General features: G+C 67.4%; 53 protein-coding genes (2 of these 53 cut by a window edge). 25 read left to right on the forward strand and 28 right to left on the reverse strand.

Going from position 1 to position 56,354, the window contains the following annotated elements; translation table 11 throughout:
- From BLS66_RS00570 to lpdA, 5 genes are all read left to right on the forward strand, one after another.
- Nucleotides 1-786, forward strand: the 3' portion of a protein-coding gene (locus BLS66_RS00570) for a ribosomal protein uL16 3-hydroxylase (protein ID WP_074724863.1). The gene continues 630 nt to the left of window position 1, outside the view; 786 of the gene's 1,416 nt are visible here — the last part of the coding sequence; its start codon lies off the left edge, out of view; the stop codon is at nt 784-786.
- A 9-nt stretch (nt 787-795) separates the two neighbouring features.
- Nucleotides 796-1,692, forward strand: coding sequence for a GNAT family N-acetyltransferase (locus BLS66_RS00575; protein WP_074724864.1), 897 nt, complete (start codon nt 796-798; stop codon nt 1,690-1,692).
- A gap of 186 nt (nt 1,693-1,878) precedes the next feature.
- Nucleotides 1,879-4,710 (forward strand): 2-oxoglutarate dehydrogenase E1 component, encoded by a 2,832-nt coding sequence (locus BLS66_RS00580; protein ID WP_049467626.1) that lies wholly within the window; start codon nt 1,879-1,881, stop codon nt 4,708-4,710.
- Nucleotides 4,711-4,750: 40 nt separating this feature from the next.
- Nucleotides 4,751-5,953: a dihydrolipoyllysine-residue succinyltransferase gene (gene sucB / locus BLS66_RS00585; RefSeq protein ID WP_049467624.1), complete on the forward strand. Its 1,203-nt coding sequence runs from the start codon at nt 4,751-4,753 to the stop codon at nt 5,951-5,953.
- 63 nt (nt 5,954-6,016) lie between these two features.
- Nucleotides 6,017-7,453, forward strand: a complete 1,437-nt coding sequence (gene lpdA / locus BLS66_RS00590) for a dihydrolipoyl dehydrogenase (RefSeq protein ID WP_049467622.1) — start codon at nt 6,017-6,019, stop codon at nt 7,451-7,453.
- 109 nt (nt 7,454-7,562) lie between these two features.
- On the opposite strand, the gene BLS66_RS00595 is transcribed toward lpdA, so the two are convergent.
- The 11 genes from BLS66_RS00595 to BLS66_RS00645 form a co-directional block, all read right to left on the reverse strand.
- Nucleotides 7,563-7,811 (reverse strand): hypothetical protein, encoded by a 249-nt coding sequence (locus tag BLS66_RS00595; protein ID WP_074724865.1) that lies wholly within the window; start codon nt 7,809-7,811, stop codon nt 7,563-7,565.
- The gene (locus BLS66_RS00600) at nt 7,808-8,020 is read right to left on the reverse strand and encodes a hypothetical protein (protein WP_014647705.1); all 213 of its coding nucleotides are present in this window, start codon (nt 8,018-8,020) and stop codon (nt 7,808-7,810) included. The genes BLS66_RS00595 and BLS66_RS00600 overlap by 4 nt, the downstream gene beginning before the upstream one ends.
- A 168-nt stretch (nt 8,021-8,188) precedes the next feature.
- A complete protein-coding gene (locus BLS66_RS00605) occupies nt 8,189-9,778 on the reverse strand; it encodes an alkaline phosphatase D family protein (protein ID WP_074724866.1) in 1,590 nt (529 codons plus the stop codon).
- On the reverse strand, nt 9,778-12,021 hold the full coding sequence (locus BLS66_RS00610; RefSeq protein WP_074724867.1) for a TonB-dependent receptor: 2,244 nt from the start codon (nt 12,019-12,021) through the stop codon (nt 9,778-9,780). The genes BLS66_RS00605 and BLS66_RS00610 overlap by 1 nt, the downstream gene beginning before the upstream one ends.
- A 173-nt stretch (nt 12,022-12,194) precedes the next feature.
- Nucleotides 12,195-13,625 carry a replicative DNA helicase gene (locus tag BLS66_RS00615; RefSeq protein ID WP_014647708.1) on the reverse strand — a complete coding sequence of 477 codons (1,431 nt, stop codon included), beginning with the start codon at nt 13,623-13,625 and terminating at the stop codon, nt 12,195-12,197.
- 268 nt (nt 13,626-13,893) lie between these two features.
- Entirely contained in the window at nt 13,894-14,454 is a 561-nt protein-coding gene (locus tag BLS66_RS00620) for an NADPH-dependent FMN reductase (protein WP_053460842.1), read from the reverse strand.
- A 66-nt stretch (nt 14,455-14,520) separates the two neighbouring features.
- A complete protein-coding gene (gene asnB / locus BLS66_RS00625) occupies nt 14,521-16,464 on the reverse strand; it encodes an asparagine synthase (glutamine-hydrolyzing) (RefSeq protein WP_074724868.1) in 1,944 nt (647 codons plus the stop codon).
- A 3-nt stretch (nt 16,465-16,467) separates the two neighbouring features.
- The gene (locus tag BLS66_RS00630; protein WP_074724869.1) at nt 16,468-18,747 is read right to left on the reverse strand and encodes a thiamine pyrophosphate-dependent enzyme; all 2,280 of its coding nucleotides are present in this window, start codon (nt 18,745-18,747) and stop codon (nt 16,468-16,470) included.
- Between the two features lie 61 nt (nt 18,748-18,808).
- The gene (locus BLS66_RS00635; RefSeq protein WP_053462551.1) at nt 18,809-19,465 is read right to left on the reverse strand and encodes a glutathione S-transferase family protein; all 657 of its coding nucleotides are present in this window, start codon (nt 19,463-19,465) and stop codon (nt 18,809-18,811) included.
- 289 nt (nt 19,466-19,754) lie between these two features.
- A complete protein-coding gene (locus tag BLS66_RS00640) occupies nt 19,755-20,297 on the reverse strand; it encodes a GNAT family N-acetyltransferase (RefSeq protein WP_053460845.1) in 543 nt (180 codons plus the stop codon).
- A gap of 124 nt (nt 20,298-20,421) precedes the next feature.
- The gene (locus tag BLS66_RS00645) at nt 20,422-21,267 is read right to left on the reverse strand and encodes a glycine zipper 2TM domain-containing protein (protein WP_049466688.1); all 846 of its coding nucleotides are present in this window, start codon (nt 21,265-21,267) and stop codon (nt 20,422-20,424) included.
- Nucleotides 21,268-21,430: 163 nt separating this feature from the next.
- Here BLS66_RS00645 and BLS66_RS00650 point away from each other — a divergent pair, with 163 nt between their 5' ends.
- Nucleotides 21,431-21,646: a DUF6116 family protein gene (locus BLS66_RS00650; RefSeq protein ID WP_049466674.1), complete on the forward strand. Its 216-nt coding sequence runs from the start codon at nt 21,431-21,433 to the stop codon at nt 21,644-21,646.
- A complete protein-coding gene (locus BLS66_RS00655) occupies nt 21,643-22,416 on the forward strand; it encodes a TatD family hydrolase (RefSeq protein ID WP_074724870.1) in 774 nt (257 codons plus the stop codon). Before BLS66_RS00650 ends, BLS66_RS00655 begins: the two co-directional genes overlap by 4 nt.
- Nucleotides 22,417-22,493: 77 nt before the next feature.
- Here the strand turns inward: BLS66_RS00655 and BLS66_RS00660 are convergent, their stop codons facing one another.
- Entirely contained in the window at nt 22,494-23,321 is an 828-nt protein-coding gene (locus tag BLS66_RS00660; protein WP_049466679.1) for a tRNA threonylcarbamoyladenosine dehydratase, read from the reverse strand.
- A gap of 78 nt (nt 23,322-23,399) precedes the next feature.
- Here BLS66_RS00660 and BLS66_RS00665 point away from each other — a divergent pair, with 78 nt between their 5' ends.
- The gene (locus tag BLS66_RS00665; protein WP_074724871.1) at nt 23,400-23,834 is read left to right on the forward strand and encodes a cytochrome c; all 435 of its coding nucleotides are present in this window, start codon (nt 23,400-23,402) and stop codon (nt 23,832-23,834) included.
- A 136-nt stretch (nt 23,835-23,970) separates the two neighbouring features.
- Nucleotides 23,971-24,465 (forward strand): glycine zipper 2TM domain-containing protein, encoded by a 495-nt coding sequence (locus BLS66_RS00670; RefSeq protein ID WP_005417545.1) that lies wholly within the window; start codon nt 23,971-23,973, stop codon nt 24,463-24,465.
- 72 nt (nt 24,466-24,537) lie between these two features.
- On the opposite strand, the gene BLS66_RS00675 is transcribed toward BLS66_RS00670, so the two are convergent.
- Nucleotides 24,538-24,747, reverse strand: a complete 210-nt coding sequence (locus BLS66_RS00675; RefSeq protein WP_014647720.1) for a cold-shock protein — start codon at nt 24,745-24,747, stop codon at nt 24,538-24,540.
- 235 nt (nt 24,748-24,982) lie between these two features.
- On the opposite strand from BLS66_RS00675, the gene BLS66_RS00680 reads away from it, so the two are divergent.
- The 3 genes from BLS66_RS00680 to arsC all read left to right on the forward strand — a co-directional run bounded on the left by BLS66_RS00680 (nt 24,983) and on the right by arsC (nt 27,082).
- The gene (locus tag BLS66_RS00680) at nt 24,983-25,468 is read left to right on the forward strand and encodes a DUF456 domain-containing protein (protein ID WP_074724872.1); all 486 of its coding nucleotides are present in this window, start codon (nt 24,983-24,985) and stop codon (nt 25,466-25,468) included.
- A 118-nt stretch (nt 25,469-25,586) separates the two neighbouring features.
- Nucleotides 25,587-26,741 carry a phospholipase A gene (locus tag BLS66_RS00685; RefSeq protein WP_049466684.1) on the forward strand — a complete coding sequence of 385 codons (1,155 nt, stop codon included), beginning with the start codon at nt 25,587-25,589 and terminating at the stop codon, nt 26,739-26,741.
- Nucleotides 26,741-27,082 (forward strand): arsenate reductase (glutaredoxin), encoded by a 342-nt coding sequence (gene arsC, locus BLS66_RS00690; RefSeq protein WP_074724873.1) that lies wholly within the window; start codon nt 26,741-26,743, stop codon nt 27,080-27,082. Before BLS66_RS00685 ends, arsC begins: the two co-directional genes overlap by 1 nt.
- A 71-nt stretch (nt 27,083-27,153) precedes the next feature.
- On the opposite strand, the gene BLS66_RS00695 is transcribed toward arsC, so the two are convergent.
- From BLS66_RS00695 to BLS66_RS00705, 3 genes are all read right to left on the reverse strand, one after another.
- A complete protein-coding gene (locus tag BLS66_RS00695) occupies nt 27,154-27,789 on the reverse strand; it encodes a glutathione S-transferase family protein (protein ID WP_053506911.1) in 636 nt (211 codons plus the stop codon).
- A gap of 57 nt (nt 27,790-27,846) precedes the next feature.
- Nucleotides 27,847-28,185, reverse strand: a complete 339-nt coding sequence (locus BLS66_RS00700) for a hypothetical protein (RefSeq protein ID WP_074724874.1) — start codon at nt 28,183-28,185, stop codon at nt 27,847-27,849.
- Between the two features lie 124 nt (nt 28,186-28,309).
- Nucleotides 28,310-29,827, reverse strand: a complete 1,518-nt coding sequence (locus BLS66_RS00705; protein WP_049466799.1) for a fumarate hydratase — start codon at nt 29,825-29,827, stop codon at nt 28,310-28,312.
- 146 nt (nt 29,828-29,973) lie between these two features.
- On the opposite strand from BLS66_RS00705, the gene BLS66_RS00710 reads away from it, so the two are divergent.
- The 4 genes from BLS66_RS00710 to BLS66_RS00725 all read left to right on the forward strand — a co-directional run bounded on the left by BLS66_RS00710 (nt 29,974) and on the right by BLS66_RS00725 (nt 34,354).
- Complete coding sequence (locus BLS66_RS00710) at nt 29,974-30,873, forward strand: RNA polymerase sigma-70 factor (protein ID WP_074724875.1); 900 nt, start codon at nt 29,974-29,976, stop codon at nt 30,871-30,873.
- 33 nt (nt 30,874-30,906) lie between these two features.
- The gene (locus tag BLS66_RS00715) at nt 30,907-31,356 is read left to right on the forward strand and encodes a carboxymuconolactone decarboxylase family protein (protein WP_049466804.1); all 450 of its coding nucleotides are present in this window, start codon (nt 30,907-30,909) and stop codon (nt 31,354-31,356) included.
- A 266-nt stretch (nt 31,357-31,622) separates the two neighbouring features.
- Nucleotides 31,623-33,494: an ABC transporter ATP-binding protein gene (locus BLS66_RS00720; protein WP_074724876.1), complete on the forward strand. Its 1,872-nt coding sequence runs from the start codon at nt 31,623-31,625 to the stop codon at nt 33,492-33,494.
- An 80-nt stretch (nt 33,495-33,574) separates the two neighbouring features.
- Complete coding sequence (locus BLS66_RS00725; protein ID WP_074724877.1) at nt 33,575-34,354, forward strand: ferredoxin--NADP reductase; 780 nt, start codon at nt 33,575-33,577, stop codon at nt 34,352-34,354.
- A 76-nt stretch (nt 34,355-34,430) separates the two neighbouring features.
- Here the strand turns inward: BLS66_RS00725 and BLS66_RS00730 are convergent, their stop codons facing one another.
- Nucleotides 34,431-34,910: a glutathione peroxidase gene (locus tag BLS66_RS00730; RefSeq protein ID WP_049466810.1), complete on the reverse strand. Its 480-nt coding sequence runs from the start codon at nt 34,908-34,910 to the stop codon at nt 34,431-34,433.
- 130 nt (nt 34,911-35,040) lie between these two features.
- Between BLS66_RS00730 and BLS66_RS00735 the strand changes: the two genes are divergently transcribed.
- Nucleotides 35,041-37,209, forward strand: a complete 2,169-nt coding sequence (locus BLS66_RS00735; protein WP_064238869.1) for a M3 family metallopeptidase — start codon at nt 35,041-35,043, stop codon at nt 37,207-37,209.
- A gap of 88 nt (nt 37,210-37,297) precedes the next feature.
- Here the strand turns inward: BLS66_RS00735 and cfa are convergent, their stop codons facing one another.
- From cfa to BLS66_RS00750, 3 genes are read right to left on the reverse strand one after another with little or no spacing between them, the layout of a single operon-like run.
- Nucleotides 37,298-38,413 (reverse strand): cyclopropane fatty acyl phospholipid synthase, encoded by a 1,116-nt coding sequence (gene cfa / locus BLS66_RS00740; protein ID WP_053460857.1) that lies wholly within the window; start codon nt 38,411-38,413, stop codon nt 37,298-37,300.
- 19 nt (nt 38,414-38,432) lie between these two features.
- Nucleotides 38,433-39,314 (reverse strand): DUF3298 and DUF4163 domain-containing protein, encoded by an 882-nt coding sequence (locus BLS66_RS00745; RefSeq protein ID WP_049466838.1) that lies wholly within the window; start codon nt 39,312-39,314, stop codon nt 38,433-38,435.
- Between the two features lie 37 nt (nt 39,315-39,351).
- Entirely contained in the window at nt 39,352-39,654 is a 303-nt protein-coding gene (locus BLS66_RS00750) for a GNAT family N-acetyltransferase (RefSeq protein WP_019660442.1), read from the reverse strand.
- Nucleotides 39,655-39,863: 209 nt separating this feature from the next.
- Here BLS66_RS00750 and BLS66_RS20695 point away from each other — a divergent pair, with 209 nt between their 5' ends.
- Nucleotides 39,864-40,025, forward strand: coding sequence for a hypothetical protein (locus BLS66_RS20695; protein ID WP_164687841.1), 162 nt, complete (start codon nt 39,864-39,866; stop codon nt 40,023-40,025).
- A gap of 58 nt (nt 40,026-40,083) precedes the next feature.
- Here the strand turns inward: BLS66_RS20695 and BLS66_RS00760 are convergent, their stop codons facing one another.
- Nucleotides 40,084-40,710 carry a rhomboid family intramembrane serine protease gene (locus BLS66_RS00760; RefSeq protein WP_014037807.1) on the reverse strand — a complete coding sequence of 209 codons (627 nt, stop codon included), beginning with the start codon at nt 40,708-40,710 and terminating at the stop codon, nt 40,084-40,086.
- A gap of 7 nt (nt 40,711-40,717) precedes the next feature.
- Nucleotides 40,718-42,283 (reverse strand): POT-type proton-dependent oligopeptide transporter, encoded by a 1,566-nt coding sequence (locus tag BLS66_RS00765; RefSeq protein ID WP_049466817.1) that lies wholly within the window; start codon nt 42,281-42,283, stop codon nt 40,718-40,720.
- Nucleotides 42,284-42,445: 162 nt separating this feature from the next.
- Between BLS66_RS00765 and BLS66_RS00770 the strand changes: the two genes are divergently transcribed.
- The gene (locus BLS66_RS00770; protein ID WP_049466818.1) at nt 42,446-43,294 is read left to right on the forward strand and encodes an endonuclease/exonuclease/phosphatase family protein; all 849 of its coding nucleotides are present in this window, start codon (nt 42,446-42,448) and stop codon (nt 43,292-43,294) included.
- 132 nt (nt 43,295-43,426) lie between these two features.
- On the opposite strand, the gene BLS66_RS00775 is transcribed toward BLS66_RS00770, so the two are convergent.
- Nucleotides 43,427-44,038, reverse strand: coding sequence for a superoxide dismutase (locus tag BLS66_RS00775; RefSeq protein ID WP_005410310.1), 612 nt, complete (start codon nt 44,036-44,038; stop codon nt 43,427-43,429).
- Nucleotides 44,039-44,256: 218 nt separating this feature from the next.
- Here BLS66_RS00775 and BLS66_RS00780 point away from each other — a divergent pair, with 218 nt between their 5' ends.
- Nucleotides 44,257-44,709 (forward strand): guanyl-specific ribonuclease, encoded by a 453-nt coding sequence (locus tag BLS66_RS00780; RefSeq protein ID WP_074724878.1) that lies wholly within the window; start codon nt 44,257-44,259, stop codon nt 44,707-44,709.
- Nucleotides 44,709-45,122 carry a barstar family protein gene (locus tag BLS66_RS00785; RefSeq protein ID WP_049466827.1) on the forward strand — a complete coding sequence of 138 codons (414 nt, stop codon included), beginning with the start codon at nt 44,709-44,711 and terminating at the stop codon, nt 45,120-45,122. Before BLS66_RS00780 ends, BLS66_RS00785 begins: the two co-directional genes overlap by 1 nt.
- 69 nt (nt 45,123-45,191) lie before the next feature.
- Here BLS66_RS00785 and BLS66_RS00790 read toward each other — a convergent pair whose 3' ends face one another.
- On the reverse strand, nt 45,192-46,952 hold the full coding sequence (locus tag BLS66_RS00790; RefSeq protein ID WP_074724879.1) for a hypothetical protein: 1,761 nt from the start codon (nt 46,950-46,952) through the stop codon (nt 45,192-45,194).
- A 10-nt stretch (nt 46,953-46,962) separates the two neighbouring features.
- Nucleotides 46,963-47,562 (reverse strand): NfuA family Fe-S biogenesis protein, encoded by a 600-nt coding sequence (locus BLS66_RS00795; protein ID WP_053460863.1) that lies wholly within the window; start codon nt 47,560-47,562, stop codon nt 46,963-46,965.
- 90 nt (nt 47,563-47,652) lie between these two features.
- Between BLS66_RS00795 and BLS66_RS00800 the strand changes: the two genes are divergently transcribed.
- From BLS66_RS00800 to zupT, 3 genes are all read left to right on the forward strand, one after another.
- The gene (locus BLS66_RS00800; RefSeq protein ID WP_049466833.1) at nt 47,653-48,003 is read left to right on the forward strand and encodes a 4a-hydroxytetrahydrobiopterin dehydratase; all 351 of its coding nucleotides are present in this window, start codon (nt 47,653-47,655) and stop codon (nt 48,001-48,003) included.
- Complete coding sequence (locus tag BLS66_RS00805) at nt 48,000-48,416, forward strand: energy transducer TonB (RefSeq protein WP_049466835.1); 417 nt, start codon at nt 48,000-48,002, stop codon at nt 48,414-48,416. The genes BLS66_RS00800 and BLS66_RS00805 overlap by 4 nt, the downstream gene beginning before the upstream one ends.
- 97 nt (nt 48,417-48,513) lie before the next feature.
- Nucleotides 48,514-49,323: a zinc transporter ZupT gene (gene zupT / locus BLS66_RS00810; protein ID WP_074724880.1), complete on the forward strand. Its 810-nt coding sequence runs from the start codon at nt 48,514-48,516 to the stop codon at nt 49,321-49,323.
- Between the two features lie 87 nt (nt 49,324-49,410).
- Here the strand turns inward: zupT and BLS66_RS00815 are convergent, their stop codons facing one another.
- Nucleotides 49,411-50,385 carry an RluA family pseudouridine synthase gene (locus BLS66_RS00815; RefSeq protein ID WP_031269982.1) on the reverse strand — a complete coding sequence of 325 codons (975 nt, stop codon included), beginning with the start codon at nt 50,383-50,385 and terminating at the stop codon, nt 49,411-49,413.
- A gap of 407 nt (nt 50,386-50,792) precedes the next feature.
- Here BLS66_RS00815 and rne point away from each other — a divergent pair, with 407 nt between their 5' ends.
- Nucleotides 50,793-54,023, forward strand: a complete 3,231-nt coding sequence (gene rne / locus BLS66_RS00820) for a ribonuclease E (protein ID WP_074724881.1) — start codon at nt 50,793-50,795, stop codon at nt 54,021-54,023.
- A gap of 115 nt (nt 54,024-54,138) precedes the next feature.
- Here rne and BLS66_RS00825 read toward each other — a convergent pair whose 3' ends face one another.
- Both BLS66_RS00825 and BLS66_RS00830 read right to left on the reverse strand, forming a co-directional pair.
- Nucleotides 54,139-55,023: an endonuclease/exonuclease/phosphatase family protein gene (locus tag BLS66_RS00825; RefSeq protein WP_074724882.1), complete on the reverse strand. Its 885-nt coding sequence runs from the start codon at nt 55,021-55,023 to the stop codon at nt 54,139-54,141.
- 2 nt (nt 55,024-55,025) lie between these two features.
- On the reverse strand, nt 55,026-56,354 hold the final stretch of the coding sequence (locus BLS66_RS00830) for a discoidin domain-containing protein (protein ID WP_074724883.1). 1,839 nt of this gene lie beyond the right edge of the window; only the last 1,329 of its 3,168 coding nucleotides appear in the window; the start codon falls outside the window, past its right edge — the gene reads right to left on this strand; its stop codon occupies nt 55,026-55,028.

Consider the following 56,354-nt stretch of genomic DNA (forward strand, 5'->3'; position numbering starts at 1 on the left):
GTGCCGCACCACGGCGTCGCCGAAGACCCCTGCCTGACCTTCTCGTTCGGCATGCGTGCACCGTCGTCGGCCGAGCTGATCAGCGACTACCTGGACACCCTGATCGCCGATGCCGACGAAAACATCCGCTACCAGGATGCCGATCTGAAGGTACCGGCCGACCCGAACGAAATCGACACGGTGGCGATGGCACGGGTGATCACTGCGCTCAACGCCATCCGCATGAACGACCCGGACAAGCTGGGCGACTGGTTCGGCCGCTTCATCACCACCTACCGCGCCGCTGGCGAAGTGATGGCCCACCAGGCCGCGCCGGCACCGGAAGAAGTGGTCCAGGCGCTGGCCTCGGGCCTGCTGCTGCAGCGTCACCCGTGGGCACGCCTGGCCTGGCGCCGGGCCAAGCGCGGTGCCAGCCTGTACGTCAGCGGCCAGGACTTCGCGCTGCCGGTGAAGGACGCCCAGCGCCTGGCCGGCGCCGAACAGCTCGATGCCGCCGCCTATCGCGGCCTGTCCGACAAGGGCCGTGCCGTGCTCCAGCAGCTGCTGGTCGGCGGCGTGTTCCAGCTGATCGATCCCAGCGAAATGCATGGCGCCGAAGACGAGGACGACGGCGAGGATGCCGTGGTGCTCGGCGAGGTCGTCGAAGGCCGTGACCGCGTGGACGCGATCGATGCCGACGCGGTGTCCGACGATGTCCACACCGTGACCGTGCACGACGACGGCATCGAGGTCATCGTCAACTTCGAGGATGACGAGGAAGACGACAGCGACGCGGGCCGTGCCTGAGCCCTCGCCATGATCCGGATCCAGCAGGTCAGCCACGCCGATGCCCACGCCGCCATCCACGACGTGCGCCAGCGCGTGTTCGTGCAGGAACAGGGCATCGCAGCGGCGCTGGAACGCGATGCGCTGGACCCGGTCAGCGCCCATGTGCTGGCGCTGGACGCTGATGGCCAGCCGGTGGGCACCGGCCGGCTGGCCCCGGATGGCCGCATCGGCCGCATGGCGGTATTGGCCAGTCATCGCAGCCAGGGGGTCGGCCAGGCCCTGCTGGAGGCCCTGGTTGAAGCCGGGCGCTGGCTCGGCCTGGCTGAGCTGCACCTGCACGCCCAGCTGCCGGCCCGTGATTTCTATGCCCGCCAGGGCTTCCTGCCGGAAGGCGAGGTGTTCGAAGAGGCCGGCATCGGCCACCAGCAGATGCGCCGCCGGCTGGGCGCGGCCAGCGCGATCGACAGCCGCGCCGAAGCAGTGGCCATCACCACCGCCATCGTCCACCGCGCCCGCCGCCAGCTGTGGCTGCACAGCCGCCAGCTGGACCCGGGGCTGCTCGACGCGCCGCCGGTGCAGGCCGCCCTGCGCCGCTTCGTCACCGCCCGTCACGACAAGCAGCTGCGGGTGATCGTGCATGACGCCGCCGCCATCGCCTCTGCGGGCGCACCACTGCTGGCGCTGGCCCAGCGCCTGCCCAGCGTGATCCAGTTCCGCGAGGTCAGCGATCCGGTCGACCGCGCCCTGGCCTCGGCCTGCCTGCTCAACGATGCGGGCGACTTCTACTTTCGTCTGATCGGCCATCGCCTCGACGGCGAGGCCGGCATCGCGCTGCCGGCACGTTCGCAGCCGTTCGAGCAGCAATTGCAGCGTGTCTGGGACCGTTCGCGCGATTGCAGCGAACTGCGCGCGCTCGGCATCTGAGCCGGCGCCGCTGACCCAACCTGTCTGGAACCGGCACCGGCGGACGTGGGATGCCCGCGGTGGTGCCCCTTCGTGTCCCGTTGGGGGTACAATTTGGCTGTTTGAACGCGCCCGCGCAGGGCTATTCATCTTCCTGCCGGGTCCTTCTGAAGCCATACCCCACAAAGCGAATCAACACCCTCCATCGTGGACAATCAACTGAAGCAGTTTGCGCAATCTTCGCAACTCGCCGGCGGCAACGCCTCCTATGTCGAGGACCTGTACGAGCAGTACCTGGTCTCCCCGGATAGTGTCGATCCCAAATGGAAAACCTACTTTGACGGCTTCAAGGGCCGCGAAGCAGGTGACATTCCGCACTCGGCCGTCATCTCCCACATCGCGGACGCGGCCAAGGATGCGCTGAAAGCTGGCACCGGCACCGGTGCGGGCGACGAGCGCGAGCGCAATGTCGGTCGTCTGATCACCGCCTACCGCTCGCGCGGCCACCTGGACGCCCGCCTTGATCCGCTGGGCCTGGCCGCGCCGGTCAACACGCCCGACCTGGGCCTGGCGTTCCACAGCCTGTCCGATGCCGACCTCAACAGCGAGTTCAGCACCGGCGGCGTCGGCGGCCAGCCGCGCATGAAGCTGCGCGACCTGCTGGCACGCCTGAAGGCGACCTACACCGGCTCGATCGGTGCGGAGTTCATGCACATCTCCGAGGTCGAGCAGCGCCAGTGGATCTACAAGAAGCTGGAAGCCGCCGGTGGCAACTACCAGCTGGACGCTGACACCCAGCGCCGCACCCTGGAGCGCCTGACTGCGGCCGAAGGCCTGGAGCGCTACCTGCACACCAAGTACGTCGGCCAGAAGCGCTTCTCGCTGGAAGGCGGCGATTCGCTGATCCCGATGATGGACACCATCATCCGCAACGCCGGCAAGGATGGCGTCAAGGATGTGGTGATCGGCATGGCCCACCGTGGCCGCCTGAACGTGCTGGTCAACACCCTGGGCAAGAACCCGCGCAAGCTGTTCGACGAGTTCGAAGGCAAGTTCGAGCACGACGAGCACGCTTCGGCCGGCGACGTGAAGTACCACATGGGCTTCTCCGCCGACGTCGCCACCGATGGCGGCCCGGTGCACCTGGCGCTGGCGTTCAACCCGTCGCACCTGGAAATCGCCGACCCGGTCGTGGCCGGCTCCGTGCGTTCGCGCCAGGAGCGCCGCAAGGACACCGCGCGCAAGCAGGTCATGCCGATCCTGATCCACGGCGACGCGGCCTTCTCCGGCCAGGGCGTGGTCATGGAACTGTTCCAGATGTCGCAGGCCCGCGGCTTCGCCGTCGGCGGCACCGTGCACATCGTGGTCAACAACCAGGTCGGCTTCACCACCTCCAACCCGCTGGATACGCGTTCCACGCGCTATGCCACCGACGTGGCGAAGATGATTGCCGCCCCGGTGCTGCACGTGAACGGCGATGACCCGGAAGCGGTGGTGTTCGCCGCACAGCTGGCCTTCGAGTTCCGCCAGACGTTCGCCAAGGACGTGGTCATCGACCTGATGTGCTACCGCCGCTGGGGCCACAACGAGGCCGACGAACCGGCGATCACCCAGCCGCTGATGTACCAGGTGATCCGCAAGCACCCGACCACCCGCGAGATGTACGCCGAGCAGCTGGAAAAGGCGGGCGTGATCGCCGCCGGCGCCGGCAAGGCGATGGTCGATGCCTACCGCGAGAAGCTGGACGCCGGTGAAGTGACCACCGAGCTGGCCAAGGTCGAGAAGACCCCGCCGAGCAGCCCACTGTTCGTCGATTGGCCGAAGCTGCTGGAAGGCAAGCTGTCCGACCCGGTCTCGACCAAGGTCGAGAAGAACAAGCTGGTCGAGCTGGCCAAGCTGATCAACACCATTCCCGATGAAGTGCAGCTGCACTCGCGCGTGGCCAAGGTCTATGACGACCGCCGCAAGATGGCCGCCGGCGAGATCCCGGGCGACTGGGGCTTTGCCGAGAACCTGGCCTACGCCACCCTGCTCGACGAAGGCCATGCGCTGCGCCTGGTCGGCCAGGACGTCGGCCGCGGTACCTTCACGCACCGCCACGCGATCCTGCACGACCAGAAGACCGACAACTACTACATGCCGCTGCGGCAGCTGGTGGATTCGCCGGAGAAGGCCACCGTCATCGATTCGCTGCTGAGCGAAGAAGCGGTGATGGCCTACGAGTACGGCTTCTCCACCACCGATCCGAACACGCTGTGCATCTGGGAAGGCCAGTTCGGCGACTTCGCCAACGGTGCCCAGGTGGTGATCGACCAGTTCATCGCCGCCGGTGAAGCCAAGTGGGGCCGCATTTCCGGCCTGACCCTGCTGCTGCCGCATGGCTATGAAGGGCAAGGCCCGGAACACAGCTCGGCGCGCCTGGAGCGCTTCCTGCAGCTGTGCGCGCTGGAGAACATGCTGGTGGTGGTGCCGTCGACCCCGGCCCAGGCCTTCCACATGCTGCGTCGCCAGCTGCACATGACCACCCGCAAGCCGCTGGTGGTGATGTCGCCGAAGTCGCTGCTGCGCCACAAGCTGGCCGTGTCGACCCTGGACGAGCTGGCCAACGGCGAGTTTCAGCACCTGATCGGCGACGCCAACGCAGACGCCAAGAAGGTCAAGCGCGTGGTGCTGTGCTCGGGCAAGGTCTATTACGACCTGCTGGAGGACCAGATCAAGCGTGGCCAGGACGACGTGGCGATCATCCGCGTGGAGCAGCTGTATCCGTTCCCGCGTGCGCTGCTGGCGGCCGAACTGAAGAAGTACGGCAAGGCCACCGACGTGGTGTGGACGCAGGAAGAACCGCAGAACCAGGGCGCGTGGTACCAGATCCGCCACCACCTGCAGTTCTGCCTGGCCGACGGCCAGAACCTGCACTACGCCGGTCGCGCACGTTCGGCCTCGCCGGCTGCCGGTCACATGGCTGACCACGTCCGCGAGCAGCAGCAGCTGATCGCCGACGCACTGGTCAACCCGTTCAACGACCAGGTCGCTGAATAACTCTCCCCCCTATTTAGAAGACAAACCAGGAAGCTCCCGCATGGCCACCGAAGTCAAAGCCCCGGTACTGCCCGAATCCGTCGCCGACGGCACCATCGCCACCTGGCACAAGAAGGTGGGCGACGCCGTCAAGCGCGACGAAAACCTGCTTGACCTGGAAACCGACAAGGTCGTCCTGGAAGTGCCGTCGCCGGTCGACGGCGTGCTGAAGGAAATCAAGTTCGCCGAAGGCTCGACCGTGACCTCCAGCCAGGTCGTGGCGATCATCGAGGAAGGCGCCGTTGCGGCTGCTCCGGCCCCGGCCGCCGAGGCCGCTCCGGCCGCTGCTCCGGCCGCCGCTGCTCCGGCTCCGGCCGCTGCCGCTGCGCCGGCCCCGGCCGCCAAGTCGGCCGCCGATGCGCTGCCGCCGGGCGCCCGCTTCACCGCCATCACTGAAGGCGTGAACCCGGCCGATGTCGACGGCACCGGCCGTCGCGGCGCGGTCACCAAGGAAGACATCGTCAACTTCGCCCGCAACGGCGGCGCCGGCAAGGCCGGTGGCGCACGCCCGGAAGAGCGCGTGCCGATGACCCGCATCCGCAAGCGCATTGCCGAGCGCCTGATGGAGTCGAAGAATTCGACCGCCATGCTGACCACCTTCAACGAAGTCGACCTGTCCAAGGTGTCGGCGGCGCGCAAGGAACTGCAGGACGAGTTCGTCAAGGCCCACGGCATCAAGCTGGGCTTCATGAGCTTCTTCGTGAAGGCCGCCGCCAACGCGCTGCAGCGCTTCCCGCTGGTCAACGCCTCGATCGACGGCGACGACATCATCTATCACGGCTACTCGGACATCTCGATCGCCGTCTCGACCGAGAAGGGCCTGGTCACGCCGGTGCTGCGCAACGTCGAGCGCATGTCGTTCGCCGACATCGAGAAGACCATCGCCGACTACGCCAAGAAGGCCCGTGACGGCAAGCTGGGCCTGGAAGAACTGCAGGGCGGCACCTTCACCGTGACCAACGGCGGCACCTTCGGTTCGCTGCTGTCGACCCCGATCATCAACCCGCCGCAGAGCGCCATCCTGGGCATGCACGCCATCAAGGAGCGTCCGATCGCCCAGAACGGCCAGGTCGTGATCGCGCCGATGATGTACCTGGCGCTGTCCTACGACCACCGCATCATCGACGGCAAGGACTCGGTGCAGTTCCTGGTGGACATCAAGAACCAGCTGGAAAACCCGGGCCGCATGCTGTTCGGCCTGTAAGAAACCTCCCGCCCCTCCGCGCCTGCGCGGAGGGGTTCTGGTAATGCATCAAGGAATAATTCAATGGCTGAACAATTCGACGTCGTCGTCATCGGTGCTGGCCCGGCCGGTTACCACGCTGCCATCCGCGCGGCCCAGTTGGGCCTGAAGACCGCCTGCATCGACGCAGCGCTGGGCAAGGACGGCAAGCCGGCCCTCGGCGGCACCTGCCTGCGCGTGGGCTGCATCCCGTCCAAGGCGCTGCTGGATTCCTCGCGCCAGTACTGGAACATGGGCCACATCTTTGGCGACCACGGCATCAGCTTCAAGGATGCCAAGATCGACGTCGAGGCGATGGTTGGCCGCAAGGACAAGATCGTCAAGCAGTTCACCGGCGGCATCGCCATGCTGTTCAAGGCCAACAAGGTCGCCACCTACTACGGCTTCGGCCAGCTGCAGCCGGGCAACGTGGTCAAGGTGAAGCAGCACGACGGTTCGGAAGTCGAGCTGAAGGGCACCAACGTCATCATCGCCGCCGGCTCGGATTCGATCGAGCTGCCGTTCGCCAAGTTCGACGGCGAGACCATCGTCGACAACGTCGGCGGCCTGGACTTCACCGAAGTGCCGAACCGCCTGGCGGTGATCGGCGCCGGCGTGATCGGCCTGGAACTGGGCAGCGTGTGGAAGCGCCTGGGCGCTGAAGTCACCATCCTGGAAGCCATGCCGGAGTTCCTGGCGGCTGCCGATGCCGAAGTGGCCAAGGCGGCTGCCAAGGAATTCAAGAAGCAGGGCCTGGACATCAAGCTCAATGCCAAGGTCTCCAAGACCGAGATCACCGGCAAGGGCAAGAAGAAGGAAGTCATCGTCACCTACACCGACGCGGAAGGCGAAAAGACCCTGACCGTGGACAAGCTGCTGGTGGCCGTGGGCCGTCGCGCGGCGACCAAGGGCCTGCTGGCCGAAGGCACCGGCGTCAAGGTCAACGAGCGCGGCCAGATCGAAGTCGATGCGCACTGCCACACCGGCGTCAACGGCGTGTGGGCGGTCGGCGACTGCGTGCGCGGCCCGATGCTGGCACACAAGGGCTTCGAGGAAGGCATCGCGGTGGCTGAGCTGATCGCCGGCCTGCCGGGCCACGTCAACTTCGACACCATTCCGTGGGTCATCTACACCGAGCCGGAACTGGCCTGGGTCGGCAAGACCGAAGCCCAGCTGAAGGCCGAAGGCATTCCGTACAAGGCCGGCAGCTTCCCGTTCGCCGCCAACGGCCGTGCCGTGGCGATGATCGAACCGGCAGGCTTCGTGAAGATCCTGGCCCATGCCGAAACCGACCGCATCCTGGGCATGCACCTGGTCGGCGCCAACGTTTCCGAGCTGGTGCACGAAGGCGTGCTGACCATGGAGTTCAGCGGTTCGGCCGATGACCTGGCCCGCATCTGCCACGCCCACCCGTCGCTGTCGGAAGTGGTCCACGACGCGGCGATGGCGGTCAGCAAGCGCGCCATCCACAAGGCGAACTGATCATCCGGTAGTGCCGGCCGCTGGCCGGCATCACCCGGATATGAAAAACCCCGCCTCGGCGGGGTTTTTTGTTGCCCGTTTCCCTGTAGCGCCGAGCACGGGCTCGGCGCTACACCTTTCCAGCAGGCTTCTTCGGTGGATCCTCACAGACCCTGTGCTGCACCACCGTATCGCCGGCCTTCCATTGCTTGACCACCCGGCAGCGCGCCTCCGCTTTCGGCGCAGGGGCCGCCGCGGCATTGGCTTCGTCAGCCGCAGCGCTCTGCTCGCGCTCCAGCCACACCGAAGGCGGTGCTGGAGGTGCAGCCAGTACCGGGCCTGGCAACAGGACCAGACCGGCCAGCAGCGCCCTCCTCATGCGGGAACCGCCCGGCCACCGAGCAGGCGCGCCGGCAGCATGAACAGCGCGCGCAGGAAGGCGAACAGCGCCGAGAAGGTGATGCCGACCAGGCGGAACGGCAGGCTCAGCAGCCAGACGAACGGCCAGGCGATCAGGGCCAGGATCGCCAGCGGCCAGCACAGTACGAACAGCAGACACCACACACCGAGCGCGAACAGGGTCTTCATCACGGTCTCCTTGGGGCGGCACCTTGCCGCCTGCGCATACCTTGGCGCCCTGCCTGCGCCGCCGGCAAACGGTTTGCGACGAAACCGGGCTGGCGGCGATGAAACCGGTGGTGGGGAAACCGGAGATTGATCAGGTTGCCGGCCAGCGGCCGGCACTACCGAACCGAGTCACGCCGGGACTGCCCCCGGGCGGCCGTGGGTCACCTGGAAGCGCGCCGCGGTGCGCACCGCGGCATCCGGGCGCAGCACGCTGTCGGCGAAGCGCAGCTCGGCGTCCAGCGTCTGCCGGTTCAACTGCAGCTTCCACCAGCCGCGGCGGTCGCCGTCGAAGTAGCGGATGTGCGGGTTCTGCACTATCGACGGACCGTAGTACGGCCCATACGGCGTATCGTCACCGCCGCTGCTGATCGCCGGGGCGATGAATTCGGTGGCGACGACCGGCGCACCGACGGCATCGAAATCCAGCTTGAGGTCGTTGACGAAGGTGGAATGCCAGTCGCCGCCAAGCACGATGGCATTGCCCTGCCCGCCCGCCTGCATCGCCTGCAGCAGACGCCTGCGTGCGGCGGGATAGCCATCCCAGGCGTCGTTCCAGAAGCGCTCGCGCGGCGTGCCGCCGTCCAGCCGAAGCTGCGCCATCAGCAGCTGCTGCACCACCACGTTCCAGCGCGCGCCCTGTGCGGCGGCCATCGACTGCGTGAACCACGCTTCCTGGCCGATGCCGAGCATGCTCATGCGTGGATCGAGCGCCGCCTCGCAGCGTGGTGACTCGCCCACACCACAGGGATTGGCCGGGCGGAACTGACGGCAGTCCAGCAACGTCAGCTGTGCCAGGTCGCCATAGCGCAGGCGCCGATGCACGCGCAGGCCGCCGTTGCCCGCAGGCGTGCTGCGCATCGGCAGGTGTTCGTAGAACGCACGGTAGGCTGCCGCGCGGCGCACGATGAAATCCTCCGTCGAGACGCCGGGCTTCTCCGGATGGATACCAGAGTAATCGTTCTGCACTTCGTGGTCGTCCCAGATCACCGCGAAGGCATGCGCGGCATGGGCCGCCTGAAGATCCGGATCGAGCTTGTACAGCGCGTACTGGTCACGGTAGCGCTGCAGGCTGATGGTTTCACCGCTGAAGCGCGCCGCATCCAGTGTTTCGCCGCGCGCATTCTGCAGCGGGCTGTACTCGTACAGGTAATCGCCCGCATGCAGCACCAGGTCGACATCGCTCTGCGCGATATCCCGCAGTACCGGGTAATAGCCGCTGTTCCAGGCCTGGCAGGTGCCCAACGCCAGCCGCAGCTGCTGCAGCTGGGTTTCCAGCAGCGGTGCGGTACGGAAGTGCCCAACCGGACTTTCCTCATCACCGTCGCAGGCGAAGCGGTAGTAGTAGTCGCGGCCCGGGCGCAGGCCGTTGACCTCCACATGCACCGAATGCGCGAGCTCGGGCACCGCCGCGGCAACACCACGCTGCACCAACCGTCGCATCCGGGCGTCTTCGGCCACGAACCAGCGCACCGGCACCGCCCGCGACGGCATGCCACCGCCGTTGAGCGGGTCCGGCGCCAGCCGCGTCCACAGCACTGCACCCTGTGGATCCGGATCGCCAGCGGCGACGCCGAGGGTGAACGGATCACGCCCCAGCCGCGGCCGTGGGCCCGCCGTGGCCAGCCCCGGCATCGCCGCCAGCGCGATCGCCGCCCCCGTGCCCTGCCACGCCATGCGCAGCAGGCGACGACGGCTTTCCGGATCCACCGGCCCGCGCATCAGAAGCGCACGGTGGCGGTGGCCATCACCTGCCGCGGCGCGCCGACCTGCATGGTCGCCAGGCTGCGGGTCGGGTCGGCGGCGTAGGTGCCGTTGGTGTTGATCGAAGACAGGTAGCGCTTGTCGGTCAGGTTGGTCAGGTTCAGCGCCACAGTCAGGTTCTGCGCCGGGCCCAGCGTGCCGAAGTCATAGGCGACCGACGCGTTGATCAGCCAGTAGCTTGGCACCGACGCGTCGTTGGTATAGGTCACGTAGCGCTTGCCGACGTGGTTGGCCGACAGGCGCATGTCCCACGGGCCCGGGGTCCAGGCCAGGGTGCTGGCGAACATCCATTCGGGGGTGTCGACGGTCTTCTTGCCGCGGGTCGGCACCACGCCGTTGTTCACATAGTCGTTGTCGTAGGTGCTGTCATTCCAGGACAGCGCGTTGGACCAGGCCAGGTCCTGCATCGGCTTCAGCTGCAGGGTCGCCTCGGCGCCGCGGCTGGTCACCGAACCAACGTTGGAGAACAGCGCCGGGCAGCCGAGGATGCCCACGCACTGGGCGATCGCCAGCAGGCGGTTGTCGAACTTGACGTCGTACACCGCAACCGAGGCTTCATAGCCCTGGCCGTAGCCGCGCCAGCCCAGCTCGAGGGTGCGCGACTGTTCCGGCTTCAGGTTCTGCGCGCTGGCATCGAACGCGGCCTGTGGCACGTTGAACGGGCTGCCCACGCCCAGCGCATAGGCGGCGACGTTCTTTGCGAACGAACCGAAGATCTCGTTGCCTTCGTTGAGCTTGAAGTTGAAGCCGGCCTGCGGCAGGAAGCCCTTCTTCGAGGTCAGGCTGCTGTTGTTGGCATAGTTGCCCAGTGGCGTGCGCACGCGGGTGCGGGTGTGCGGCGATTTCGCGCCGATATCGATGGTCAGGCGGTCGTCGAACAGGCGGAAGCGGTCCTGCACGTAGAACTGGCGGGTGATGGTGGTGTAGCGCTGGTGCCACACGCGCTGGTCCGGGTTGCGCAGGAAGAAGTCGTCGGTGACCGGGCCGTCGATGTAGTAGAAGTTGCGCTGCACGCTGTGGCCGTTGTCCTCGTACCAGAGGCCGGCTTCCAGTTCGTGGCCACCGACGTTCCAGGTGAACGCCGAGGTCACGCCGGTACGGTCGATCGCGTACTCGGTGGTGCGGATCGAGATCGGGATCTCGCGGAGGGTACCCGGGTTGGACGGGTTGGACGGGCTGAACCAGTGGCCCTGGCCACGGTTGCTGTGGTTGTAGACGTTGACCTTCAGCCGCATCGCCTCGTTCAGGCCGAAATCGCCGGCAATGCTGGACAGGTCATCGTTGCGCAGGCCGTGGCCGGAGTAGTACGCATCCCACGGGCTGTTGACGCCACCGCTGAATGTCCCGCGTGCCGCGGCGACGGCGCGATCCCAGTCCGGCGCGTAGTTGTCCCAGTCCCAGCCGAGGCGATCGATCATCTCCAGCGACAGGTCCTGGTAATCGGCCTCGACGCGGCGCGAGGCGTTGAACAACGCGGTGATCCTGCTGTCCGTTCCGAAGTTGTAGGTGGCCTTGCCGTTGAACTGCTTCAGCTCCTGCGAGCCCTTGCCCTTCCACTTGTCACCTTCCGAATACACGCCGGACAGATAGGCGGCAAAGCCCTGGTGCTCGCCGGTCTCCAGGCGCGCATAGCTGCGCCGCGCGCTGTCGCTGCCGAAGCCCTGCGCCAGCACCACGCCGTACTCGGTGGACGGATCGATCGAATAGAACTGGAACACGCCACCGAGGTTGCTGGTGGACGGCGTGCCAAGCGCACCGATGCCGGTGGACACTTCGGCTCCGCCCAGGTTCTCGCTGATCACGGCACGGCTGATGTGCAGGCCGTTGCTGTTGCCATAGGCCATGTTGCCCAGCGGGATGCCATCGAGCGTGTAGCCCAGGCGGTTCTGGTTGAAGCCACGCAGGCTGATGGTGGTGGACCATTCGTAGGCGCCGGTGGCATCGGCCGACTCGAAGTGCACACCGGGCTTGCTGGCCAGCAGCTTCAGCGGGTTGGCGCCGGGCGGCAGGATCTTCATGTCCTCGGCGGTCACACGCTGCACCTGGCGGGCTTCGCCGCGGCCGATCACCGAGATTGAATCGAGGGTGGTGGCCGACGCTGCGTCGGCAGCAGGAGCAGTTTCAGCGGCAGCCAGCGACGGCAGCCAGGCACAGACCAGCAGGGCCAGCAGATTGCGGCGAAGCGGAGCGTGGGACGGCATGGGGGCGGATTCCTTGGGCACGCTGGACGCCGAAGGGCGGCGTCGAAGGGCAGCAGCGGCGGAATCGTAGAAGCGTCGCGTTACATGTCATTTACACGCCACAGACGGGCGCTTGGCGTTTCGAATGGTCTGCCGGCCGGCGGATGGTTGCCGGCCAGCGCCCGGCACTCCGGTTATTCGAACGAACCGACCGAATCGTGGGCCAGGTTGTCAAAGCGGGTGTATTCGCCGAAGAACTTCAGCTTGCACGAACCGGTCGGGCCACCACGATGCTTGCCGATGATGATCTCGGCCAGGCCCTTGTCCGGCGAGTTTTCCTTGTTGTAGTAGTCGTCGCGGTAGATGAACACGATCATGTCCGCGTCCTGCTCGATTGCGCCCGACTCGCGAAGGTCGGCCATCACCGGGCGCTTGTCGGTACGCGTTTCCAGCGAGCGGTTGAGCTGTGACAGCGCGATCACCGGTACGTTCAGTTCCTTGGCCAGGCCCTTCAACGAACGCGAGATTTCCGAGATCTCGGTGGCGCGGTTTTCGCTGTTGCCCGGCACGCTCATCAGCTGCAGGTAGTCGATCACGATCAGGCCGAGATCATGCTCGCGCTTCAGGCGGCGGCACTTGGAGCGCAGCACTTCCGGCGACACGCCCGGCGTATCGTCGATGAAGATCTTGGTTTCCTTCAGCATCTTGATCGCGCTGGTGACGCGGCTCCAGTCCTCGTCTTCCAGCTGGCCGGTACGCAGGCGCTGCGCGTTGATGCGGCCGTTGGAGGAAATCAGGCGCATCGCCAGCTGCGATGCCGACATTTCCATCGAGAACACCGCCACGCCCTTCTTCGACTTGATCGCCGCGTACTCGGCGATGTTCAGTGCGAAAGTGGTCTTGCCCATGGCCGGGCGTGCCGCGAGGATGATCAGGTCGGTCGGCTGCAGGCCGGCGGTCATCGCATCGAAATCAGTGTAGCCGGTCGGCAGGCCGGTGATGTTGCCGCCGTTCTCGAAGCGGTTGCGCAGTTCCTCGAACGCATCCTTCAGCGCACCGGGCATGGCCACGAAATCGGTACGGCCACGCGCGCCCTGTTCGGCAATGGCAAACACGCTCTTTTCCGCCGAGGCCAGCAGCTCGCTGCTGTCGCGGCCTTCGGGCTGGAAGCCATCGTTGACGATATCGGTGCCGACCTGGATCAGCTGCCGCAGCACCGCCTTGTCACGCACGATCTCGGCATAGGCCACGATGTTGGCGGCCGACGGCGTGGTGCTGGCCAGCTCGATCAGGTAGGCACCATCACCCACCAGTTCCATCTTGCCCTGCGACTCGAACCACTCGCCCAGCGTCACCGCATCGAACGGACGCTCGCGCTCGGACAGCTCGCGGATCGCGCGATAGATCATCTGGTGGTCGCGGCGGTAGAAATCGCCCTCGGTCAGCTGGTCATTGACCCGGTCGTAGGCCTCGGGCGCCAGCATCAGGCCGCCCAGCACCGCCTGCTCGGCTTCCACCGAATGCGGCGGTACCCGCAACTGGTCGATGCGCGACTCGTCGCGATCGCGATCGAAGCCATCACCGCGCTCTCTGCGGTTGGAACGGAAGCCGGGACGAGCGGACATGCTGCGGTGTTTCCTGCAAAAGTGGGCCAGACGAGTGTAGGCATGCGCCGACCCCGGCGACCATGGACAAGCCTGTGGATAAGCCGTGGAGAAACGGGGGATATCCGCCGGCGCCTGGCCAGACTGGCGTGGGGGCGTCGCACTGCCTGCGACGGGCGCCCTTGCGGCACCCGAGCGGGACATTATCGCAGATCAACGTCCCGGGGTCGGAGCCCGTCGCTGCGCGTCAGGATCCGACCCCCAGGCGCGGCCGGGTCGTCCGCAGGCGTCAATCGCCCTTGACGTGCACTGCGATCAGCGCCAGGAAGCGGTCAACATAGCCCTGCAGGAACTTCTGCGTGCCTTCGTTGTGGATCGTGCCGTCGGCATCGATCAGGCCGTCCTTGAAGTGGATGAAGGCCTCGGGCTGGCCAAGCACGTGCATGTCCAGGAAGGCCAGGCTGTTGCGCAGGTGCTGCTGGGCCACGGCGGTGCCGATCTGGCCGATGGATGCACCGATCACCGCCGCCGGCTTGCCGGCAAACGCGCTGTCGCCATAGGGGCGCGATCCGATATCGATGGCGTTCTTGAGCACGCCGGGCACCGACCGGTTGTACTCGGGCGTCACGAACAGCACCGCGTCGGCAGCGCGCACCTGATCCTTGAGCCGGGTGCCCTGCGGCGGATAGTCGGCGTCGAAATCCTGGTCGTACAACGGCAGGTCACCGATCTGCACGTACTGGAAGCGCGCGCGGTCACCGGCGAGCTTTTCCAGCGCATGGGCCAGCTTGCGGTTGCAGGAGTCCTTGCGCAGGCTGCCGACGAACACGGCGATGGTGGGGGTGGACATCGGGACATTCTCCTCACGGTGCGGAACGCCCAGCCTAGCCCCCGGGCACGTGCGGGCCGGTGAAGATCAGCGCCCCGCAATGCCTGCGCGCACGTCGCGCCAATGCGCCTGCCAGGCCTGGAACATCAGCACGTTCCACAGATGGGTATGCCACTTGCGCTGCCCCGCCAGGAACTGCTGCCACAGTGGCTGCACCGCCGCCGCCGACAACACGCCTTCGCGCTCCAGCCGCGACGGCTGCAGCAGGTCCTCGGCCCACGGGCGCAGGTCGCCCTTCAGCCAGTCGCTGACCGGTGCGCCGAAGCCACGCTTGGGGCGGTGCACCATCGAATGCGGCACATAGCGCCCCAGCACGCGCTTGAGCAGCACCTTGCTGGTCGTCTCGCTGCGCTTGAAGCCCAGTGGCAGCGACCAGGCGAACTCGGCCACGCGCCAGTCCAGCAGTGGCGCGCGCGCCTCCAGGCTGACCGCCATCGAGGTACGGTCGACCTTGCACAACAGGTCGTCCGGCAGGTAGGTCACGAAATCGGCCAGCATCATTGCATCGGCCGGCGTACCCGCGCCGTGCAGCGGATCGGCCAGGTCGTAGAAGCTGCCGGCCGCCTGCGCACCGGGTACCGCCGCCGCCGGGTCGCGCCAGCGCGAAATACGGTTGCGGTAGACGTCGCCGATGCCACGCGCACCGGTCTCGGCCAGCAGCGCGGCCAGGCCGCCGGTCCGCGAGGCCTCGCCCTGCTGCTGCGCGCGTGCCCCCATCCAGCGCCGCAGCGGCCCCGGCACGCGGCCGAGCATCTGCCAGTTGCGCAGCGCGCGTACATAGCGGGTGTAGCCGAAGAAAAGCTCATCGCCACCGTCGCCGGACAGCGCCACGGTCACCCCCTGCCGCGCCAGCCGGGCGACCAGCGCAGTCGGCACCTGCGAAGCGTCGGCGAAAGGTTCATCGAACATCGATGGCAACTGCGGCACCACCGCCAGGGCGTCGGCGCCGCTGACGTACAGCTCGGTGTGATCGCAGCCCAGGTGGGTGGCCAGTTCGCGGGCAAGCGGTGCCTCATCGTGCCCCGAACCGGTGAAGCCGATGCTGAAGCTGTGCACCGGCTGCCCGCTCTGCGCCTGCATCAGCGCCGCCACCAGCGATGAGTCGGTGCCGCCGGACAGGAACACGCCGACCGGCACGTCGGCCACCATGCGCAGCGCCACCGCGTCGCGCAGCAATGCGTCCAGCTGTTCCTCGGCCTCCTCGATGCGGCCCTGGAACGGTGCGGCCAGCGCGGCCTGCATGCGCGCACGCGCGTCCCAGTACGGGCGCTGCGCCTGCTCCGGGCGATGTGCGGCGGCCCCTGCAGCGACAGCGGCCGCGTCCAGGCGCAGCACGCGGCCCGGCATCAGCTTGTAGCAGCGCTGGTGGATGCTGTGCGGCGCCGGGATGTAGTCCAGCCGCAGCAGCAGGGTCAATGCATCGCGATCGATGTCGTTGTCGAACGCCGGGTGCTGCCACAACGCCTTCAGTTCCGAGCCGAACACCAGCGTGTCGCCGGCCCAGCCGTAATACAGGGGCTTCTTGCCGACGCGGTCGCGCGCCAGCCACAGGCAATGCTGCTGGCGGTCCCACAGCGCGATGGCGAACATGCCGTTGCAGCGCTGCAGCGTGTCTTCCACGCCCCACTGCAGGATCGCCGCCAGCAGCACTTCGGTATCGGAGTGGCCGCGGAAGGTGTGCCCCAGCGGTTCCAGCTGTTCACGCAGGGCGGCGAAGTTGTAGACCTCGCCGTTGTACGCCATCACGTAGCGGCCGTCGGCCGAGGCCATCGGCTGGTGGCCCAGCGGGGACAGGTCGAGGATGCTCAGCCGGCGATGCGCCAGCGCAATGCCGGCCTCGGCATCGACCCAGCTGCCGCCATCGTCCGGCCCGCGGTGGTGCAGCGCCTGGCCCATGGCCAGGGCCTGCGCCTGCAGTACCTCGGCCGACGCCAGCGGCGCCGGCAACAACATTCCCGCCAATCCACACATGCATCAGGGTTCCTGCGCCAGGTCGAGGGCGGCGCCAATCACCGCATTGTCGCTTGGAAGCCCAAACATTGCTGCCCCCGCCAGCGGCGTGTAGGTGTCGGCGCCACAGACCCGGCGCAGCGGCAGGTGACCCAAGCCGGCCTCGACCAGCGCCGTGACCACGCCCTCACCCACTCCGCCGCTGTGGCGGCCTTCGTCCAGCACCAGCACCCGCCGCGCGCTGGCGGCCTGGGCGGCGATGAAGCCGGCATCCAGCGGTACCAGCCAGCGCAGGTCGACCACCCGCACCTGCCAGCCCAGCTGCTGCTCGATGGCCCGCGCCGCGCGCAACGCCATCGGCACGCCATTGCCATAGGTGTAGATCACCAGATCTCCGGCCTCGGGTGCGTAGACCCGGCCCTCGCCCAGCACCAGCGCCCGGCCCTGTGCCGGGTAGTCGAACAGCCACTGGCCATCCCCCGCTTCGTACAGGTCCTTGCTCATGTACAACGCGATCGGCTCCAGGAATACCGCCACGCGCCCATCCACCCGCGCCAGTGCGGCCAGCGTGCGCAGCATCATCACCGCGTCGTCGCCGCGCGAGGGGCAGCCCACCACCAGGCCGGGAATGTCGCGCAGCGCGGTGACCGAGTTGTCATTGTGGAAGTGGCCACCGAAGCCCTTCTGGTAGCCCAGTCCGGCCACCCGCACCAGCATCGGGTTGCGGAACTGGTCGTTGGAGAAGAACTGCAGCGAACACGCTTCGCCGCGCACCTGGTCGATGGCGTTGTGCAGATAGGCCAGGTACTGGATCTCCGGAATCGGCAGCATGCCCAGGTTGGCCAGGCCCTGCGCCATGCCCAGGATCATGGTCTCGTCCAGCAGGGTGTTGAACACCCGGCGTGGGCCGAAGCGGCGCAGCAGATCCTTGGTGACGGTGTAGACACCGCCCTTCTGCGCGACGTCCTCACCGAACAGCAGGCTCTGCGGATACTTCGCCAGCAGCTCCTGCAGGCCGTGGTTGATCTGGACCGCGAGGTGGCGTGGCGGCTGCCGTTCGGGCAGGGCCTGCGCACCGCCATACAGCGCTTCGCGCGTCGCCGCTGGCACCTCGCGCCGCGCTTCGGCCTGCACCGCAGCCGGCGTGTACGGCGCAAGCGGCGCCATCACCGCCTGCAGCGACTGCAGCTTCGGCCGTCCTTCGGCCTCGGCGGCGGCGGCCATGCAGCGCGCACGCATCGTCTCGTAGGCGGTCTCGACGGCTGCCGCATCCATCCAGCCCGATTCCAGCGCGATCTGCGCCGAGCGCAGCAGCGGATCCTGCGCCTCGGCCGCGCACAGCTCCGGCAACGGGCGCCATTCCACTTCGAAGTCGGTGCCGGCGTGGCCCATCAGGCGCGTGGTGCGCAGATGCAGGAAGGTCGGCCGCCGGGTGCGCCGGCAATGGTCCACCGCGGCCTGCACCTGGGCATGCCCCACGGCCAGGTCAAGGCCATCGGCGAAGAAGTAGTCCAGCCCCGGCTGCCGGCCGAAACGCTCGGCGATCCAGCCCTCCGGCGTCTTCACCGAAATGCCCAGGCCGTTGTCCTCGCAGACGAACAGGACCGGCGCCGGCAGCGCCTGGTAGGCCGCCCACATCGCGGTGTTGAACGCGGTCTGCGCGCTGGCATGGTTGGCCGAGGCATCCCCGAACGAGCACAGCACGATGCTGTCGGCCGGAATGGGAAGCGCCTGGCCCAGTCGCTTGCCACTCTCGAGGGCCAGTGCGGTGCCCAGCGCCTTGGGCAGGTGCGAAGCGATGGTCGAGGTCTGCGGCAGCACCCACAGCGGCTTGCTGCCCCACACCTTGTGCCGGCCCCCGCTGGCCGGATCGTCGGCGCTGGCGGCGAACGAAAGCGCGGCATCGCGCAACGGGTCGATGCCCGGCACCTGGCGCGAACGCTCGGCCATGAAGGCACCGGAGCGATAGTGCAGGAACGCCGGGTCGGTATGCCGGCAGGCCCGCGCCAGCAGCGCGTTGCCTTCATGGCCGGACGAACCGATGGTGTAGAAGACCTTGTTCTGCACGCGCAGGACGCGGGCCATCAGGTCCAGCTGGCGGCTGGCCAGCTGCGAATCGAACAGTTCGCCGAACGCCGAGGCGCTGAGCGTGCTGCCCGGCAGGATCGGCGCGTCCGGCGCAGGGCGCGCGCGCGCGGTACCCCGCCAACCACGCACCGCCTCGAGGAAATTGGCGTCGCACACCTCGGCGCGGTTGAGCACGCGCATGCGCGCGGGAATCGGATCCGGGACCACAGCAAACATCGAACACCCTCCGTGTCGTTGTTGCATTCCGCCGGGCGTGCCCGGCGCTACGCTGCGGGCATCACGCGGCCTCGAATCGCGCGCGTACCTCGGCGGTCACCGCCGGCATCGGCAGGAAGCGGGGTTGCCCACGCACCCGCTGCAGCCAGGCGCGCACCTCGGGGAAAGGCTCCAGGCTGATGCCGCCCTCGCCTGCCACATCGGTGTAGGCGAACAGCGCGATATCGGCAATGCCGTAGCCGCTGCCGGTGAACCAGCGTGCCTGGCGCAGGTGCTGTTCCATCACCGCCAGCGCGCTGGCGGCACGTTCGTGCAACCGTGGCAGTTCGGCGCGGCGCGGTGAATCCGCCGGGGTCCAGCCTCGGATGAAACGCGCTACTGCGACGCACGGCTCGTGCGTGTACTGCTCGAAGAACATCCAGCTCAGCGCCTGTGCGCGCTCCCATCCATCGCTGGGCAGGTAGGGCGTGCCTTCGGCCAGCCAGAACAGGATCGCATTGGACTCGGTCAACACACGGCCATCGTCGCGGACGATCAGCGGCACCTTGGCATTGGGATTCAGCGCAAGGAACTCGGGGGTATGGGTCTGCCCATGGGCGCTGTCCACCTCGACCCAGCGGTAGCGGCTGCCGAGCTGCTCCAGCAGCAGGCGGACCTTGTGGCAATTGCCTGACACCGACATGCCGTGCACCGTCAACGGGACCCGCTCTTCCACCATTGCCTGCTCCCTCGTATCCGGCCGGCGGCCGGCTGCGTGCAGTCTGGCAAGCACGCCGATGAATGCCAAGCGCGGGTGCAGCATGGCAACGCGGCAACGCTGCCCGCTGGCCGGCAACCTCGATGCAGCTGGTAGTGCCGGCCGCTGGCCGGCAACCTCGATGCAGCTGGTAGTGCCGGCCGCTGGCCGGCATCCTCGATGCAGTCGGTAGTGCCGGCCGCTGGCCGGCAACCTCGATGCAGCTGGATCCAAGCGATTGCCGGCCAGCGGCCGGCACGACCGGCCACGCTCAGCGCGCGCGTTGCCGCCACTGCTCGCGCGACTGCCCCCAGATCTGCATCGGCTTGTCGTTGTAGGGCGCGGGCAGCTCCCCCATGCGCAGCAGGGTGCTGCCCAGCTTTCGCGCCACCGCCCGCGAGTTGTCGTTGTTCTCGGCGATGGTGTGGATCACCTCATCCCACCCGAGCGTGTCGAACGCCCAGTCGATCGCCGCGACCGCCGCCTCCGGCGCGTAGCCCCTGCCCCAGCTGGCATGGCGGATGCCCCAGCCGACTTCGGTACCTGGCCAGTCCTGCGGCTGCCACGGTCCCATCCGCCCGATCCATTCGCCACTGGCTTTCTCGATCACGCTGAACATCGAGAAGCCGAACAGCTGCCAGGCACCGGCCAGGCTGCAGAAACCGCGCCAGGCCACGGAGGGTGGCTGCACGCCGCCCAGGGTACGCATCGTGGCCTCGTCGGCGCAGAACGCCAGATACGGTTCGTAGTCTTCGCGCAGCAGCGGGCGCAGGATCAGCCGCTCGGTTTCGATGCGCAGGTCGAAGATGCTCATGCCGACTCCATGTCGAAGGGAACGTCCATGATGGTGGATTGCCCCGCCGTGCGGATGAACACCACCGGCTGCAACAGAACGGGCCGGCATGTGCCGGCCCGTCGGGTACTGCGGTTGCCTGGGATTACTGGCGCGTCGCTGCGGCGGTGGCACCGGCTGCGGCGGTCTGCGTGACCAGCTGACCATCGACCACGGGCAGGCGGTCGCTGGCTGGCTTGTTGTCCATGCGCACGGTCTTCTCGGCGCCGTCGTAGCGATAGGTCACGTTGTAGCCCTTCACCACATCATTGGTACCCATGGCGATGCGGCTGCCCGGCTTGCTGGCCATGCGCATGGTGCCGGTGGTGCCGTCCTCGTTGCGATAGGTCACGTTGTAACCGGTGACGCGGCTCGACTCGGAGGTTGCGGTTTCGGTGTGGCACTGGCGCTCGGTGCGATTGACCACGCGGCCGCCCACGTGGCGCTTGTCGATCTGGTTGCCGATGAAGCCACCGGCCACCGCACCGGCTGCGGTCGCGGCCTTCTTGCCGTTGCCGCCACCGACCTGGTTGCCGAGCAGGCCACCGACCACCGCGCCGACCACGGTGCCGCCGACGTTGCCATCACGTTCCGGCAGGCGTTCCTGCACCGTCACGTCCTGGCAGACCTCGTGCGGGGTCTGGGTGGTGGAGGTCTCGCGCACCGGATCGGTGCCGATCACGGTGGCATAGGCCTTCTGCTTCTCGGTGATCGGGTCGACCTTCAGCACGTCGGCGTACTCCAGCCCGCGCGGCGCGGACGGGGCCAGCGTGTCACCACGTGCGCCATCGTCGGTGGCGTTGCCATCGACCAGGCGCGACTCGCCATTGGGGGTTGCGGCGCTGATGGAATCGGGCGAGCGGTCGCCACTCTTCATGAAGGCGGCGGTGGCGATGCCACCGACCAGCAGCGCGCCCGCTGCGACCAGGACAGTTGTAGTTGTGCTTTTCATGACCTGCTCCTTGCGGACCATCCGCAACGTTCTCGAGGCAGATTGCAGCACGCGCTGCCTGAACGGAATCTCCACATTTCCTGCTCATTCCTGTAACCCATTCAGCATCGGGAAATGCTGGGCCCGTGGTAGCGTTTGCATATTCCCCACGAGGATTCCCGCCATGGCCAACCCGATGCTGCTGCCGGTACTGCAATGGGCGCGCCGGCTGCGCTACCCCACCCTGTTCAAGCTCACCGCCGGCCTGTTCGTGCTGACCTTGTTCATCCCGGACCCGATCCCGTTCGTCGATGAGCTGGTGCTCGGCTTCGGCACGCTGCTGCTGGCCAACTGGAAGAATCGCAACACGGCCACGCCGCCCCCGCTGGAGCAGCGTTGAACCTGCTGGTCGACAGCCACTGCCATCTCGATGCCGGCGAGTTCGACGGTGACCGCGCCGCCGTAATCGCACGCGCGCAGGCCGCAGGCGTGCGCCTGCAGGTCGTGCCCGCGGTGACCGCTGCCAGCTGGCCGAAGCTGCGCGAGGTCTGCCGGCAGGCACCGGGACTGCACCCGGCCTATGGCCTGCACCCGATGTTCCTGGCCGAGCACCAGCCTGGGCACCTGCCGCTGCTGCGCGAGTGGATCGCGCGCGAACGCCCCTGCGCGATCGGCGAATGCGGCCTCGACTTCTTCGTCGAAGGACTGGATGCCGAGGCCCAGCAGGCGTATTTCATCGGCCAGCTGGAACTGGCCCGTGAATTCGACCTGCCGGTGATCGTCCACGCGCGACGCGCGGTGGACGCGGTGATCGCCGCGATCCGCCGCATCGGCGGCCTGCGCGGCGTGGTGCACAGTTTTTCCGGCAGCCCCGAACAGGCCGCGCAACTGCACAAACAAGGCTTCCTGCTGGGCCTTGGCGGTCCGCTGACCTATGAGCGTGCTCAGCGCCTGCAGCGGCTGGTGCGCGACATGCCACTGGAACAGCTGCTGCTGGAAACCGACGCACCCGACCAGCCCGACGCGGGCATCCGTGGCCAGCGCAATGAACCGGCGCGCTTGGCAACCATCGCCCGTCACGTGGCTGCACTGCGCGGGATGGAGCTGGAGGCAGTGGCCCGGATCACCACGGAAAACGCACGGCGGCTGTTCGCGCTGCCGGCGCTCTAACGGTACTGCCGGCCCCCGGCCGGCACCAGCGCTGATTCGATCATTCCGGAGTTGCCGGCCAGCGGCCGGCACTACCATCACGCCTCGGCGTCATCCTCGACCACTTCAGCCTTCACCTTCTTCGGCTCCAGCAGCATCTCCAGCGCCTTGCCGACTGCGGCGAAGGCGAACGCACCGGTGATGTGGGTCGCCGCGCCCAGGCCAGCACCGCAATCCAGCTTCAACGCCGCATCGGCGCCCAGGTTCGGCCGGATGCCGCAGACACTGCCATCGGCCTGCGGATACTTCACGTTCTCCAGCGAATACACCGCCGGCACGCCGAAATAACGCTTGGCGTTCTTCGGGAAATTGAACTCGCTGCGCAGCTTCTTGCGGATCAGCGCCAGCATGGCATCGTGCTCGGTGCGCGACACATCGCGGATGCGCACCAGGGTCGGGTCGGTGCGCCCGCCAGCAGCGCCGACGGTCAGCAGCGGCAGCTTGCGGCGGCGGCACCAGGCAATCGTCTCGACCTTGACCCGGAAGCTGTCGCAGGCGTCGATCACCAGGTCGAAACCACGGTCCAGCAGCTCGGCCATGTTGGACACGGTCAGGAATGCCTGCACCGCGTCGACCCCGATGTCCGGGTTGATCGCACGGCAGCGCTCGGCCATCGCCTCGGCCTTGTTGCGACCGTAGTTGCCTTCCATCGCCGGCAGCTGCCGGTTGGTGTTGGAGACGCAGATGTCATCGGCATCGATCAGGGTCAGGTGGCCGACCGCCGAACGGGCCAGCGCCTCCACCACCCACGAGCCGACGCCCCCCATGCCCACCACCGCCACGCGGCTGCCCTGCAGGCGCTCGAGTGCGCCGACGCCATACAGCCGTTCGATGCCGGCAAAGCGCTGTTTTACCTGTTCGTTCATCAAGCTATTTTAACGTGCAGGCGCCGGCGCCTGCGCGTGCCGGCATCAAACCCACCGTTGCATGTCCGGAGAGCCCGCATGAACGCCAGCCCGCCACGCCGCCTGTCCGCCGCCCACCGCTACCTGTTCGTGCTCTGCCTGGGCCTGCTGATCGGCCTGATAGCCACGGTGATGGTGAGCCGGGCCCTGCAGGCCCGCCGCGATCCGTTCCCGGGCAGCCTGATGCAGGTCATGCAGCGGCAGACGCAGTTGCTGCAGCAGGCCCAGCAGCAGAACCGCTGCACCCTGGCCGACAGCGTGCCGCGGCTGCAGGCGCTGCGCCTGCTGTCCAACGACCTGGACCTGGCCTTTCCGGGGCTGAAGGACAGTGCGCAGTTCCAGCAGCACGCCAGCCAGCTGCGCGGCAACCTCAACATGGCCCTGGCCTCGCCGCCACGCGACTGCAAGGCGCTGGCCCAGGTGGTCGAAACCCTGCAGGCGGACTGCCGCGCCTGCCATCAGGATTTCCGCTGAGCCGCATTCATCCTGCAGCCGGGCAGCACGCGCACGGTTGGCGCGTTGTTCACGTTCGAAAGGAGAGGATTCGTCCACCCTGCTGCACGACGCAGTACCACCCAACCCACCCGCCTTCACGGCCAGGAGACGCCCCATGAAGATCCAGCTCATCGCCGCCAGCGCCATCGCTACCCTCGCGCTGGCTGGCTGTGCCACCTCGCCCGGTTACAGCGGCGGTGGTTACAACAACGGCTACAACAACGGCGGCTACGGCAACAATGGCGGTTACAACCAGGGCCGTTGCGCTGACTGTGGCATCGTCACCCGCATCAACACCGTGCCCTCGGGCCGCACCGCGCCCAGCGCGACCGGCGCGATCCTCGGCGGCATCGTCGGCGCCGTGGCCGGCCATGAAATCTCCGACCACACCGGTGGCAGCCGTGGCAACAAGAACATCGCCGCCGCCGCAGGCGCGGTCGGTGGCGCCCTGGCCGGCAACCAGATCCAGAAGAACGTCACCAGCGATACCTACGACATCAGCGTGCGCATGGATGATGGCCGCACCATCGTGGTCAACCAGCGCGATCTGGGTGGCATCCGCGAGAACACCTACGTGCGCGTGGTCAACGGCAAGGTCATCCTGCGCTGACCTGCTGCGGGCGACCGGCAACGAAAAAGGCCCGCTTGCGCGGGCCTTTTTCGTGCCGACGGGCGGCGGGTATTACACCGGCTGCACCTTGTCAGCCTGCAGGCCCTTCTGGCCCTGCACGACTTCAAAGCTCACAGTCTGGCCTTCCTTGAGGCTCTTGAAGCCCTGGGTCTCGATGGCGCGGAAGTGCACGAACACGTCCTCGCCATTCTGCCGGCTGATGAAGCCGAAGCCCTTCGCATCATTGAACCACTTTACGGTACCGGTCTCGCGCTCAGCCATCTCACTAACTCCCTTTGACTCTCTCTTGTTGTTGGAAACGCCTGGTGGGCGGCTGACAAGCAAGGGGGAAGCGAGGTGCATCGATGCAGCGGATCGGGAAGATCTTGCTTCATCAGGCCACGATCCACGGTGACCTTGCCAAGCTCAGCGACTGCAACTTAACCCGCCCAAAACGAAAAAGCAACTGGCAAAATCTTTCACTGTCAACCCCAAAACGACCACCATACGGGACAGCATGGGACTCTCATTCATCTTGTATCTGCTAGCGGTCATTTTTGTCCTGATCGGCATCGCCGGCATCGTCCTGCCGGCGCTCCCGGGCATCCCGCTGGTCTTCATCGGTCTGCTGCTGGCCGCGTGGGCCGACGGCTTTGCCCATGTCGGCTGGCCTACCCTGGTCGCGTTGGGCGTGCTGACCGTGTTTTCGCTGCTGGCCGATGTGCTGGCCACGGTGGTCGGCGCACAGCGCGTCGGCGCCAGCCGCAAGGCGCTCTGGGGAACCTTTGCCGGCAGCGTCGTCGGCCTGTTCTTCATGCCGATCGGCCTGTTCGCCGGACCGCTGATCGGCGCCCTGCTCGGCGAGTACTGGCACACCCGCGAACTCGGCCGCTCGACCAAGGTCGGCCTGGCCACCTGGCTCGGCATCCTGCTGGGGCTGGCGCTGAAACTGGCGGTGGTGATCGCGATGCTGGGGCTGTTCGCATTCGCCTGGTTCTTCTGAGGCGGACCGCCTTCACGCCACACGCACGCGGTGACCGTGCATAAACCGTGGGGCTGGCCGTGACCCGGTGCAGCCGCCACACTGTGCGATTCCCGAATTCACCGAAGGGCCTGCTGCAATGACCCTCCCCACGCTACTTCCCCGTCTGGCGCCGCTGGCGCTTGCCCTGGCCAGTGCCCCGCTGGCTGCGCAGGAGTTCGCGCCCAGCACAGACACCTCGCCGGCCGCTTGCGCGGCGATCACCACCGATGCGGCCCGCCTGGCCTGCTATGACCGCCTGTTCGGGCGTACCCCGGAGGCCACCGCCGCCGCCGATGCCGCCGCCGAAGCGGCGGCGCAGGCACGCCGCGAAGAGCGGCAGACCGCCGCCGTGAGCCAGGGCGAGGAGAAGCTGCGCGAGCGGGTCAGCGACCTGTTCCGCCCGGCGACGCCGGACAGCGCACTGGCCAACGCCGGCCGCGGTTCGCTGCTGGACAGCCGCTGGGAACTGGCCGAGGACTCCAAGCTGGGGCCGTTCCAGCTGCGTGCCTACAAGCCGGTGTACCTGCTGCCCGCGTTCTGGACCAGCGACCGCAACACCATGCCGCACTCGCCGAACCCGGCCAACAGCGTGACCACGCCGCAGGTGCTCGACAGTGCCGAGCTGAAGTTCCAGATCAGCTTCAAGACCAAGATCGCCGAGAACCTGTTCGGCGACAACGGCGACATCTGGGCCGGCTACACCCAGAGTTCGCGCTGGCAGGCCTACAACAGCGAGGATTCGCGTCCGTTCCGCGAGACCAATTACGAGCCGGAAGTGATGATGGTGTTCCGCAACGGCTACTCGATCGGTGGCTGGCGCGGACGGATGACCGGCATCAGCCTCAACCACCAGTCCAACGGGCGGGCCGATCCGCTCTCGCGCAGCTGGAACCGGGTCATGCTCAACGTCGGCCTGGACCGCGAGAACTGGGCACTGGTGCTGCGCCCGTGGTACCGCATCCCCGAGACCCGCAGCGAAGACAACAATCCGGACATCGAGGATTACATGGGCCGTGGTGACGCGACCCTGACCTGGAACCGCAACGGGCATGAAGTCTCGCTCATGGCGCGTCATTCGCTGCGCACCGGCAACCGCTCGCACGGCGCGCTGCAGCTGGACTACGGCTTCCCGATCAGCAACCTGCTGCGTGGCCACGTGCAGATCTTCGATGGCTACGGCGAGAGCCTGATCGACTACAACCACAAGGCCACCTATGTGGGCGTGGGCGTATCGCTGCTGGAATGGTTCTGATGGCCGTGACGATCTGGCACAACCCCGCCTGCAGCAACTCGCGCGGGGCACTGAAGCTGATTCGCGACGCAGGCTTCGACCCGGTGGTGATCGACTACCTGGACAGTCCTCCCGACGTGGCCATGCTGCGCCAGGTACTGGCCGAATCCGGGCTGGACGCGCAGGCGCTGGTGCGCAGCAAGGAAGCCCAGTTCGCCGAACTGGGCCTGGACGGTGCCGATGAAAACACCCTGCTGGCAGCGATGGCCGCACACCCGCGGCTGATCAACCGCCCGGTGGTGCGCACGCCCAAGGGCACCCGCCTGTGCCGCCCGCCGGAAACGGTGCTGGAGATCCTGTAACGGAAAAGGGGACGGAGGGGATTAAGTCGTTTGTGCACAAACGACTTAATCCCCTCCGTCCCCTTTTCTGGTTACCGCCAGTCGGTGATGCCTTCGCGGCGGTACACCTCGGCGAACGCCGGGCGCGCCTTCATCGCCGTGGCATGCGCCTTGAGCGCCGGCCAGGTGTCGCTGGGCCGGGGCATGTTGCGTGACCAGCGCATCAGCATCACCAGCATGTAGTCAGCCACGCAGGGCGCGGCGCCCAGCAGGTACGGGCCGTGCGCCTGCAGGTGCGTGGCCACGTGCTGCCATGCATGTTCCAGGCGCTGGCGCGCCCTCTCGCGGCTGGCGTCGATGTTCGCTTCGCCGGCCACTTCGTGCGGATAGAACCAGGCCCGGTAGGCCGGCTGCAGCGTATTGGCGCACCAGAACATCCAGCGGTAGGCATCACCGCGCTCGGCTGTGCCCAGCGCCGGCAACAGGCCGGCCTCGGGATGACGGTCGGCCAGGTACAGCGCGATCGCCGCCGCTTCGGTCAGGACCTGGCCATCGATCAGCAGCGTCGGCACCACGCCAGCAGGGTTCAGTGCCAGGTACTCGGCCGACTTGTGCTCGCGTGCGTCGAAATCCAGCAGCACCAGTTCGTGCTCGATGCCGAGTTCGATCAGCAGCCAGTGCACCACCAGGGCGGCGGTGCTTGTCGAACCATACAGCGTGGTGCTCATGCGGCGGATCCTGTGCGGGTGGACCGGCCGATTATGCGCCTCGCCGATGAGCGCTGCTCAGCCGCAGCTGCTCATGCAGCTATCGCGGCGCTCGCCACAGGACATCACCGGCGCGCGCAGCGTGCAGTCATGCGTCTTCAGTTCGCAGGCGCGGCGCAGGTCCGGGTTGTCCACGTCCTTGCAGCGCTTGTCCGGCGCCGGCACCACCTGTTGCTCGCAATTGCTCTGGCGGCTGCCGAGGGAGTCATTCTGCGCCATGCAGCTGCGGTAGCTGGCCTGGCACTGCATGCGGCATTGTGCCGATGCAGGGAAATCCGCGCCTTCGTACGACGCCGGGGTGCTGCAGCCGGCCAGGGCCAGCAGCACGCCGGCGACGATGAATCGATGCAGGGCCATGGACACGTCCTGTGTGAGGGTGTGCCGACCGTAGCAGAGCCCGGGCTACAGGCGCGTTAATCCTGTCTCCAGATACAACAACGGCGCCACACGGGCGCCGTCGTCTGGATCGAAGCGGGCGGACTTACTCCACCACCACCGGAATCTTGCCGATGCGGGCCTGCCATTCGCGCGGGCCGGTCTTGTGCACCGATTCACCGGTGGAATCGACCGCCACGGTCACCGGCATGTCCTGCACGGTGAACTCGTAGATCGCTTCCATGCCCAGGTCGGCGAAGCCAACGACCTTGGCCGCCTTGATCGCCTTCGACACCAGGTAGGCCGAACCACCGACGGCCATCAGGTAGGCCGACTTGTGCTTCTTGATCGCCTCGATCGCGGCCGGGCCGCGCTCGGCTTTGCCGACCATGCCCAGCAGGCCGGTCTGTGCCAGTACCTGCTCGGTGAACTTGTCCATGCGGGTCGCGGTGGTCGGGCCGGCCGGGCCCACCACTTCGTCGCGCACCGGATCGACCGGGCCCACGTAGTAGATGAAACGCCCCTTCAGGTCGACCGGCAGTTCCTCGCCCTTGTTGAGCATGTCGACCATGCGCTTGTGCGCGGCGTCGCGGCCGGTCAGCAGCTTGCCGTTGAGCAGCAGGGTCTGGCCCGGCTTCCAGCTGGCCACGTCCTCCGGGGTGATCGTGTCCAGGTCCACCCGGGTGCCCTTGGACGCGTCATAGGTCAGCTTCGGCCAGTCTTCCAGCGACGGCGGGTCCAGCATCACCGGGCCGCTGCCATCCAGGGTGAAGTGCGCATGGCGGGTGGCCGCGCAGTTCGGGATCATCGCCACCGGCAGGTTGGCCGCGTGGGTCGGGTAATCCTTGATCTTGATGTCGAGCACGGTGGTCAGGCCACCCAGGCCCTGCGCGCCAATGCCCAGCGCGTTGACCTTCTCGTACAGCTCCAGGCGCAGCTCTTCAATGCGGTTGGACGCGCCACGGGCCTGCAGCTCGGTGATGTCGATCGGTTCCATCAGCGCCTCCTTGGCCAGCAGCATCGCCTTTTCGGCGGTGCCACCGATGCCGATGCCGAGCATGCCCGGCGGGCACCAGCCGGCGCCCATGGTCGGCACGGTCTTCAGCACCCAGTCGACGATGGAGTCGGACGGGTTGAGCATCGCGAACTTGGTCTTCGCTTCCGAACCACCGCCCTTGGCGGCGACGATCACGTCGACGGTGTTGCCCGGCACCACCTTGACGTTGACCACGCCCGGGGTGTTGTCCTTGGTGTTGATGCGCTTGCCGGCCGGATCGGCCAGCACCGAGGCGCGCAGCTTGTTGTCCGGGTGCATGTAGGCGCGGCGCACGCCTTCATTGGCCATGTCTTCCACGCCCATGGTGGCGTCATCCCAGCGCACGTCCATGCCGATTTCCAGGAACACGGTGACGATGCCGGTGTCCTGGCAGATCGGGCGGTGGCCTTCCGCGCACATCCGCGAATTGATCAGGATCTGCGCCATCGCTTCCTTCGCGGCCGGCGACTCCTCGCGCTCGTAGGCGGCGGCAAGGTTCTTGATGTAGTCGACCGGGTGGTAGTACGAGATGTACTGCAGCGCGTCGGCGATGGACTGGATGAGGTCTTCCTGCTTGATCGATGTCACGGCTTGCTCGCTTGCTCGAGGCTGGCGGGGGTAATCCGCCCATTTTACCCCCTCCCCCGGCCCCGGGGTGGTAGTGCCGGCCGCTGGCCGGCAAGATTCCCCCGACGCTCTGTCACGCCACGCGCCGCTGCGGCGTCCTTGCCCCCATGAACGCCGAAACCGCCTTCCAGACCCACCGTCCGCGCCTGATGGCCCTGGCCTACCGCCTGCTCGGCAGTCGCGCCGACGCCGAAGACGTGGTCCAGGACGCCTGGTTGCGCTGGTCCGGCGCCGATCCGGCCGGCGTCCGCGACGCCGAGGCGTGGCTGGTCACCACCACCACCCGGCTGGGCCTGGACCGGCTGCGCGCGGCCAGGCGCGAGCGCGTGCACTACGTCGGCCCGTGGCTGGCCGAGCCGCTGGCGGTCACGCTGGAGCCCGATCCGGCACCCGGCCCGGCGCAGCTGCATGCGCTGGCCGACGACGTCTCGGTCGCCTTCCTGACCCTGCTCGAACAGCTCGGCCCCGAGGAACGCGCCGCGTTCCTGCTGAAGGAGGCCTTCGATCACGACTACCGCGAAATCGCCGACCTGATCGGCCACAGCGAAGCCAACTGCCGGCAACTGGTACACCGTGCCCGGCAGCGCCTGCACGCCGGACGGCCGCGCTTCAACGCCGATGCCAGCCAGCACCGGCAGCTGCTGGCGCGCTTCATGGACGCCTCGCAGCGCGGCGACAGCGAAGCGATCCAGGCCCTGCTGCACGCCAACGCGCTGCTGGTCTCCGACGGTGGCGGCGTGGTTACCGCCGCGATCCGCCCGCTGCGGGGCGCCGAGCGCATCGGCCGCCTGTTCTGGGCCATCGCCCGCCGCGGCGCGGCGCATCCGGCGCAGCTGGGCTACGTCAACGGCGAGCCGGCGATCCTGCGTTTCCACGGCGAGCGCCTGCACTCGGTCACCACCATCGAAGTGGTCGACGGCCGCATCGCCAATGTCTACAGCGTGCTGAATCCGGAAAAGCTGCCCACGGTTGTCACGCGCGATGGTGCTGCGGCGTCCTGGGAGTGAAAGGCGGCCATCGTGGCCGCCCTGGAGCCCACGATGTCCAACCACACCTCTCCCCGCGTTCCCTACATCCGCCTGGCCGCCGAGGCCTTCAAGGGCCTGCTGGCCACCAGCCAGGCCGTGCATGACAGCTCGATCGATCCGACCCTGATGGAACTGGTGTTCCTGCGCGTGTCGCAGCTCAACGGCTGCGGCTACTGCATGGACATGCACGGCACGGCCCTGCGCAAGGGCGGCATCGAGCCGCGCAAGCTGGACACCCTGCCGGCCTGGCACGAAAGCCGCTTCTTCGATGCGCGCGAGCGCGCGGCACTGGGCTGGGCCGAGGCGCTGACCCGGCTGACCGACGGCGCACCGTCGCAGGCCGCGTTCGATGCACTGGCACCGCACTTCGATGAGAAGGGCATCAGTGACCTGAGCATGGGCATCGCGGTGATCAATGCCTGGAACCGCCTCGGTGCGGGGTTGCTGCCGCCACTGCCGTAACGGGGGCCTGGCCGGGCTGCCGCCCGGCACCCGCAGAGGCAACGCCCAGAGCAACATCAAAAGCCGGCGCTACTGTGGGTTGGCGGGGTGGGTCCACGCCACGCGTGGATGCGGGAGGGTCGGATCCCTTTGCTTCGCGAAGGGCTCCGACCCGATCCGGGCTGGTGGGGTCAGAGCCCTTTGCGTGGCAAAGGGATCTGACCCCGGTGCCGGCCACACGGCTGCACTGACCCCCTCTGCACGTAGCAGGCGCGCACAATACGCGCATGCCTGCTTCCCCCACCGCTGGCGCTGCCGCCGCGAAGAAACCCAGCCTGCGCCAGCGCTTCAAGGCGATGCGCAACCTGCCGCCGTTCCTGCGCATGGTGTGGCAGACCAGTCCTGTGCTCACCCTGGCCAGCCTTGGGCTGCGCCTGATCCATGCGCTGCTGCCGGTGGCGATGCTGTACGTCGGCAAGCTGATCATCGACAGCGCCCTGCACCTGAGCCAGCACGATGCCGGTTTCCCGCCACTGGGCGAGGCGCTGTCCAGCGGACTGCTCAATCCATTGCTGGGCCTGCTGGCGCTGGAATTCGGCCTGGCCATCGCCTCGGACCTGCTCGGCCGGCTGGTCAGCTATGCCGATGCGCTGCTCTCGGAACTGTTCGCCAACGCCACCAGCATCCGCCTGATGGAACACGCCGCGACGCTGGATCTGGAGGACTTCGAGGACCCGGACCTGCAGGACAAGCTGGACCGTGCACGGCGCCAGACCATGGGCCGGATGAACCTGATGAGCCAGCTGTTCGGCCAGGTGCAGGATGCGATCACCGTGGCCAGCCTCGCCATCGGCCTGCTGGTCTATGCGCCGTGGCTGATCCTGCTGCTGGCGCTGGCACTGGTACCGGCCTTCATCGGCGAATCGCACTTCAATGCGGCCGGCTACAGCCTCAACTTCCAGTGGACGCCCGAGCGCCGCCAGCTCGACTACCTGCGCCAGTTGGGTGCCAGCGTGGAAACGGCCAAGGAAGTGAAGATCTACAACCTGCACCGCTTCCTGGTGGAGCGCTACCGGCGCCTGTCGGTGGCGCTGTTCCTGGCCAACCGCGCACTGGCCCGGCGCCGCGCGTTCTGGGGCACGCTGTTGGCCGCGCTCGGCACGCTGGGCTATTACACCGCCTACGCCTACATCGCCTGGCGCACGGTGCGCGGCGATTTCACGATCGGCGACCTGACCTTCCTCGCTGGCAGCTTCCTGCGCCTGCGCCAGCTGCTGGAGGGCCTGCTGATCGGCTTCTCGCAGGTGGCCAGCCAGGCGCTGTACCTGGATGACCTGTTCTCGTTCTTCCAGATCCAGCCGGAGATCCACTCGCGCGAAGGGGCGGTGCGCGTGCCGCAGCCGATCCGCCAGGGCTTCGTGTTCGAGGACGTCGGCTTCCGCTATCCCGATGCCGGACAGTGGGCGGTGCGCCACCTGGATTTCCAGCTGCACGCCGGCGAAGTGCTGGCCCTGGTGGGAGAGAACGGCGCCGGCAAGACCACCCTGGTCAAGCTGCTGGCACGCCTGTACGAACCGGACGAGGGCCGCATCCTGCTCGATGGCCGCGACCTGCGCGACTACGACCTGGACGACCTGCGTGCCAACCTCGGGGTGATCTTCCAGGATTTCGTGCGCTACAACCTCAGCGCGGGCGAGAACATCGGCGTCGGCCAGGTCGAGGCGATGGACGACCAGGCGCGCATCGCCGACGCGGCACGGCGTGGCATGGCCGAGGAAGTGATCGACGACCTGCCCGGTGGCTACGCGCAGCAGATCGGACGGCGCTTCAAGCAGGGCGTGGACCTGTCCGGCGGCCAATGGCAGAAGATCGCCATTGCCCGCGCCTGGATGCGCAACGCGCAGGTGATGATCCTGGACGAGCCCACCGCCGCGCTCGATGCGCGCAGTGAGTTCGACGTGTTCCAGCGGTTCAGGGAACTGGCGGATAATCGCACCGCAGTGCTGATCTCCCACCGTTTTTCCTCGGTACGCATGGCCGACCGCATCCTGGTGCTGGCCGATGGCCGCATCGAGGCCAGCGGCACCCATGAGCAGCTGATGGCACAGGGCGGCCGCTACGCCGAACTGTTCGAACTGCAGGCGGCCGGTTACCGCTGAGAACGCCTCTCGTTCCGCCCAATGAGAACCTGTCTCATTTGAGATAGAATCACCTCCGACGACTTTCGATAGATACGCCCATGTCCTCCGCTTTTGGCACCGAAACGGTGCTTGAGGTCCGCCACTGGACCGACGCCTACTTCAGTTTCACCACCACCCGCGACAGCGGCTTCCGCTTCGAGAACGGCCAGTTCGTGATGATCGGCCTGGAAACCGAGGCGCGCCCGTTGCTGCGTGCGTACTCCATCGCCAGTGCCAACTGGGAAGAGCAGCTGGAATTCTTCAGCATCAAGGTGCAGGACGGCCCGCTGACCTCGCGCCTGCAGCACATCAAGCCGGGTGACAAGGTGCTGGTCGGCAAGAAGCCCACCGGCACCCTGCTGATCAGCGACCTGCACCCCGGCAGGAATCTGTACCTGCTGGGCACCGGCACCGGCCTGGCGCCGTGGCTGTCGGTGATCAAGGACCCGGAAACCTATGAGCGCTTCGAGAAGGTGATCCTCTGCCACGGCGTGCGCTACGAAAAGGACCTGGCCTATCGCGATTACTTCGAGAAGGAACTGCGGGAGCACGAGTTCCTCGGCGACATGATCGGCGACAAGCTGCTGTACTACCCGGCCGTCACCCGCGAGCCGTTCGCCAACCAGGGCCGCCTGACCTCGCTGATGGAAAGCGGCCAGATGCAGCGCACCCTCGGCCTGCCGGAACTGAGCCCGGAAAACGACCGCGCGATGATCTGCGGCAGCCCGCAGATGCTCGCCGACCTGCGTACCGTGCTCGACGCCCGGGGCTTCCAGGTATCGCCGCGGATCGGCCAGCCGGGCCACTACGTGTTCGAGCGCGCGTTCGTCGAGAAATGATGCTGCAACGGGAGTGCCGGCCGCTGGCCGGCGCTTCCTGGCACCACGGGGTTGCCGGCCAGCGGCCGGCACTACCTCACAGCAGCGCTTCAATCTCGCCGCGCAGCTGCTCCGGCCGGGTGGTGGGCGCATGCCGCGACACCACCTGCCCCTGGCGGTCGACCAGGAACTTGCTGAAATTCCACTTGATGCGGGCACTGCCGAGCAGGCCGCGTTTCTCGCGTGACAGCCATGCCCACAGCGGATCGGCGCCTTCACCGTTGACCTCGATCTTCTCCGACAGCGGGAAGCTGACCGGATAGTCCAGCGAACAGAACTGGCGGATCTGCGCGGCGTCACCGGGCTCCTGCGCGCCGAACTGGTTGCACGGGAAGCCGATCACCACCAGGCCACGCTCGCGATACTCCTGCCACAGCTGCTCCAGCCCGGTGTATTGCGGGGTGAAGCCACAGCGGCTGGCGACGTTGACCAGCAGCAACGGATGGCCCTGGTAGCGGGCCAGGGCGTGCGGCTGGCCGTCGAGGTCGCGGAAGCTGAAATCGTAGGCAGTGGTCATGGCAGCAGGCCGTGGGCGGAGAATGCATGGTACCCGCGCCCGGCCCCGGCAACATGCCTTTTGACACAAGTGCGGGCGGCGCCGGCCGGGTTACCCTCGGGCCCTTGTTTGCCTTACCGGAGTTCCTGCCTTGACCACCCGCCTTGCCCTTGCCGTGGCCATGTCCCTCGGCCTTGCCCTGCCCGCCTTCTCGGCCGGCGCCGCCACCCCGGCTGCCAGCACCGCCGCCCAGCAGGCCAACCCGTTCTTCGCCGAAAGCCCGCTGCCGCTGCACTTCCCGCAGTTCGACAAGATCAAGGACAGCGACTTCGCCCCGGCCTTCGATGCCGGCATGGCACAGCAGCTGAAGGAAGTGGAGGCGATCGCCAACAACAAGGCCAAGCCGACCTTCGACAACACCATCATCGCCCTGGAAAAGAGTGGTGATGTGCTCGACCGCGCGACCACCGTGTTCTTCAGCCTGGTCGGCGCCGACACCAACGACACCCGCAAGAAGCTGCAGGCCGACTACTCGGCCAGGTTCGCTGCGCACAGCGATGCGATCGCGCTGAACGGCAAGCTGTTCGCCCGCATCCAGGCGCTGTACGACAGCCGCTCCACCCTGGGCCTGGACGCCGAAGGCGTGCGCCTGGTCGAGAAGTACTACGACAACTACGTGCGCGCCGGCGCCAAGCTGTCCGAGGCCGACAAGGCCAAGCTGAAAGACATGAATGCCGAACTGGCCAACCTGGGCACCAAGTTCAGCCAGAACGTGCAGTCGGAAGTGAACGCTTCGGCGATCACCGTCGACGACGTCAAGGAACTGGCCGGCCTGTCCAAGGAGCAGATCGCCGCCGCCGCCGAAGCCGCCAAGGCCCGTGGCCAGGACGGCAAGTACGTGATCACCCTGCTCAACACCACCGGCCAGCCGCCGCTGACCAACCTGGCCAACCGCGCCCTGCGCCAGAAGATCTATGAAGCCTCGGTCAGCCGTGGCAGCCGTGGTGGCGAGTTCGACAACACCGCGCTGGTCTCGCGCATCATGCAGCTGCGCGCGGACAAGGCCAAGCTGATGGGCTTCCCGAACTTCGCCGCCTACAACCTGACCAACCAGACCGCCAAGACCCCCGAAGCGGTCAACGCGATGCTGGGCAAGCTCGCCCCGGCCGCAGTGGCCAACGCCAAGCGTGAGGCCGCCGACCTGCAGGCGATGATCGACCAGGAACAGAAGGCGGCCGGCAAGCCGACGTTCAAGCTGGAACCGTGGGACTGGGCCTTCTACAGCGAGAAGGTGCGCCAGGCCAAGTACAACTTCGACGAGTCGCAGCTGAAGCCGTACTTCGAACTGAAGAACGTGCTGGAGAACGGCGTGTTCTACGCGGCCGGCCAGGAATTCGGCCTGACCTTCAAGCAGCGCACCGACCTGCCGGTCTACCACGACGACGTCACCGTCTACGATGTGTTCGACGCCGATGGCAGCCAGCTGGCGATCTTCATCTTCGACCCGTATGCACGTGCGTCCAAGCGTGGCGGTGCGTGGATGAACTCGTACGTCTCGCAGTCGAAACTGACCGGCTTCAAGCCGGTGGTGGCCAACCACCTGAACATCCCGAAGCCGCCGGCCGGCCAGCCGACCCTGCTGACCTGGGATGAAGTGAGCACCACGTTCCATGAGTTCGGCCACGCACTGCATGGCATGTTCTCCAACGTGAAGTACCCCTACTTCTCCGGCACCTCGGTGCCGCGTGACTTCGTCGAGTTCCCCTCGCAGGTCAACGAAATGTGGGCGGACAACCCGGTCATCCTGAAGAACTATGCCAAGCACTACCAGAACGGCAGCGCGATGCCGCAGGCCCTGCTGGACAAGGTGATTGCCGCCTCGAAATTCAACCAGGGCTTTGCCACCACCGAATACCTGGGCGCGGCGATGCTGGACCAGAACTGGCACCAGATCGGCCCGGACCAGGTGCCGGCCGCCAAGGACGTGATGGCCTTCGAGCGCGCCGCGCTGGAGAAGGACGGCATCTACTACGCGCCGGTGCCGCCGCGCTACAAGACGCCGTACTTCAGCCACATCATGGGCGGCTACTCGGCCGGCTACTACGCCTACATCTGGTCGGAAGTGCTCGACGCCAACACCCAGAAGTGGTTCAAGGACAATGGCGGCCTGAGCCGCAAGAACGGCGACCACTTCCGCGCCACGCTGCTGTCCAAGGGCGGCAGCGTCGATGCGATGCAGCTGTTCCGCGATTTCGCCGGCCACGAGCCGCAGATCGAACCGCTGCTGGAAAAGCGTGGCCTGACCGGCGCTGGCAACTGATCGCCCGCGTACCGGCCTGAAACGGAAACCGCCCGGGAGACCGGGCGGTTTTTTTGTTGTGGTTGGGGTCTCCGCCCCCGCGCTGGCTTCAGCGCGGCGCCACGTACCCACCCGGCACGCCTTCCGGCGACAGCACCAGCTGCCACAACTGCGCATGGCGGCAGCGGAAGGTGGCCATCGACCCGGCCAGGTAGAAACGCCACATGCGCCGGAAGTGCTCGTCGTAGCGCGCATCCAACTGCGGCCACGCCGCTTCCACGTTGCGCCGCCAGGCCTGCAGGGTCAGGTCGTAGTCGGTGCCGAAGTTGTGCCAGTCCTCCAGCACGAAACGGCCTTCGAACGCCCGGGTGATCTGCACCGCCGACGGCAGCATCGAATTGGGGAAGATGTAGCGCGCGATCCACGGATCGGTGCGATGCCGCGAGATGTTGGTGCCGATGGTATGCAGCAGCAGCAACCCGCGCGGCGACAGGCAGCGTTTGGCCACCTCGAAGAAACTTGCGTAATTCTTGTCCCCGACGTGCTCGAACATGCCGATCGAGAAGATCGCATCGAACGGCTCATCCAGTTCACGGTAGTCCTGCAGGCGGATCTCGATCGGCAGGCCCGCGCACAACTGCCGCGCGAACTCGGCCTGCTCCTGCGAAATCGTCACGCCCACGCCGCTGACACCGTAGCGCTCGGCCGCGAACTTCAGGGCTTCGCCCCAACCGCAGCCGATGTCCAGCACGCGCTGGCCCGGGCGCAGCCCCAGCTTGCGGCAGACCAGATCAAGCTTTGCTTCCTGCGCGGCATCCAGGTCACCGGCATGGCGCCAGTAGCCGCAGCTGTAGACCAGCCGCTGGCCCAGCATGGCCTGGTAGAGATCGTTGCCGAGGTCGTAGTGGCGGCGGCCGACTTCGTAGCTGCCCTGCCCGGCCTGCAGGTTGAACAGGCGCGCCTTCAGCGCATCGGCCACTTCGCGCCAGCCGTGCACCCGTTCGTCCAGGTGCGCCTGCATCAGGTGGACCAGGAATTCATCCAGGACGTTGGCATCCCACCAGCCGTCCATGTAGCTCTCGCCGAGGCCGAGCGAGCCCTGGCCCATGACCCGCGCGAAGAAGCGTGGGTCATGCACCTGGATGTCCTGTGGCTGGGTGCCGCCGATGCGGACCCCGGCTTCGTGGAGCAGGCCGGCGACCCGCTCCTGCAACCCTGTATCCACGCCACCTCCTCGACTGCGGTCAACCGCGTGCGAACAGCTCCACGTAGTCCTTGGCCACGTGCGGCAACAGCACCGCCGCCGGTACGTCGGCGGTCTGGGTGCCATCCGAGTATGGCCCCACCTGGTACGGCGGGAACACAAAGCGCAGCGCGGTGATCTGCCCCTTGTCGTTGGTCAACGGCTGGAACTGGCTGAAATTGTCGGCCTGCGGCCCGGTACCGTCGGCGATCATGCGTGACGCGTTGCGCAGCGATTCCTGCAGCTGGGCCGGATCCATGTCCTCGCCGCTGAGGCGGGTGGCCACGCGTTCGCGCAGCTGGTCGGCGACGAAATCGCTGATCGCCTTCCAGCCCTTGGCATCGGCCACCAGCTTTTCGGCACTGAGCATCTGCTGCTGCTGCGGCAACCACACAAAGCGCGCCACCAGCGGCTCGCCGTGGGCGCCACCGGTATAACGGCTGCCATCGGCACTGACCACCACCAGCTGCGGGGTTTCCAGCAGTTTCTCGAAACTCAGCGACAGTTCGTAGGGCATGGTCGGCTTGTCGTTGCCCAGCCCGTCCAGCGCCTGCTGCAGGTCACTGCGCGCACTGGTCGCATAGCTCTGCAGCGCGCGGGCCAGGCCCGGATAACGGTCGATGCCCGCCGGGTAACTGATACCCACCACTTCGCGCTCGTTGTTCTCGATCACGTCGCGCAGGTCCAGCGCTGCTTCCGTGGCCGGCGTTTCGCCCGCGGCCGTCGCCTCGGCGGCAGGAGCCGCCTCGGTCGCCGGTGCCGGCTCGCTTTCACGCTGGCAACCGGCCAGCAACAGCACGCCCACCACGCCGGCCAGCACGCTGCCGTGCAATGGCCGGTTGTTTCCAATCTTCATCGGGATCCCCTGTTCATGTTTGTACATCATCGCCTGCCCTGGCTGAAGCGTGACCCGCTGGCATTCAGCCAGCGAGCAGGTCGTGGTACTCCTCGTGCCGCTGCAGGAAGGCCTCGGCATAGGAACATGCCGGCACCACCTTGTACTTCTGCTCACGGGCGAAACGCAGTGCCACACGGGTCAGCTCACCGGCGATGCCGCGGCCAGCGATCGGCTCGGGCACCTCGGTGTGGGTGATGACCATGCGCTTGCGCTTGATCTGGTAGTCCAGCACCGCCAGCTGTCCTCGCACACGGGCGGTGAAGCGGTGGTTGGCCAGGTCATGTTCGACCTCGTAGGCCAGACCGGGGGGCGTGACCGAAGCCATGGAACTGTCTCCTGCGGCGACTGCGTGGATGGTGCGCAGCCGGGCGCCATGATCGCGTGAAGCCTGAACAGGGGCAAGTCCAGTCCATTCACGTCAGTTTTCGACCCTCAAGCTGGAGGGCCGCCGGCCGCTATCGCCTGTGGAGGGGTACGGCCGGGCTGGCACGACCCTTGCGATCCTTGACCCTGCGCACCACCGTGGAGCTTCCCATGCACGCCAGCAATTCCCATACCGATACCGACCGCGCCCTGCTGGAGGGCCTGCTGCAACTGGCGGTGGAAGGGCAGACCGAGGACCAGGATTTCCAGCGTATCGGCGAGGAAGTGTTCGCCCGCCTGCTGGATACCTACGGCCAGCAGACGGCGGTCTGAGCCCGGGCGGGCTGCCGCCCCGCGCGGGGTCGGATCGATGGATCCGACCCCGGCTCCCTCAACCGCCGCCGAGGCGGAAGGTCGGGTTGGAGAGTTCGCGCAGGAAGTGGTTGAAGATGCTCGGCTGCATGGCCAGCATGAAGATCACGCCGAACGCCGCGCCCGCCAGGTGCGCGCTGTGGTTGATGCGGTCGCCGCCGCGCTTGTCCATCCAGATGCTGTAGCCGACGTAGAACGCGGCATAGATGATCGCCGGTGCCGGGATGAAGAACACCAGGATGATCGACCACGGCTTGATCAGGATGAAGGCGAACAGCACCGCCGACACCGCCCCGGACGCTCCGAGGCTGAGGTAGTTCGGGTTCTTCTGGTTCTTCAGGTAGCTGGGCAGGATCGAGACCAGCAGCGCACCGATGTAGAACGCCGGGTAGGTCAGGTAGCTGCCGGTCAGCTGCACCATCACGCTCTCGATGAACCCCCCGAAGAAGAACAGGGTGATCATGTTGAAGATCAGGTGCGACCAGTCGGCGTGGATGAAGCCATAGGTCACCAGCCGGTCGTACTGGCGGTGACGGTCGATGGCGGGCGGCCACAGGATCAGGCGGTCGGCCAGCTTGCGGTTGTTGAACGCCATCCACGACAGGATGGCGGTGATGGCGATCAACAGCAGATTGACGGGGGTCATGTCAGGCTCAGGCGCTGCGGTAGTTGTCGACCATACGATAGCGTTTCGCGTACCAACCGAAGGCCAACGCCGCGACGAAGGCGAAGCCGGCGAAGAAGAACATCAGGAAGGCCGCCTCGCTCAGCCCTGTACCGGCGATCTGGTGGGTCACGGTGTCGTTGCGCACGGCGGCGTTGGACAGCAGCACCCACAGGTTGCCGATGGTGGTGGTCAGGTTCCAGAAGCTCATCACCACGCCCTTCATGGCCTGCGGCGCCTGGCTGTAGGCGAATTCCAGGCCGGTGGCCGAGACCAGCACCTCACCGAAGGTCAGCAGCGCGTACGGCAGCATCTGCCAGAAGATCGACATGGCGTTGCCGCCGTCCATCACCACCTGGATGCCGCCGACCACGATCCAGGCCAGGCCGCTGAAGGCGATGCCGGCGGTCATGCGGCGCAGTGCGGTCGGCTCGAAGCCGAAGCGGCGCAGCGCCGGATACAGCACCAGGTTGTTGAACGGAATCAGGATCATCACCAGCAGCGGGTTCAGTGCCTGCATCTGCGAGGCGGTGAACCAGCTCGGCATCTGCATCTGCTGGCCCTGCAGCACCCAGGTCGAAGCCTTCTGGTCGAACAGCGAGAAGAACGGCGTGGTCAGCGCGAAGATCACCAGCACCCGCAACACCGAACGCACGCCCTCCACGGCTTCGGCCGGATGCTGGCCACGGGCGCGGTCCAGCTGCAGCCAGGTGCCGCCGCCGATGCCGGCGAGGATGGCCACCAGCGCCAGGCACAGGCAGATCACGATGCCCAGCGAGCCGACCAGGGCGAACGAGGCCGCCGCCAGCACCAGGCCAAGCACGGCGATCACCAGGCCCGGGCGGCCCTGGCCGGCCACGCGTGCGGTCAGCGCCGTGCGCACCACGTTGGCGAACGAATGCGGATCCTTCGGCGGCAGCGGCACCAGCACGTAACGCTTGCGGCCCAGCCAGAACACGAAGGTGGCGATGAACATCAGGATGCCGGGGATACCGAACGCCCACTGCGGGCCCCAGTTCTTCAGCACCAGCGGGATCAGCAGCGAGGCGAACAGCGAGCCGAAGTTGATGATCCAGTAGAAGGCGTCGAAGACGATCTTGGCCAGGTGCTTGTTGCTCTGGTCGAACTGGTCACCCATGAACGAAGCCACCAGCGGCTTGATGCCGCCGGCACCGAGCGCGATCAGGCCCAGGCCGAGGAAGAAGCCCTCGCGGCTGTTCTCGAACAGCGCCAGGCACAGGTGGCCGGCGCAGTAGACCAGGCTGAACCAGAGGATGGTGTGGTACTTGCCGAAGAACCGGTCGGCCAGCCAGCCACCGAGCAGCGGGAAGAAATACACGCCGATCATGAAGCTGTGCATGATGTCCTTGGCTTCTCCGGCACGGCCTTCCGCAGTGATTTCCTGCAGCAGCAGCGAGGTGATCAGGAACTGCACCAGGATGTTGCGCATCCCGTAGAAACTGAACCGCTCGCAGGCCTCATTGCCGATGATGTACGGAATCTGGCGCGGCATCTTTCCTTGGCCGGCGATGGGGGCGACTGCGTCGTGGCTCATCCTGTAGGGCATTCCTGCAAAGCGAAAGGCGCAAGGTTACCGGAACCGGGGCGCGCCAGGCACGCTGCAGGGCTGCATGACAACGGTGCCAATCCGTGGCAGGCGATCCCGGCCCTGCCGGAAGTCACGGCACCTGCACGGCAAAAGCGTAAACTTATCGTTATGCGCCCCCTCGCCCACGCCCGCCTCCTGCTCAGCTGTTTCGCGCTGCTGCTGGCGTTGCAGGCACAGGCACGCCCGCAGGCAGCGGCCACCGCCGCCAGCGGCAACGGCGCACGGCAACTGACCGTGGCCGCACTGGAACTGCCCAGCCGTGACGATGCGCAGTGGAAGCAGCGCCGTGAGCAGGTCGCACAACTGCTGACCGAACTGCAGCCGGACGTGATCTCGGTGCAGCAGGTACTGCAGCAGCAGGGCCGCAATCCGGCCTGCTGGCTGGCCAGCCGGCTGCGCTACAGCTGCGACTTCGTCACCGCCGATCCGCCCAGCCAGCCGCTGCGGCATGGCAACGCAATGCTGACCCGGCTACCGGTCAGCGAAGACGGGGTGACCCTGCTGCATCCTCCTGGCACCTTCAGCGCGGCCGGCATGATGCGGCTCAAGCTGGGCGAGGCGCTGGTCAATGTCTACGTGGCGCGGCTGCGCCCGGAGCCGGACGAGGCCACCGCCCGCCAGCACCAGACCAGCGACCTGATGACCTGGATCGGCGCCACCGCCGAAGGCATGCCCAGCCTGATCGCCGGCGACTTCTCCGCAGCGACCGTGGAACTGGTGCGCAGCACACCGGGATTCCAACCGGCCCGGCGCAATCCTGGCGGCCGGCCCGAGGCGGCCGCGGCCAATGGCGGGGGCAGCACCGGCCACGGACTGGATGTGCTGTTCCAGGTCAAGCATTTCGACGGGATCCGCCAGCAGCCGATCCTGCTGCCGGCCGACGGCGACCTGCCCGGGCTGCGCCTGGGCGTGATGGCGACCCTGCGCCTGCAGGGCGATACGGCCACTGCGGAATAGGTAGTGCCGGCCGCGGGCCGGCTCCTCCGGTACCGCACGGTTGCCGGCCAGCGGCCGGCACTACCGAACGACTGCTGCAACAGAAAAGGCCGGGGTCTCCCCCGGCCTTTTCCGTTCATCCCGTCACCGCGATCAGGCGATCGCTTCCTGGTAACGGCGCTCGACTTCGTTCCAGTCGATGACGTTGAAGAACGCGCCGATGTACTCCGGGCGGCGGTTCTGGTACTTCAGGTAGTACGCGTGTTCCCACACGTCCAGGCCGAGGATGGGGGTGTTGCCTTCCATCAGCGGGCTGTCCTGGTTGCCGGTGCTCTCGACCACGACCTTCTTGTCCGGAGTCACGCTCAGCCACGCCCAGCCGCTGCCGAAACGGGTCAGCGCGGCCTTGGTGAAGGCATCCTTGAACTTGTCGAAACCGCCCAGGTCCTTGTCGATGGCCTTGGCCACGTCGCCCACCGGGTTGCCGCCGGCATTGGGCGCCATCACGGTCCAGAACAGCGAGTGGTTGGCGTGGCCACCACCGTTGTTGCGCACCGGGCCCTGCAGGTTCTCCGGCAGCGACTTGAGCTTCTTCACCAGCTCTTCGACCGGCAGGTCAGCGTACTCGGTGCCTTCCAGCGCCGCGTTGACGTTGTTGATGTAGGTCTGGTGATGCTTGGTGTGATGGATTTCCATCGTCGCCGCGTCGATATGCGGCTCCAGCGCGTCGTAGGCGTAGGACAGCTTGGGCAGGGTGTAGGCCATGATGCATCTCCTGATTGCGAGGGCACCCGACGTTGTCGGGCGGTGCGCGGTGAATGATGGGGACAGACCGCAAGATTACCAAGGGGGATGTAAAGGAAATTGCGTCCTGCCAGTGAGTACGACGGCAATTGTTACGCAGCAGTGACGCGGCACCTCCTCATGCACCATGCAGCGCGCAGGCGCTACAGTGCATGCACCACCCTCGCCCGCCCCAGCCCATGCGCAACCCCCGGCTGCTGATCACCGCCATCGCCCTGCTGCTGCTCGGCCTGGTCGCCAACCATTTCCTGCAACGGCCACCGGCGCCGCAGTTCGCGCCCGACCTGCAGGGCACGCCCACCGCGCGCGCTACCGCGCCCGCCTCGACCAGCGGGGCCAGCGGCCTGCCCGCGTTCCTGCCTGCCGAAGCACGCGCGACCATCGCCCTGATCCAGCGTGGCGGCCCCTTCCCCCACCGCCAGGACGGCAGCACCTTCGGCAACCGCGAGCAGCAGTTGCCGGAGCGGGCACGCGGCTACTACCGCGAATACACCGTCGACACCCCCGGCGCACGCACCCGTGGCACGCGCCGCATCGTCACCGGCGGCGATCCGCCGGAAGCGTGGTACTACACCGACGACCATTACGCGTCATTCCGCAGCTTCACCGTACCGGCCCAGGGAGCGCAGTGATGAGCCATGATGATTTCGGCCTCGGCCTGCATGACATCAACAATGCCGGCGTGTATGCCATCGACAGCGACGACATCGGCGCACTGGCCGCCGCGATGCGCGATGCCGGCCTGAAGGTGATCCGCATCGATCTGGAAAACGTCGCCGACAAGCGCACGCTGCTCGCCCGGTTGGCGGCGCAGCTGGATTTCCCCGCCGGTTTCGGCGGCAACTGGGATGCACTGTCGGACAATCTGCGCGACCTGCAATGGCTGCCGGCCGCCGGCTATGCGCTGTTCCTGGCCGACGTGGATGCGCTGCGCGCCGGCGCAGCGAAGGACTTCGACACCCTGCTGGACGTGATGGACGAGACCAGCCGCGACTGGCTCGGCCGCGACGTGCCGTTCTGGGTGTTCCTGTCGCAGAGCGCGTAAGGGCAACGCCCTGATGGAGGCCGACCCTGGTCGGCATGGGCGTGTCCCCCCATGCGTGGATGCGCCGTCCTAGCGGCTGCCGTTGTCTTCCTGCACTTCCTTCTTGAACGGGATGTCCGGCGGCGGTCGTGCCACGGCCGGCTGGTCCTGCATGTTGGGGTTGGTCAGGCCACAGCCGCCACCGGCCTGCAGGATCGAAATGACGCAGGAGATCCTGGTGTTGGTGCCCGGCAATGGAATCTCCATGGCCTTGACCCCCTTGCGCACCCACTCGGCCAGCAACGATTCCTGCGGTACCCAGTACTTGTCGAACGAGGTCGGCGTGTAGTCGTACGGCGGGCGCTTCAGCCAGGTGCCGGACTGCGCGATGCGCTCCTTGCTCCAGCCATCGTTGGCACCACCGGGCGCGCCGCGCTCTCCATGGCCGTCGCCCTCCTGGCCGGGTACACGCACGCTGCCATCGGCATTGAACAGGCCATTGCCCCGGCCGGCGGCGCTTGCCTGGCGGGCACCGTCGCTGCTGCCCTCGCGGTTGCGGCTGGATGCCCCCCAGTCATCGCCCTTGGCAGGTGTCGCCCAGTTGCCGGGATCGGGGGCAGGACGCGCGCCTGCGCTTGCCGGCGTACTGCTGGAGGCCACCGGTCGCGTGCTGCGGCTCGCCTGCGCCGCGCTGCCCTCGGCCGCAGCGGCGGGTGTCGACGTGGCGCTGCCGCTGGAGACGGCGGGCGCCACGGCCGGTGCCGAGGGCACCTGACGTTCCCGTACCTGCACGTCGCGTCCGCTGGGCGCGCGTACGGCCGGCTCACGCCCGGCCACCGCCGCCATCCGCACCTGCGGATCGGCCACGGCCTGCACTTCGCGTTCGCGCACCTGCACGTCCCGCTGCGGCACGCGCACCTGCACTTCAGCGTTGCGCAGCGGTTGGGGCGCGACGGGCGCGTCAACCGTGCTGACTTCGCGTTCGCGCACCTGGATGTCACGCACCTGCGGTGCGCGCACGGCCAGCTCCGGGGTGCGCACTGCGGTCGGTGCCGGAGGCGCCTGCACCGGTTGAATGCTGCGCTCGCGCACGCTGGGCGTGCTGTCGCGCGGCACGACGCTGACCTCGGTGCGGGGCACGCTGACCGGCGGCACCACGAAATCCGTGCTGGCCTGCGCCACTTCGGTGGCCTGGATCGGAGAAGGCGGCGGCGCGGCAACCGGCGCCGGCTCGGCTTCCGCCGGCGGCGGCGGAACGCTTGCGGCAGGTGCCGACGCGGGGGACGCGCTGGCGGCTTCGGCCGCCAGCGGGCGCGGCGCAGGCGCCGTCGCAGCGCCCGCCTCCTGCCCGGCCGCAACCTGACCGGCCGGTGCGGCCTCGGCGGCCTCGGCACCCGGCTGGTCGCCGCCGCCCTCCTGCGTGGCGCGGCCGACGAATTCCACCTGCACGCGCTCGCCTTCGGTGCCCTCGTCCTGCGGCGCGCTGGTGCGGATCACCGCCACCCACAGCAACAGCATGAAGAACAGCAGGTGCAGCAGCGCACTGGCCACTGCCGAGAGCCAGCGCATCCAGCGCTGGTCGCGCGGCGCCGCGTCCCAGTCCTGCCAGAACAAGCGGCGCAGCGCCTGCCACGGCGACAGCTGCGGCGATTGACCGGGTGGCCCCGGCAACGGTCGGGGCAGCAATACCGCGATCACGTCGCGCGCGTGGTACGGCCGCGGCAGCGGCCCCAGCGAGCGCAGCCACAGCGCCCAGCCATACGGCAGGCGCGTGGTCTTCTCGAGGACGGCGCGGGGCTGCTGGCGCGCCAGCAGCAGATCGATGAGTTGCTCGGCCCGGGTCAGAGGCACGCGTCGGCGATCAGGCGACGTTGTCGCGCGGGATGTACGGCGCGTGGCCGCTGTCGTGGTCGGTCGCGTCGCGCACGGCGGTCACGCCGGGCACGCGGCCCATCAGCGTCTTTTCGATGCCCTGCTTCAGCGTCACATCGGCCATGCCACAGCCCTGGCAGCCACCGCCGAAGCGCAGCAGCACCACGCCATCGGCCGAGACTTCCTGCACGGCGACCTTGCCGCCATGCGAGGCCAGCTGCGGATTGACTTCGTTCTCCACCACCCAGTGCACGCGCTCGACCAGCGATGCCGCATCGCCGGGCGCTTCACCCTTGATGCGCGGCGCCTTGATGGTCAGCTGCTGGGTGCCGGCGGTGCCGGCGACGATGTCGATCTCGGCGCCATCAAGCCAGCCTACGCTGCCGGCATCGACATACAGGGTGAACCCATCGCAGTCCACCGCCCACTCGTCACCCAGCAGGTCGGTCGGTTCGGCGAATTCGAGCCGGGCGTCGGCGCGCGGCGTGCCGGGGTCGACCGCGCTCAGGCGCACGCCCATGCCGGGCACGCCCTCGCGTTCGATCAACTTGCGGAAGTGGGTCTGGGCAGTGTCGGAGATCTGGATCATCAGGCTATTCTAGCCAAGTAAGCGTCAGCCGCTCATTCGGTTTATACACCGTCCGGCGCATTGTTCAGTCAACACGAGGTGGAGATTCCCATGGCCGACCTGATTCCACTGGCCCAGGCCCGTTGCGTGCCGCGCAAAGGCAGCGACCACAAGCTCGGCGAAGCCCGCCTGGCCGAACTGCTGCCGCAGGTCCCCGGCTGGGAGCTGAGCGAGGGTGGCCAGGCCCTGTCGCGTACCTTCCGCTTCAAGGATTACTACGCCACCATGGCCTTCGTGAACGCGCTGGCCTGGATCGCCCACCGCGAGGACCACCACCCGGACCTGGGCGTGCACTACGACCGCGCGGTCGTGCGCTTCTCCACCCACGATGTGGGCGGGCTGAGCGAGAACGACTTCATCTGCGCGGCCAAGACTTCGGCCCTGACGGAGCAACTGCCATGAACGTACGTTTGCTGAGCCTGTCCCTGATCGCTGCGACCGGCCTGGCCGGCTGTGGCGCGTCCGAACCGCCGGCACCGCCACCGCCCGCGCCGACCGAAGTCGCAGCGGTGAAGACGCCGCCGCCGCAGTACCCGCTGGAACTGGCCTGCATGGGCGTGGGCGGCACCAGCACCTTCAAGGTGACCATCGGTACCGACGGCAAGCCGAGCGAGGTCGCCCTGCTCACCGGCGCCGGCAACCCGCAGCTGGACGAACTGGCCAGGACCGCGGTGCAGGGCTGGCAGTTCAAGGCCGCGACCCGCAACGGCCAGCCGGTACCGGCCACCATCCAGGTGCCGGTCAGCTTCAACCCGCCGCAGCCGAAGCCGGACCAGTGCTTCGCCATCGAAGAGCGCCTGCGCCGCGGCGGCTGATCGCGCGCACCCGACGAGGCCCGCCGACGCCCGCCTCGCCCCCGCCGCCCCGGCCCTGTCCGGGGCGGTTGTCTGTTGACCAGGACCGCGTCGGTAGATGCTGCAGATTCCCCCCGAAAACATCTGGATCGCACTGGCGGTCACGCTGGCCGCAGGCCTGGCCACCGCGATCGGCAGCCTGCTGGTGCTGTTCTCGCGCCGCCCCAGCCCGCGCCTGCTGGCGTTCGGCCTGGCCTTTGCCGGTGGCGCGATGGTCTATGTGTCGCTGTCGGAAATCCTCAACAAGTCCATTGCCTCGTTCGCCCTGGCCTATGGCGAGCGTACCGGCTTCACCTACGGCACCCTGGCCTTCCTGCTGGGCGTGATCGTGATCGTGCTGATCGACCACTTCATCCCCAACCCGCATGAGAGCCTGGACAAGCAGGATCCCGCGTTCCGCGAGAACAGCCGCGAGTACCTCAAGCGCGTTGCCCTGCTGACCTCGATCGCGATCACCGCGCACAATTTCCCGGAGGGCCTGGCGACGTTCTTTGCGACGCTGGAAAGCCCGTCGGTGGGCATGCCGCTGGCCTTCGCCATCGCCATCCACAACATTCCCGAGGGCATCGCGATCGCGGTGCCGGTGTATTTCGCCACACAGAACAAGGCCTATGCGTTCACCGCCAGCCTGCTGTCGGGCCTGGCCGAGCCGATCGGCGCAGCGATCGGCTACCTGCTGCTGTCCGGATCGCTGTCGCACGCCACGTTCGGCTGGGTGTTCGGCCTGATCGCCGGCGTGATGGTGTTCCTGGCGCTGGACGAGCTGCTGCCGGCGGCCAAGCGCTATGCCAAGGGCCACGAGACAGTTTACGGACTGGTGGCCGGCATGGGCACCCTTGCGATCAGCCTGGTGCTGTTCAAGTGGTGAACGACCCAGAGGGGCGCATCCACGCATGGCGTGGATCTACCCAAAAAAGGTAGCGGGCGGGCCTGCCCCGGCGCTACCCGGTCATTGTCAGCGCAGCCGATCCAGCGCCTCGACCAGCTCATCCGCCAGCGGCGCGTTCAGCACATACGGGCTCTTGCCGTCATCCAGCGCGAACTCCAGCGATGCCGCGTGCAGGAACAGGCGCTTCAGCCCGATCTGCTCGCGAAGCCGCTTGTTGACTGCAGGATCGCCGTACTTGTCATCGCCGGCCACCGGATGCCCCAGATGCTGGGCATGCACGCGGATCTGGTGGGTCCGGCCGGTCTCGATGCGCACCTCGCAGTACGAATGGCCGCCGCGGCGCTCCAGCACCCGGAAGTGACTGATCGATTCCTTGCCGATGGCGTTGACCTGCACATGGCGTTCGCCGCCCTGGCGCAGGCCCACGTGCAGCGGCGCGTCGACCGTCATCACCCCGTCGGGCATGCGCCCGGCCAGCAGGGTCAGGTAGCGCTTGCGGATGCCGGCGCCGTGGTCTTCACGCAGCAGCGCCTGCAGTTCGCTCAGCGCCGAGCGCTTCTTGGCCACGATCAGCAGGCCCGAAGTGTCGCGATCCAGCCGGTGGACCAGTTCCAGGGTCTGCCCGGGACGCAACGCGCGCAGGGTCTCGATCGCGCCGAAGCTGATGCCACTGCCACCATGGCTGGCCACCCCCGAGGGCTTGTTCAGGGCCAGCAGGCGCGCGTCTTCGAACACGATGGCCTGCTCCAGGCGGCGCATGAACGCCTCGGGCGGACCGGCCTTGTCTCCTTCTTCACTGAGACGGACCGGCGGCACGCGCACCTCGTCACCGGCCTCCAGCTTGCGCTCGGCCTTGGCGCGGCCGCCGTTGACCCGCACCTGGCCGCTGCGCACCAGCTTGTACACCAGGCTGCGCGGGGCGCCCTTCAGCTGCCCGAGCAGGAAGTTGTCCAGGCGCTGGCCGGCGCGGTCGGCGGGAACGGTGATCATGCGCACGGAAGGCTTGTCGCCAGCGGGCTTGGTGGGGTCTTGGGCGGTCATCAGGCTGTTTATTCTGTTACACTCGGGGGGCGAGATAAGGGATTGATTTCGTTGGAAGTTACTCAGGGCCAGAAGCCCAGCTTCCGACGAATCCGGCACAGTGCGCGACCACCGCCCGCGGGGCGGCCATGTTAGCGGCTCACCGGCCTTCCCGGCCATCGCCGGATGCCTGACACGCAACCGTGCTGAACATGTCCCGCGTGGCGCTCCAGCCTGGCTGACAGCTGCCTGCGGCCCTGCAACACCCAAAAACCATAAGAGTGAAGCGCTCCCGCGGCCTGCCGTGGTGTCGTAGCGCTGGAAACCCAAGCCGCCCTCCCCGCGCTTGCGCGAATGGGCGGCGAGCCGTGTCCAGAGGCGAAACCCCATGGCGTTCCGCGCGGTAGCCGCTTGCGAGGAACGCAACAATGAAGCGAATGCTGATCAACGCCACGCAGGCTGAAGAGCTGCGTGTTGCCATCGTGGATGGCCAGTCGTTGTATGACATCGACATCGAACAGCCGTCGAAGGAACAGAAGAAGTCCAACATCTACAAGGGCCGGATCTTCCGCATCGAGCCCTCGCTGGAAGCGGCCTTCGTCGAGTACGGCGGTGGCCGCCATGGCTTCCTGCCGCTGAAGGAAATCTCCCGCGACTACTTCCAGGCCGGTGTCGACCACAACAAGGCCGGCATCCGCGAGCTGCTGAAGGAAGGCCAGGAGATCGTCGTCCAGGTCGACAAGGAAGAGCGTGGCAACAAGGGCGCCGCCCTGACCACGTTCATTTCGCTGGCCGGCCGCTACATGGTGCTGATGCCGAACTCGCCCAGCGCCGGCGGCGTGTCGCGCCGCATCGAGGGCGAAGACCGGGCCGCGCTGAAGGACGCCCTGGACAAGCTGAACATCCCTGACGACATGGGCGTGATCATCCGTACCGCCGGCGTCGGCCGCGATGCGGAAGAACTGCAGTGGGACCTGGACTACCTGCTCAATGTCTGGCGTGCCATCGCCGAAGCCGCACTGAGCAAGCCGGCCCCGTTCCTGATCTACCAGGAATCGCGCCTGATCGTGCGCGCCCTGCGTGACTACCTGCGCGCCGACATCGGCGAGATCCTGGTGGACACCGAGGAGATGTACGAGCACGCCCGCGAGTTCATGCAGCAGGTGATGCCGCAGACCCTGCGCAAGCTCAAGCACTACAAGGACGACATCCCGCTGTTCAACCGCTTCCAGATCGAATCGCAGATCGAAGGCGCCTACGAGCGCAACGTGCGCCTGCCGTCGGGCGGCTCGATCGTGGTCGACCAGACCGAAGCGCTGACCGCAGTCGACGTGAACTCCTCGCGCGCCACCAAGGGCAGCGACATCGAGGACACCGCCTTCCAGACCAACCTGGAAGCGGCCGAGGAAGTGGCCCGCCAGCTGCGCCTGCGCGACCTGGGCGGCCTGGTGGTGATCGACTTCATCGACATGGCCTCCAACAAGCACCAGCGCGAGGTCGAGAACCGCCTGGCCAACGCGCTGAAGTACGACCGGGCCCGCGTCCAGGTCGGCCGCATCTCGCGCTTCGGCCTGCTGGAAATGAGCCGCCAGCGCCTGCGCCCGAGCCTGGGTGAATCCAGCCAGATCGTCTGCCCGCGCTGCGACGGCCACGGCCGCATGCGCAGTGTCGAGTCGCTGTCGCTGTCGATCATCCGCGTCGCCGAAGAGCATGCGATGAAGGAGAACACCGGGCAGGTGCTGGTCCAGGCCCCGGTGGAGATCGCCAATTACCTGCTGAACGAGAAGCGCAGCGCGCTGCGCGAGATCGAGCAGCGCCACGAGGCGCCGATCGTGATCGTCGCCGACGAGCAGCTGCACACCCCGCACTACACCGTCACCCGCCTGCGCGAGAACGAGCTGGGTGAAGAGAGCAGCAAGCCCAGCTACCAGCGCGGCACCCCGCGCAAGCTGCCGGTGCACGCCCTGACCAAGGGCCAGCTGAACATCCCGCCGCCGGCGGTGACCCAGGTCAAGCACACCTCGCCCGCCCCGGTGCGCGAGGAAGTTGAACCGGCCAAGGCAGCTCCGGCCCCGGTCGTCGCCGCACCGGCGGCACCCGCCCCCAGCGGCGGCGTGATTGGTTGGCTCAAGCGCGTGTTCGGTGGCGAGCCGGCCCCGGCGCCGGCACCGGTGGCTCCGGCCGCCCGCCAGCAGCAGGACGGCGGCCGCAAGGACCGCCACAAGGATCGCAACAAGGACCGCAAGGACCGTCGCGACGACACGCGTGGCAATGGCGGCAACGGCAACGCGCAGCCGCAGAAGGACGGCGGCAACCGCAAGGACCGTGGTGAGCAGCGCAAGGACGGCCGTAACGGCAATGCCCAGCAGCCGCCGCAGCAGGGCAAGCAGAAGGAGCCGCAGCAGCAGAACAAGCCGCGCAACGACCAGCAGGGCCAGGGCCAGAACCAGAACCAGCAGCCGAAGCTGAAGCAGCCCAAGCAGCCGCGCCAGCAGCAGGAAGGTGACAAGCCGGCCGAGAAGCCGCAGCGCGGCGGCGTCGAGGCACCGGCGGAGAGCGTGACCGCGGCGGCAGCCGTGGCCGCGACGACCATCGCCACCAATGCGGTGACCGCGCAGGAAGCGACCGCGCCGGTGGCGCCGGTGGCTCCGGCAGCGGCCGCTCCGGCGGACGCCGCCGCATTGGCCGACACCGCCGCCAACGCCGCCAACGCCGGCAGCGAGGCCGAAGCCGTTGCGGTGACCGGTGACGAGGCGGTGGCTGACACCCATGGCGAACAGAACGGTGAAGGCGCGACCCGCCGCCGCCGCGGCCGTCGTGGTGGCCGTCGCCGTCGCCGTGGTGGTGCTGAGAACACGGCCGGCAGCGATAGCCTGGGCGATGACCAGGACGACGTTGACGACGGTGATGACGCCGAGGGTGCCGAACCGAACCTCGACAACGGTGCGGGTGCTGCTTCGGCCGCGTCTGCACAGCCGACCCGCTCGCAGCCGGAATTCGACTTCGATGACGACGTCGAGCCGACCGCCTCCGACGCCGGGAAGCCGGTCCGCGCCGCTGCCGCCGTTGCCGCTGCGCCGGTCGCGGTGGTGAGCAGCGCGGTGGTGGAAACCGCTGCACCGGCCGTGGCCGAGGTGCAGGCCCCGGTCGACAGCGCCGCGAAGGCCGAACCGGCATCGCCGGTGCAGACCAGCATGCTCGATGCCATCGATGCTGCGACTCCGGCCCAGCCGGTGGCCGCTGCGGCGCCGGTGATCGAAGCCAAGCCGGTCGTGGTTGAAACCGCGCCAGTGGCTGAAGCCGCGCCGGTCATCGAAGCGACGCCGGCAGCGGTCGAGGCTGCGCCGGTCGTGGAATCGAAGCCGCAGATCGCTGAAGCCGCTCCGGCGGTCGAAGCGCAGCCGGTGGCCGTTGCGGCTGCGCCGGCGGTCGAGGCCAAGCCGGTTGTCGAGCCGGTCGTGGTCGCCGAACAGCCGGTGGCTCCGGTGGCAGTTGAAGCCGCGCCGGTCGACGCTGCGGCGCCGGTCGCCGATGCGGTGGTGACGCCGTCGGTCGATCCGGTCGCCGATGGTCACGCCGATGCCGCCGCTCAGGCGGCCGAGGCCAAGGCCGACGAAGAAGACGAAGAAGCCGCCAAGCGCACGCCGCCGGCGAACTGATCGCGGCTTGATCGCGTAAAACGAACGGCGGGGATCGATGATCCCCGCCGTTTCCGTTTGTGGCGCTGGTCGTATCGCACCCACCCGGGTTGGCAACGACCACAGCCCCCCTGCGTCAGGGCTTCGGCGCGAACTGCAGGCGCGTCCACACGCCGTAATGGTCCGAGGCCCAGCGCCCGCTGTCATCGGGCTGGTCGAACAGGAGCTTCGCTTCGCGCGCGACCATCCGGTCCTGCTGGAAGAAGATGTGGTCGATCCGCGACGGCGCCTGGTAATAGTGCCGGTTCAAGGTGCTGACCCCGGCCAGGTCGGTGTTGACGTGCACGCTGCCGTAGCTGTCGCCGTAGTGGCTGCGCAGCTCGCTCAGGTCGCCGGCATCCACCAGCGCGTTGAAGTCGCCTGCAATCACTACCGGTGCCCCGGCCGACGTGGCGGTGATGAAGCGCAGCAGGTCCTCGACCTGTGCGCGGCGGATGCGTTGGCCGCTTTCGTCATTGCGTTCGTTGAGATGGGTGGCATAGACGTTGACCGCCTTGCCGTCCACATCGATGCGCAGATGGGCAACGGTGCGGTAGTCTTCCCGCGGCTGCAGCAGGTGCTCGCCCCGGGCCAGGACCGGGCGCCGGCTCAGCAACGCATTGCCATAGCGCTTCGGTGCACCCACCGGATCGGTGGAGACGAAGATGTACCTGTAGCCGAGCTGGCTGGCCAGCCACTGCGCCTGGTTGCGCACGTTGCGGCGCTGGATCACCTCCTGCAGGGCGATGGCATCGGGCTGCAGGCGCTTGAGTTCGGCCAGGATGGTGCGGCGGCGGCTCGGCCAGTCCTCACGGTCATGATGCAGGTTGAAGGTCACCATGCTCATGCCGGGCGCGTTGGCGGCCTCGGCCGCCGTGGCCGCCTGCGGCCCGGCTGCCAGGACCAGTCCCGGCAGCGCCAATGCAACCGCCAGCCCCAGGGCGCGCATCGTCGTGCGCGCCCTTGCTCCCTGCTGCTTCATGATTACTGCCCCTTGCGCTCGGCGCGGCGCACCGCGCCCGGCACCTCGATCTCGACCCGCGCCGGCAGCTGGTGCACGTGCAGCTCGTTGTTGACCCACTCGGCCGTTTCGCCGTTGATGGTCGCCTCGCCCGGCTCACCGGCATACGGCCATGGCAGCACCACGCCGCCGACCGGTGGCACCAGGCCCGGCTGCACCTCCAGCACCAGCTGCTTGTCACTGCGTTGCAGGCGGTAGTTCAGCTGGCCCTGCGGCGTGCGCAGGCCCTGCACGGCAACACCGTCGCCCTGCAGCCAGGCGGTCGGGACGCCTGCGGCCAGTACCAGCGCATCATCCATGTCGCGGCTGTAGGCAAACATGTCCAGTGCCGAACGCACGAAGTCCGAGGCGACCCAGGCATGCGGCAGGTCACCGACGAAGAACGGCTTGCGCGGCGTGCGCGAAACCACTTCGGCCCACTGGTTCCAGGCTTGCGGCGCACGGTCCCTGAAGAAGAACTCGGTCGCCTGCCAGGCGCGATCGCGCCAGCCCAGGCGAACGAAGGCGGCCACGTTGCGCCATTCGTACGGCGTGTAGTCCTTCCACTCGCGCTTGCCATCGCGGCGGGCTACGAATTCCTTCCAGTAACGCTCGAAGGTCGCCTCCAACGCCTGCTGCGGCAGGCGGCCCTGCTCGCCGCCCGGCGCCAGCGCGATGGTGGTCGAGGTCGCGTCGAAATCGCCCAGCTCGGCCGAGCCCGGCAGGTAGTCGATGTTGTGCTGCTGCATCGCCGACAGCAGTGACGCCTGCAGGTCATCACGGAACTGGTCACGCGACTCGGCGATCTGCATCGCTTCGACCTTGCCCAGCTGGGCCGCCAGCGTTGCCGCGTCCTTGTAGCCGCGCAGGGCCCAGAAGTTGTCCCAGTACGAGTGCATCGGCTTGGCCGAATAGCCTTCGTGGCTGATCGAGGCCGGCATCATCCCGTAGAACGCCGGATTGCGCGCACGGTTCTCTTCGGTACGCTCGCTGGCACGCAGCTGCTCCATGTAGGTGTAGGCGCCCTGCACGTGCGGCCACATCAGCTCGGCGAAGGTGCTGTCGCCGGTATAGCGCCCATATTCGGCGATGCTGTAGATCAGCTCACCGTGGCTGTCATTCTCCGGCACCGGGTCGCTGCCGCGCGCATCGACACAGCACGGCACCTTGCCGTTCTCGAACTGGAACGGCGCATACCAGTTGATGTAGTCACGTACTGCGTCGCTGCGGCCCATGCGCAGCAGGCCTTCGGAAATCATCGCGCCGTCGCGGATCCAGCTGCGCGCGTACGAGCGCGTGCCCGGCTGCAGGCG

The sequence above is a fragment of the Stenotrophomonas pavanii genome (assembly GCF_900101175.1).
GTDB lineage: Bacteria > Pseudomonadota > Gammaproteobacteria > Xanthomonadales > Xanthomonadaceae > Stenotrophomonas > Stenotrophomonas pavanii.

Coding starts and splice junctions, on each gene's coding strand:
- BLS66_RS00635 (WP_053462551.1), bottom strand. CDS start 19,465: ATGGTGGAAGAGCGGGTCCCGTTGACGGTGCACGGCATGTCGGTGTCA.
- BLS66_RS00825 (WP_074724882.1), bottom strand. CDS start 55,023: ATGAAGCAGCAGGGAGCAAGGGCGCGCACGACGATGCGCGCCCTGGGG.
- BLS66_RS00695 (WP_053506911.1), bottom strand. CDS start 27,789: ATGAGCACCACGCTGTATGGTTCGACAAGCACCGCCGCCCTGGTGGTG.
- BLS66_RS00575 (WP_074724864.1), top strand. CDS start 796: ATGATCCGGATCCAGCAGGTCAGCCACGCCGATGCCCACGCCGCCATC.
- BLS66_RS00715 (WP_049466804.1), top strand. CDS start 30,907: ATGTCCAACCACACCTCTCCCCGCGTTCCCTACATCCGCCTGGCCGCC.
- BLS66_RS00765 (WP_049466817.1), bottom strand. CDS start 42,283: ATGAGCCACGACGCAGTCGCCCCCATCGCCGGCCAAGGAAAGATGCCG.
- BLS66_RS00780 (WP_074724878.1), top strand. CDS start 44,257: ATGCGCAACCCCCGGCTGCTGATCACCGCCATCGCCCTGCTGCTGCTC.
- BLS66_RS00610 (WP_074724867.1), bottom strand. CDS start 12,021: ATGCCGTCCCACGCTCCGCTTCGCCGCAATCTGCTGGCCCTGCTGGTC.
- BLS66_RS00700 (WP_074724874.1), bottom strand. CDS start 28,185: ATGGCCCTGCATCGATTCATCGTCGCCGGCGTGCTGCTGGCCCTGGCC.
- sucB (WP_049467624.1), top strand. CDS start 4,751: ATGGCCACCGAAGTCAAAGCCCCGGTACTGCCCGAATCCGTCGCCGAC.
- BLS66_RS00605 (WP_074724866.1), bottom strand. CDS start 9,778: ATGCGCGGGCCGGTGGATCCGGAAAGCCGTCGTCGCCTGCTGCGCATG.
- BLS66_RS00675 (WP_014647720.1), bottom strand. CDS start 24,747: ATGGCTGAGCGCGAGACCGGTACCGTAAAGTGGTTCAATGATGCGAAG.
- BLS66_RS00600 (WP_014647705.1), bottom strand. CDS start 8,020: ATGAAGACCCTGTTCGCGCTCGGTGTGTGGTGTCTGCTGTTCGTACTG.
- BLS66_RS00730 (WP_049466810.1), bottom strand. CDS start 34,910: ATGACCACTGCCTACGATTTCAGCTTCCGCGACCTCGACGGCCAGCCG.
- BLS66_RS00710 (WP_074724875.1), top strand. CDS start 29,974: ATGAACGCCGAAACCGCCTTCCAGACCCACCGTCCGCGCCTGATGGCC.
- rne (WP_074724881.1), top strand. CDS start 50,793: ATGAAGCGAATGCTGATCAACGCCACGCAGGCTGAAGAGCTGCGTGTT.
- BLS66_RS00720 (WP_074724876.1), top strand. CDS start 31,623: ATGCCTGCTTCCCCCACCGCTGGCGCTGCCGCCGCGAAGAAACCCAGC.
- BLS66_RS00770 (WP_049466818.1), top strand. CDS start 42,446: ATGCGCCCCCTCGCCCACGCCCGCCTCCTGCTCAGCTGTTTCGCGCTG.
- BLS66_RS00725 (WP_074724877.1), top strand. CDS start 33,575: ATGTCCTCCGCTTTTGGCACCGAAACGGTGCTTGAGGTCCGCCACTGG.
- BLS66_RS00785 (WP_049466827.1), top strand. CDS start 44,709: ATGAGCCATGATGATTTCGGCCTCGGCCTGCATGACATCAACAATGCC.
- lpdA (WP_049467622.1), top strand. CDS start 6,017: ATGGCTGAACAATTCGACGTCGTCGTCATCGGTGCTGGCCCGGCCGGT.
- BLS66_RS20695 (WP_164687841.1), top strand. CDS start 39,864: ATGCACGCCAGCAATTCCCATACCGATACCGACCGCGCCCTGCTGGAG.
- BLS66_RS00775 (WP_005410310.1), bottom strand. CDS start 44,038: ATGGCCTACACCCTGCCCAAGCTGTCCTACGCCTACGACGCGCTGGAG.
- BLS66_RS00800 (WP_049466833.1), top strand. CDS start 47,653: ATGGCCGACCTGATTCCACTGGCCCAGGCCCGTTGCGTGCCGCGCAAA.
- BLS66_RS00630 (WP_074724869.1), bottom strand. CDS start 18,747: ATGTTTGCTGTGGTCCCGGATCCGATTCCCGCGCGCATGCGCGTGCTC.
- BLS66_RS00615 (WP_014647708.1), bottom strand. CDS start 13,625: ATGTCCGCTCGTCCCGGCTTCCGTTCCAACCGCAGAGAGCGCGGTGAT.
- BLS66_RS00640 (WP_053460845.1), bottom strand. CDS start 20,297: ATGAGCATCTTCGACCTGCGCATCGAAACCGAGCGGCTGATCCTGCGC.
- BLS66_RS00670 (WP_005417545.1), top strand. CDS start 23,971: ATGAAGATCCAGCTCATCGCCGCCAGCGCCATCGCTACCCTCGCGCTG.
- BLS66_RS00660 (WP_049466679.1), bottom strand. CDS start 23,321: ATGAACGAACAGGTAAAACAGCGCTTTGCCGGCATCGAACGGCTGTAT.
- BLS66_RS00620 (WP_053460842.1), bottom strand. CDS start 14,454: ATGTCCACCCCCACCATCGCCGTGTTCGTCGGCAGCCTGCGCAAGGAC.
- BLS66_RS00680 (WP_074724872.1), top strand. CDS start 24,983: ATGGGACTCTCATTCATCTTGTATCTGCTAGCGGTCATTTTTGTCCTG.
- BLS66_RS00650 (WP_049466674.1), top strand. CDS start 21,431: ATGGCCAACCCGATGCTGCTGCCGGTACTGCAATGGGCGCGCCGGCTG.
- zupT (WP_074724880.1), top strand. CDS start 48,514: ATGCTGCAGATTCCCCCCGAAAACATCTGGATCGCACTGGCGGTCACG.
- BLS66_RS00805 (WP_049466835.1), top strand. CDS start 48,000: ATGAACGTACGTTTGCTGAGCCTGTCCCTGATCGCTGCGACCGGCCTG.
- arsC (WP_074724873.1), top strand. CDS start 26,741: ATGGCCGTGACGATCTGGCACAACCCCGCCTGCAGCAACTCGCGCGGG.
- BLS66_RS00595 (WP_074724865.1), bottom strand. CDS start 7,811: ATGAGGAGGGCGCTGCTGGCCGGTCTGGTCCTGTTGCCAGGCCCGGTA.
- BLS66_RS00665 (WP_074724871.1), top strand. CDS start 23,400: ATGAACGCCAGCCCGCCACGCCGCCTGTCCGCCGCCCACCGCTACCTG.
- BLS66_RS00795 (WP_053460863.1), bottom strand. CDS start 47,562: ATGATCCAGATCTCCGACACTGCCCAGACCCACTTCCGCAAGTTGATC.
- BLS66_RS00815 (WP_031269982.1), bottom strand. CDS start 50,385: ATGACCGCCCAAGACCCCACCAAGCCCGCTGGCGACAAGCCTTCCGTG.
- BLS66_RS00645 (WP_049466688.1), bottom strand. CDS start 21,267: ATGAAAAGCACAACTACAACTGTCCTGGTCGCAGCGGGCGCGCTGCTG.
- BLS66_RS00750 (WP_019660442.1), bottom strand. CDS start 39,654: ATGGCTTCGGTCACGCCCCCCGGTCTGGCCTACGAGGTCGAACATGAC.
- BLS66_RS00760 (WP_014037807.1), bottom strand. CDS start 40,710: ATGACCCCCGTCAATCTGCTGTTGATCGCCATCACCGCCATCCTGTCG.
- asnB (WP_074724868.1), bottom strand. CDS start 16,464: ATGTGTGGATTGGCGGGAATGTTGTTGCCGGCGCCGCTGGCGTCGGCC.
- BLS66_RS00745 (WP_049466838.1), bottom strand. CDS start 39,314: ATGTACAAACATGAACAGGGGATCCCGATGAAGATTGGAAACAACCGG.
- BLS66_RS00685 (WP_049466684.1), top strand. CDS start 25,587: ATGACCCTCCCCACGCTACTTCCCCGTCTGGCGCCGCTGGCGCTTGCC.